This is a genomic window from Hyphomonas johnsonii MHS-2 (assembly GCF_000685275.1).
Lineage (GTDB): Bacteria > Pseudomonadota > Alphaproteobacteria > Caulobacterales > Hyphomonadaceae > Hyphomonas > Hyphomonas johnsonii.
On sequence record NZ_ARYK01000004.1, the window covers coordinates 1 to 57250 of the forward strand.

Annotated in this window: 55 protein-coding genes and 1 tRNA gene (1 of these 56 cut by a window edge); 28 read left to right on the forward strand and 28 right to left on the reverse strand. The window is 63.0% G+C overall.

The window, feature by feature from the left end:
- Positions 1–568, forward strand: a 568-nt coding sequence (locus tag HJO_RS18540; protein WP_035616220.1) for a hypothetical protein, incomplete at its 5' end; no start/stop codon positions are given.
- On the opposite strand, the gene HJO_RS08600 is transcribed toward HJO_RS18540, so the two are convergent.
- Positions 551–985 (reverse strand): DUF4112 domain-containing protein, encoded by a 435-nt coding sequence (locus HJO_RS08600; RefSeq protein WP_051618434.1) that lies wholly within the window; start codon positions 983–985, stop codon positions 551–553. The two genes, HJO_RS18540 and HJO_RS08600, sit on opposite strands and share 18 nt — an antisense overlap.
- Positions 986–1067: 82 nt before the next feature.
- Here HJO_RS08600 and HJO_RS08605 point away from each other — a divergent pair, with 82 nt between their 5' ends.
- Positions 1068–1409: a DUF952 domain-containing protein gene (locus HJO_RS08605; RefSeq protein WP_035616222.1), complete on the forward strand. Its 342-nt coding sequence runs from the start codon at positions 1068–1070 to the stop codon at positions 1407–1409.
- Positions 1410–2462 (forward strand): quinone-dependent dihydroorotate dehydrogenase, encoded by a 1053-nt coding sequence (locus HJO_RS08610; protein WP_035616226.1) that lies wholly within the window; start codon positions 1410–1412, stop codon positions 2460–2462. It abuts the gene before it with no gap.
- Here HJO_RS08610 and HJO_RS08615 read toward each other — a convergent pair.
- Genes HJO_RS08615 through HJO_RS08625 form a run of 3 tightly spaced genes read right to left on the reverse strand, consistent with a single transcriptional unit; the run spans position 2425 to position 5791 of the window.
- Positions 2425–3729, reverse strand: coding sequence for an MATE family efflux transporter (locus HJO_RS08615; protein WP_035616227.1), 1305 nt, complete (start codon positions 3727–3729; stop codon positions 2425–2427). The genes HJO_RS08610 and HJO_RS08615 overlap by 38 nt on opposite strands.
- 9 nt (positions 3730–3738) lie before the next feature.
- The gene (locus HJO_RS17695) at positions 3739–4512 is read right to left on the reverse strand and encodes a phosphatase PAP2 family protein (protein WP_084141832.1); all 774 of its coding nucleotides are present in this window, start codon (positions 4510–4512) and stop codon (positions 3739–3741) included.
- Positions 4478–5791 carry a dicarboxylate/amino acid:cation symporter gene (locus tag HJO_RS08625; protein ID WP_035616228.1) on the reverse strand — a complete coding sequence of 438 codons (1314 nt, stop codon included), beginning with the start codon at positions 5789–5791 and terminating at the stop codon, positions 4478–4480. Before HJO_RS08625 ends, HJO_RS17695 begins: the two co-directional genes overlap by 35 nt.
- Positions 5792–5920: 129 nt before the next feature.
- Between HJO_RS08625 and hrpB the strand changes: the two genes are divergently transcribed.
- Positions 5921–8362: an ATP-dependent helicase HrpB gene (gene hrpB / locus HJO_RS08630; RefSeq protein ID WP_035616707.1), complete on the forward strand. Its 2442-nt coding sequence runs from the start codon at positions 5921–5923 to the stop codon at positions 8360–8362.
- Positions 8363–8413: 51 nt separating this feature from the next.
- Positions 8414–8860, forward strand: coding sequence for an OmpA family protein (locus HJO_RS08635; RefSeq protein ID WP_035616229.1), 447 nt, complete (start codon positions 8414–8416; stop codon positions 8858–8860).
- 1 nt (position 8861) lies between these two features.
- Here HJO_RS08635 and HJO_RS08640 read toward each other — a convergent pair whose 3' ends face one another.
- From HJO_RS08640 to HJO_RS08675, 8 genes are all read right to left on the reverse strand, one after another.
- Positions 8862–9287, reverse strand: coding sequence for a hypothetical protein (locus HJO_RS08640; RefSeq protein WP_035616233.1), 426 nt, complete (start codon positions 9285–9287; stop codon positions 8862–8864).
- Positions 9288–9352: 65 nt separating this feature from the next.
- Positions 9353–10000: a pseudouridine synthase gene (locus HJO_RS08645; protein WP_035616236.1), complete on the reverse strand. Its 648-nt coding sequence runs from the start codon at positions 9998–10000 to the stop codon at positions 9353–9355.
- Entirely contained in the window at positions 9997–11427 is a 1431-nt protein-coding gene (locus HJO_RS08650) for a sensor histidine kinase (protein WP_241764704.1), read from the reverse strand. The genes HJO_RS08645 and HJO_RS08650 overlap by 4 nt, the downstream gene beginning before the upstream one ends.
- A gap of 15 nt (positions 11428–11442) precedes the next feature.
- A complete protein-coding gene (locus HJO_RS08655) occupies positions 11443–12888 on the reverse strand; it encodes a dihydrolipoyl dehydrogenase family protein (protein WP_035616238.1) in 1446 nt (481 codons plus the stop codon).
- A complete protein-coding gene (locus HJO_RS08660; RefSeq protein ID WP_035616241.1) occupies positions 12888–13643 on the reverse strand; it encodes a TVP38/TMEM64 family protein in 756 nt (251 codons plus the stop codon). The genes HJO_RS08655 and HJO_RS08660 overlap by 1 nt, the downstream gene beginning before the upstream one ends.
- Entirely contained in the window at positions 13630–14430 is an 801-nt protein-coding gene (locus HJO_RS08665; RefSeq protein ID WP_084141835.1) for a DUF547 domain-containing protein, read from the reverse strand. The genes HJO_RS08660 and HJO_RS08665 overlap by 14 nt, the downstream gene beginning before the upstream one ends.
- Before the next feature lie 103 nt (positions 14431–14533).
- On the reverse strand, positions 14534–15406 hold the full coding sequence (locus tag HJO_RS08670; protein ID WP_035616243.1) for a fatty acid desaturase: 873 nt from the start codon (positions 15404–15406) through the stop codon (positions 14534–14536).
- Complete coding sequence (locus HJO_RS08675; RefSeq protein WP_035616246.1) at positions 15403–15597, reverse strand: hypothetical protein; 195 nt, start codon at positions 15595–15597, stop codon at positions 15403–15405. Before HJO_RS08675 ends, HJO_RS08670 begins: the two co-directional genes overlap by 4 nt.
- Before the next feature lie 124 nt (positions 15598–15721).
- Between HJO_RS08675 and HJO_RS17700 the strand changes: the two genes are divergently transcribed.
- The gene (locus HJO_RS17700) at positions 15722–16864 is read left to right on the forward strand and encodes an aromatic ring-hydroxylating oxygenase subunit alpha (RefSeq protein WP_162173805.1); all 1143 of its coding nucleotides are present in this window, start codon (positions 15722–15724) and stop codon (positions 16862–16864) included.
- 13 nt (positions 16865–16877) lie between these two features.
- Here the strand turns inward: HJO_RS17700 and HJO_RS08685 are convergent, their stop codons facing one another.
- Positions 16878–18074 carry a serine hydrolase domain-containing protein gene (locus HJO_RS08685; protein WP_162173806.1) on the reverse strand — a complete coding sequence of 399 codons (1197 nt, stop codon included), beginning with the start codon at positions 18072–18074 and terminating at the stop codon, positions 16878–16880.
- Positions 18075–18314: 240 nt separating this feature from the next.
- Here HJO_RS08685 and rpmH point away from each other — a divergent pair, with 240 nt between their 5' ends.
- The 4 genes from rpmH to yihA are packed head-to-tail and all read left to right on the forward strand — an operon-like array spanning position 18315 to position 21391.
- The gene (gene rpmH, locus HJO_RS08690; RefSeq protein WP_034738102.1) at positions 18315–18449 is read left to right on the forward strand and encodes a 50S ribosomal protein L34; all 135 of its coding nucleotides are present in this window, start codon (positions 18315–18317) and stop codon (positions 18447–18449) included.
- A 44-nt stretch (positions 18450–18493) separates the two neighbouring features.
- On the forward strand, positions 18494–18862 hold the full coding sequence (rnpA, locus tag HJO_RS08695) for a ribonuclease P protein component (protein WP_035616247.1): 369 nt from the start codon (positions 18494–18496) through the stop codon (positions 18860–18862).
- Positions 18863–18913: 51 nt separating this feature from the next.
- On the forward strand, positions 18914–20743 hold the full coding sequence (gene yidC, locus HJO_RS08700; RefSeq protein WP_035616248.1) for a membrane protein insertase YidC: 1830 nt from the start codon (positions 18914–18916) through the stop codon (positions 20741–20743).
- Positions 20744–20749: 6 nt separating this feature from the next.
- A complete protein-coding gene (yihA, locus tag HJO_RS08705; protein ID WP_035616249.1) occupies positions 20750–21391 on the forward strand; it encodes a ribosome biogenesis GTP-binding protein YihA/YsxC in 642 nt (213 codons plus the stop codon).
- A gap of 68 nt (positions 21392–21459) precedes the next feature.
- Here yihA and HJO_RS08710 read toward each other — a convergent pair whose 3' ends face one another.
- Positions 21460–21831, reverse strand: coding sequence for a hypothetical protein (locus HJO_RS08710; protein WP_035616250.1), 372 nt, complete (start codon positions 21829–21831; stop codon positions 21460–21462).
- A gap of 160 nt (positions 21832–21991) precedes the next feature.
- Here HJO_RS08710 and HJO_RS08715 point away from each other — a divergent pair, with 160 nt between their 5' ends.
- Complete coding sequence (locus HJO_RS08715) at positions 21992–22693, forward strand: DUF6090 family protein (RefSeq protein WP_156945515.1); 702 nt, start codon at positions 21992–21994, stop codon at positions 22691–22693.
- Positions 22694–22818: 125 nt separating this feature from the next.
- Complete coding sequence (locus HJO_RS08720) at positions 22819–23667, forward strand: CPBP family intramembrane glutamic endopeptidase (RefSeq protein ID WP_156945517.1); 849 nt, start codon at positions 22819–22821, stop codon at positions 23665–23667.
- An 80-nt stretch (positions 23668–23747) separates the two neighbouring features.
- Here HJO_RS08720 and HJO_RS08725 read toward each other — a convergent pair whose 3' ends face one another.
- Together HJO_RS08725 and HJO_RS08730 are read right to left on the reverse strand one after the other, a co-directional pair.
- On the reverse strand, positions 23748–25310 hold the full coding sequence (locus HJO_RS08725; RefSeq protein ID WP_156945519.1) for a hypothetical protein: 1563 nt from the start codon (positions 25308–25310) through the stop codon (positions 23748–23750).
- A 65-nt stretch (positions 25311–25375) separates the two neighbouring features.
- A complete protein-coding gene (locus HJO_RS08730) occupies positions 25376–27532 on the reverse strand; it encodes a penicillin acylase family protein (RefSeq protein ID WP_035616255.1) in 2157 nt (718 codons plus the stop codon).
- Positions 27533–27706: 174 nt separating this feature from the next.
- Here HJO_RS08730 and argB point away from each other — a divergent pair, with 174 nt between their 5' ends.
- The 4 genes from argB to dapD are packed head-to-tail and all read left to right on the forward strand — an operon-like array spanning position 27707 to position 31202.
- Complete coding sequence (argB, locus tag HJO_RS08735) at positions 27707–28603, forward strand: acetylglutamate kinase (RefSeq protein WP_035616256.1); 897 nt, start codon at positions 27707–27709, stop codon at positions 28601–28603.
- Positions 28578–29615: a DUF1036 domain-containing protein gene (locus tag HJO_RS08740; RefSeq protein ID WP_035616258.1), complete on the forward strand. Its 1038-nt coding sequence runs from the start codon at positions 28578–28580 to the stop codon at positions 29613–29615. Before argB ends, HJO_RS08740 begins: the two co-directional genes overlap by 26 nt.
- Complete coding sequence (locus HJO_RS08745) at positions 29605–30348, forward strand: pyrimidine 5'-nucleotidase (protein WP_051618438.1); 744 nt, start codon at positions 29605–29607, stop codon at positions 30346–30348. The genes HJO_RS08740 and HJO_RS08745 overlap by 11 nt, the downstream gene beginning before the upstream one ends.
- Positions 30349–30374: 26 nt before the next feature.
- Positions 30375–31202, forward strand: coding sequence for a 2,3,4,5-tetrahydropyridine-2,6-dicarboxylate N-succinyltransferase (dapD, locus tag HJO_RS08750; RefSeq protein WP_035616261.1), 828 nt, complete (start codon positions 30375–30377; stop codon positions 31200–31202).
- Here the strand turns inward: dapD and HJO_RS08755 are convergent.
- The 5 genes from HJO_RS08755 to gluQRS all read right to left on the reverse strand — a co-directional run bounded on the left by HJO_RS08755 (position 31199) and on the right by gluQRS (position 36719).
- Complete coding sequence (locus tag HJO_RS08755) at positions 31199–31588, reverse strand: response regulator (RefSeq protein ID WP_084141841.1); 390 nt, start codon at positions 31586–31588, stop codon at positions 31199–31201. The genes dapD and HJO_RS08755 overlap by 4 nt on opposite strands.
- A 248-nt stretch (positions 31589–31836) precedes the next feature.
- Positions 31837–32829, reverse strand: a complete 993-nt coding sequence (locus tag HJO_RS08760; RefSeq protein ID WP_156945521.1) for a tetratricopeptide repeat protein — start codon at positions 32827–32829, stop codon at positions 31837–31839.
- Positions 32830–32962: 133 nt separating this feature from the next.
- Complete coding sequence (locus HJO_RS08765) at positions 32963–34063, reverse strand: Zn-dependent alcohol dehydrogenase (RefSeq protein WP_035616264.1); 1101 nt, start codon at positions 34061–34063, stop codon at positions 32963–32965.
- A gap of 109 nt (positions 34064–34172) precedes the next feature.
- Positions 34173–35759, reverse strand: coding sequence for an alkaline phosphatase (locus tag HJO_RS08770; protein ID WP_035616266.1), 1587 nt, complete (start codon positions 35757–35759; stop codon positions 34173–34175).
- 114 nt (positions 35760–35873) lie between these two features.
- Positions 35874–36719, reverse strand: a complete 846-nt coding sequence (gene gluQRS, locus HJO_RS08775; protein WP_035616267.1) for a tRNA glutamyl-Q(34) synthetase GluQRS — start codon at positions 36717–36719, stop codon at positions 35874–35876.
- 103 nt (positions 36720–36822) lie between these two features.
- Between gluQRS and HJO_RS08780 the strand changes: the two genes are divergently transcribed.
- Complete coding sequence (locus HJO_RS08780; protein ID WP_035616268.1) at positions 36823–37914, forward strand: hypothetical protein; 1092 nt, start codon at positions 36823–36825, stop codon at positions 37912–37914.
- Positions 37915–37920: 6 nt separating this feature from the next.
- Here HJO_RS08780 and msrA read toward each other — a convergent pair whose 3' ends face one another.
- On the reverse strand, positions 37921–38580 hold the full coding sequence (msrA, locus tag HJO_RS08785) for a peptide-methionine (S)-S-oxide reductase MsrA (protein ID WP_035616270.1): 660 nt from the start codon (positions 38578–38580) through the stop codon (positions 37921–37923).
- A 112-nt stretch (positions 38581–38692) separates the two neighbouring features.
- Here msrA and HJO_RS08790 point away from each other — a divergent pair.
- A tRNA-Ser gene (locus HJO_RS08790) sits at positions 38693–38782 on the forward strand.
- 128 nt (positions 38783–38910) lie between these two features.
- On the opposite strand, the gene HJO_RS08795 is transcribed toward HJO_RS08790, so the two are convergent.
- From HJO_RS08795 to HJO_RS08815, 5 genes are all read right to left on the reverse strand, one after another.
- The gene (locus HJO_RS08795) at positions 38911–40713 is read right to left on the reverse strand and encodes a flavin-containing monooxygenase (protein WP_051618439.1); all 1803 of its coding nucleotides are present in this window, start codon (positions 40711–40713) and stop codon (positions 38911–38913) included.
- A 135-nt stretch (positions 40714–40848) separates the two neighbouring features.
- Complete coding sequence (locus HJO_RS08800) at positions 40849–43134, reverse strand: TonB-dependent receptor (protein WP_162173807.1); 2286 nt, start codon at positions 43132–43134, stop codon at positions 40849–40851.
- 230 nt (positions 43135–43364) lie between these two features.
- Positions 43365–44693 carry an MFS transporter gene (locus HJO_RS08805; protein WP_035616274.1) on the reverse strand — a complete coding sequence of 443 codons (1329 nt, stop codon included), beginning with the start codon at positions 44691–44693 and terminating at the stop codon, positions 43365–43367.
- Positions 44690–45349, reverse strand: coding sequence for a carboxymuconolactone decarboxylase family protein (locus tag HJO_RS08810; RefSeq protein ID WP_156945523.1), 660 nt, complete (start codon positions 45347–45349; stop codon positions 44690–44692). The genes HJO_RS08805 and HJO_RS08810 overlap by 4 nt, the downstream gene beginning before the upstream one ends.
- A gap of 157 nt (positions 45350–45506) precedes the next feature.
- Positions 45507–47234, reverse strand: coding sequence for a thiamine pyrophosphate-binding protein (locus HJO_RS08815; protein ID WP_035616717.1), 1728 nt, complete (start codon positions 47232–47234; stop codon positions 45507–45509).
- Between the two features lie 497 nt (positions 47235–47731).
- Here HJO_RS08815 and HJO_RS08820 point away from each other — a divergent pair, with 497 nt between their 5' ends.
- The 9 genes from HJO_RS08820 (at position 47732) to HJO_RS08860 (ending at position 55359) form a co-directional block, all read left to right on the forward strand.
- Positions 47732–49246, forward strand: a complete 1515-nt coding sequence (locus HJO_RS08820; protein WP_084141861.1) for a flavin-containing monooxygenase — start codon at positions 47732–47734, stop codon at positions 49244–49246.
- Positions 49243–49641 (forward strand): nuclear transport factor 2 family protein, encoded by a 399-nt coding sequence (locus tag HJO_RS08825; protein WP_035616276.1) that lies wholly within the window; start codon positions 49243–49245, stop codon positions 49639–49641. The genes HJO_RS08820 and HJO_RS08825 overlap by 4 nt, the downstream gene beginning before the upstream one ends.
- A 43-nt stretch (positions 49642–49684) precedes the next feature.
- Positions 49685–49936: a biotin/lipoyl-containing protein gene (locus tag HJO_RS08830; RefSeq protein WP_035616280.1), complete on the forward strand. Its 252-nt coding sequence runs from the start codon at positions 49685–49687 to the stop codon at positions 49934–49936.
- The gene (locus tag HJO_RS08835) at positions 49929–50906 is read left to right on the forward strand and encodes a thiamine pyrophosphate-dependent dehydrogenase E1 component subunit alpha (RefSeq protein WP_035616282.1); all 978 of its coding nucleotides are present in this window, start codon (positions 49929–49931) and stop codon (positions 50904–50906) included. The genes HJO_RS08830 and HJO_RS08835 overlap by 8 nt, the downstream gene beginning before the upstream one ends.
- A 2-nt stretch (positions 50907–50908) precedes the next feature.
- The gene (locus tag HJO_RS08840) at positions 50909–51880 is read left to right on the forward strand and encodes an alpha-ketoacid dehydrogenase subunit beta (protein WP_035616284.1); all 972 of its coding nucleotides are present in this window, start codon (positions 50909–50911) and stop codon (positions 51878–51880) included.
- Between the two features lie 109 nt (positions 51881–51989).
- Positions 51990–52406, forward strand: a complete 417-nt coding sequence (locus HJO_RS08845) for a GlcG/HbpS family heme-binding protein (RefSeq protein ID WP_035616286.1) — start codon at positions 51990–51992, stop codon at positions 52404–52406.
- 103 nt (positions 52407–52509) lie between these two features.
- Positions 52510–53313 (forward strand): acyl-CoA dehydrogenase family protein, encoded by an 804-nt coding sequence (locus HJO_RS17705; protein WP_051618443.1) that lies wholly within the window; start codon positions 52510–52512, stop codon positions 53311–53313.
- Positions 53310–54464, forward strand: coding sequence for an acyl-CoA dehydrogenase family protein (locus HJO_RS08855; RefSeq protein WP_035616288.1), 1155 nt, complete (start codon positions 53310–53312; stop codon positions 54462–54464). The genes HJO_RS17705 and HJO_RS08855 overlap by 4 nt, the downstream gene beginning before the upstream one ends.
- A 16-nt stretch (positions 54465–54480) precedes the next feature.
- Positions 54481–55359, forward strand: coding sequence for a hydroxymethylglutaryl-CoA lyase (locus HJO_RS08860; protein WP_035616290.1), 879 nt, complete (start codon positions 54481–54483; stop codon positions 55357–55359).
- A gap of 58 nt (positions 55360–55417) precedes the next feature.
- Here HJO_RS08860 and HJO_RS08865 read toward each other — a convergent pair whose 3' ends face one another.
- The gene (locus HJO_RS08865) at positions 55418–56539 is read right to left on the reverse strand and encodes a CaiB/BaiF CoA transferase family protein (RefSeq protein WP_206741833.1); all 1122 of its coding nucleotides are present in this window, start codon (positions 56537–56539) and stop codon (positions 55418–55420) included.
- A 571-nt stretch (positions 56540–57110) separates the two neighbouring features.
- Here HJO_RS08865 and HJO_RS08870 point away from each other — a divergent pair.
- Positions 57111–57250, forward strand: partial view of a phosphotransferase family protein gene (locus tag HJO_RS08870; protein WP_084141909.1) — the start only. It continues 934 nt past the right edge of the window; the window shows 140 of its 1074 coding nt (coding positions 1–140); its start codon is at positions 57111–57113; its stop codon lies beyond the right edge, outside the window.

Consider the following 57250-nt stretch of genomic DNA (forward strand, 5'->3'; position numbering starts at 1 on the left):
GCCCACGCCGCATGTCGGCCCCATCCCCACGCCGGCCTCACTCAAGCCGGCACGCCCGGCGGATCTTCTCGTCGCGGCCAGTGCGCCGGATACCTACCGCCAGACCCGCCTGGCTGTCCGCCCCCTTGCGCCGGTCCCGGCCAGTCCGCGCACGGTTGATGCCTTCCTGGCCGAACGCGCAGGCCTGACGGCCGCGCAGCCGTTCGAAGATGCGGCGCTTGACGGTTTCCGGTCGGAATTCCTGCGCCGTGTCGCTGTTGTCGATGATGGCGTCGGCCAGTCCCTGACGCTGCCTGACGGGCGCGAAATGACGATCCTGTTCGAGCGCACGTTCCAGCGCGAGACAGCGGCGGCCAGTGTGCGTCCGATTGTCTATACGGGCGCCCCCTCCGACAGGGTGATCAGCTTCGTGTCGGACGTTGTCCCCGAAACCGTCACCGTGAATTGCCGGGATGTCGCCTACGCTTTCCCCGGGCAGGAGCGCGGCCGCTTTGCCGCCTGCGAATCCCCAACCGGCGGCTGGACCCTCGCACGCGCCTCCGATCCCCGGTCAGCCCCGCAGGTCTGACAGCCGGCCTGCGGCCTTCTGGTGGCGGGCGACCTTGCGGGTGAGATGGCGCTGTATCACCTTGAAATTCTTCGTGTTTGACTTGAAGAAGAAGTCGAATATGTCGCCGGCAACGGGTATCGCGCCCACCGCCGTGTCGAACAGGATGTTCCAGGCAATCTGCCCCGCCGCCAGCGGGTGCAGTTTCAGCCGTATCGCCGTGGACAGCGCATAGAGCCCCGCGACGCCCGTCGTCACGTCGCCCGCGACCGGGACAAGGCCCAGCAGTGAATCCAGGCCGAACCGGACTCCCATGACGGAAAATTGCGAATCCAGCATGCGGGCAAACGCATCCAGGCGCTGCAGCTCTTCTTCCACAGTGCGGCCATTCTCCAGCCTGAAACCGAGTAGATCCGGGTCGTATGGGTCAATTGCCAAGGGGCCCTCCCTGTCCGTGCACGCGCAGGATTGCACAGGCCGGGCCGTTGCGCACCCGCCCAAAGCCTGCTGAAACGCGCGCATGACCGACACACATGTCTACAAGCTTCTGACCGTGGCTGACTGGGCGGCTGCCGAAGCGGCGGGCGTGACCGCGACCGCGCTCGATCTCGCCGATGGGTATGTCCACCTGTCGGCGCGCGACTCGGTCGCTGAAACCGCACGGCTCCACTATGCCGGAGCATCCGGCGTGCGCCTGCTGGAATTCGCGATCGCCGACCTGCCGCCCCTGAAATGGGAACCGAGCCGCGGGGGTACTCTCTTCCCCCACCTTTACCACCCCCTCGCCATCGCCCTCGCCACACGCCTCTGGCAGCTGGACCTGGACTCCGGCGGCACCCCTCAAATGCCGGAGGACCTGTAGATGGGCCTCATCGGCATGGGCGTTGCCGCCGTCAGGATGCTGCCGCCCGAAGCGGCCCATTCCGCTACGATTTCTGCGCTCAAGCGCGGCCTTGGCGTGCCCTTGCGCACGCCCGCCATTGATCCCTCCCTCTCGGTCACCCTGCCCCGGTCCGGCCTGACCCTTGCCGGCCCCGTCGGCCTCGCCGCCGGTTTCGACAAGAATTGCGAAGTGCCTGCCGCAATGGCCCGTTTCGGGTTCGGCTTCGTCGAATGTGGCACCGTCACGCCCCTGCCGCAGCCGGGAAACCCGAAGCCACGCCTGTTCCGTCTCAGCGAAGACGGCGCAGTCATCAACCGGATGGGTTTCAACAATTACGGGCTCGCCTATTTCGTGCGCCGCCTGAAAGCCTATCGCGGAACGGCGCCGATCGGCGCAAATGTCGGCGCCAACAAGGAAAGCCAGGACCGGATCGCCGACTATGTGCGCGGCATCGAAGCCGTCTCGCCCCATGCCGACTATGTCACGGTCAACATTTCCTCGCCGAATACACCGGGCCTGCGCGGCCTGCAGGACAAGGGCGCGCTGCAGAGCCTGTTGGCCGCCTGCGGCGCCGCTGACCGGGCAGGCAAGCCGGTTTTCCTGAAAGTCGCGCCCGATCTCGACCGGTCGGCCATTGCCGACATTGTCGGTGTCGTGCGCAAGGAAGGCGCCTGGCTGGCCGGCCTGATCGTCTCCAACACGACACTTGCCCGGCCGGACACGCTGACAAGCCGCGACAAGGGTGAAGCGGGTGGCCTCTCCGGCGCACCCCTGATGGCGCCGTCTACCCGTGTCCTTGCCGCCTTTGCCGCCGAACTGCGCGGTGAATTCGACCTGATCGGGGCGGGCGGCATCGCCTCGGCAGCGGACGCTTACGCCAAGATCAAGGCGGGTGCTCATGCAGTCCAGCTCTATTCCGCGCTTGTCTATTCCGGCCCCGGCCTCGTTGCGCAGATACATGAGGACCTGCCGGCGCTGCTGGCGGCCGATGGCTTCACACGGCTGGCTGAGGCGGTCGGGACAGGCCTCTGAACAGGCCTGGCACGAAGGCGCCGAGGGCGACGGCGCGGTACACGTACATGCTGAGGAACGCCGTCCAGACGCCGGCATTCCCGAAGGCCGGGCGAAGCAGCATGTCGGTGCCGACATAGAGGATGGCAGCCAGGACGCCTGCGGTTCTCAGTGCCCGGCCCTGTGTGGTGCCAATGAACAGTCCATCAAGCTGCCAGGCCGCGACGCCGAGCACCGGAACGATGGCGCACCAGGGCAGGAATTGCAGCGCCGCACTGCGCGCCTCGGGGTCCGCGATGAAGGTCGAAATGACCCAGCCGCCGCCAAGGAAGTAGACCAGCGCGATCAATACCCCTGACCCGAGTGCAAACTCCGTCGTCAGCCGCATCGCGCGGGCGAGCCGTTTCCGGTCCCCGCCGCCATAGGCCTCGCCCGTTTCCTTTTCCGCCACGAAGGCAAAGCCGTCGAGCACGAAGGCGGCCACCGTGATGAATTGCAGGAGCACCTCGTTGCCGGCGGTTGCCGCGGTGCTGATCAGCGTGCCGGACCTGACAAACCAGGCGAAGCAGAACACCAGGGCCAGCGTGCGGACCATGATGTCGCGATTGGCCGAGAACAGGGCCGCAAGCCGGGCGCGGTCGAGCAGGTGTGCGTGGCCCCGGAACCCTGACCGCACCAGGACGAGCCCGAAGGCGACAGCCGTCCATTCCGCAATCGCGGTGCCGGCCCCGATGCCGGCCGGTCCGAGGTCCAGCCCGGCGACGAACCATGCGTCGAGCACGACATTGACACCGTTCATGACAATCTGCACCGCCAGCATCTGCCCGGTCTTGCCCGTGCCGAGCAGCCAGCCGGTAATGCCGAGTGACATGAGATAGGCCGGGGCCCCGAAAATGCGCGCGTTGAAATAGCCCGCGGCGAGAGATTCGACATGCTCGGTGCCCGCGAAGGCGGCGAACGTGGCCCAGCGCAGCAGCGGCGACAACAGGAAGATGGCAAGGCCGATCGCCCCACCCAGCATCACGGCCCGCAGCAGCACGGCGCGCACCTCGGCCACGTCGCCGCGCCCGTTGGATTGGGCCGACAGGCCGGTCGTCGACATCCGCAGGAAGCCGAAACCCCAATAGATGAAACTGTATGCCACTGCCGCGATGGCGACGGCCGCAAGGTCTGCCTTGTCCCCGAAACGGCCCATCACGGCGGTATCGACGAGGCCGGTCGTGGCGGTGGCCGCCTGTGCGAGCACGATCGGGATGGCGAGCGAGAGGACGCTCCGGCGGGTCAGCATCTGAGGCACCTATCCGAGGGCATGGTACAGCACACGTGCGGCCGGCAGGGTGAGAAGGGCGTAGACAGGGCCGGTGAGGCAGAGGACGCAGAGGGATGTGACGGGGGCGGCGCGGGGGACGGCGGGTGTGGCAGGGTGGTGGAGGCAGGCTGCGAGGGCCGTCAGCATCACCCCCCCGACGGCGAGACCGGCCAGCGTGTCGCTCGGCCAGTGCGCCCCGAGATAGACCCGCGAAACGGCGATGGAGACCACGAGCAGGGCAAGCAGGCCGGCAATGACAACCCGCCGCCGGCCGCCAAGCGTCATCCATGTCAGCACGGCAAGACCGCCATAGATCATCATCGCATTGGCGGCATGGCCACTCGGGAAACTGAAAGCCTCGACACCCCCATAGAGGTCAACCGTGGGCCGGGGCCGGACAACCCATCCCTTGATCAGGCGCACCATGATGGGCAGCAGGCTGTAAGCCAGCGCAACGCCTGCCGCCGGCCGCCAGGCCCGCCGCGCGAGCAGTGTCAGCACGACGACCACGCCGAACACCGACAGGTACCTGGCATCCCCCAGCGCCGACACGACCAGCATGGCCGTCGTCAGCCAGTCGGTGCGCAGGCCCGGCACCTGGTCTGTGAGCGTGCGGTCGAACCCGTCAATGTCCCAGGCGCCGGTAATCCCTGCAGCCATGACGCCAAGAACCAGGGCGCACAGTGCCGCCAGCCCGGCGTATTTCCGCCAGCCCGCCATGCCCGCGTCAGACGGTGTCGCGGGCCCGGAAGACCTCTTCATCGAGTTGGCCTTCCCATTTCGCGACGGCGGTGGCCACTGCGAGATCGCCCGTGATGTTGGTCACCGTTCGCATCATGTCGAGGATCCGGTCGAACGGGAAGAGCAGCGCGATGATGAGAACGGTCTGCTCCGGTGACACGCCGACGACGCTGAGCGTGGTGGCGGCAAGGAACAGGCTGACTGACGGGATGCCGGCCGTGCCGATCGACACCAGCGTCGCCATCAGGGCGATGGTGACATACATGCTCACCGTCATCGGCAGGCCAAGGGCCTGGGCGGCGAACAGGGCGATCAGGCCCTGGTAGAGGGCCGTTCCGTCCATGTTGATGGTTGCGCCCAGCGGCAGCACTGATGACGCGATGGACTTGCTGACGCCCAGGTTCTGGGTCGCGCACGACAAGGTCATCGGCAGGGTTGCGTTCGAGGAAGAGGTCGAAAAGGCGACAGCCTGCGCGTCGATCGCACCCCGGAAGAAGTCGAACAATGGCAGGCGCAGCATCACCTTGATGATGAATCCGAAGGTGAACAGCATGTGCAGGGCGCAGGCGATATAGAGCGCAGCGGTCATCTTGCCGAGCACCGCAAGGATCGTCAGCCCGCGATCCCCCAGCACCCAGGCCATCAGCGCGAACACGCCAAGGGGCGCGGTCTCCATGACGATCAGTGTCAGTTTCATCATGGCTTCGGCGGCGCTGTTCATGACATTGGCCAGCGGCTTGCCGGCTTCACCCGAGACCAGGATGCCGATGCCGAACAGGATCGCGAAAAAGATGATCGGCAGCACGTCGCCATTGGCCATCGCGGCGACCGGGTTGGTCGGGATGATCGACAGGATGGTGTGCAGCAGTTGCTCGGCAACGCTGCCGGGCTGGGGATTGGCTTCCAGTTGGGCCCGCGCGCTTTCGAGGTCTGCGGTGCTGACAGTTGACGTATCAAATCCCGCGCCCGGCTGGATCAGGCTGCCCAGCAGCAGGCCAAAGGATACCGCGATCAGCGTGGTACACATGTACATGGCAAGCGCTCGCCCGCCGAGACTGCCAAGTTTCTTGGGATCGCCCATGGCGAGCACGCCGGATACCAGCGTCGTGAAAATCAGCGGCACCACCAGCATCTTGATGAGATTGATGAAGGCGTCGCCAATGGGCTTGGCCCAGACCGTGACATTGGCCCCGGCAGCCTCGGCGCCCAATACCTGCCGCAGGATCAGGCCGATGGCGGCGCCCAGCACCAGGCCGGCCATCACACGCTTCCAAAGGTCTATCCGAAACCACCAGCCCATACACAACTCCCTCAAATCCTGAACGGTGACGGTACGGGCGCTTTGCGGCGAAGGCAAACATTGATGCGCCGATTTCCGAACCGGATGGCCATTGCCCTTTCAGGCCTGGCCGCCCTATGTCTGCCAGCCATGCACGCACCGATTGCTCCCCTGCCGATTGACGAGGTCCTCGACGAGGTCTGCACGGCGCTGCGTGACGGCACGCGGCTGGTTCTGGCCGCGCCGCCGGGCGCGGGGAAAACGACGCGCGTGCCGCTGGCGCTGGCGGGCCTGACCGGCGGCCCTGCGGTCATCGAGGGGCGCATCATCCTGCTCGAACCGCGCCGCGTGGCCGCGCGCATGGCCGCAATGCGCATGGCGCAGACGCTTGGCGAACCGCTCGGCCAGACCGTCGGCCTGACGACGCGGGTTGACCGGAAGGTCTCTGCCGCAACACGGATCGAGGTGATCACGGACGGCCTGTTTACCCGCCGCATCCTGTCGGACCCGGAATTGACAGGCGTCGGGGCAGTGATCTTCGATGAATTCCATGAGCGGCGCCTCAATGCCGACCTCGGCCTTGCGCTCGCGCTGGAAGCGCAGGGCGCGCTCCGGGAAGACCTGCGCCTGCTGGTCATGTCGGCGACACTGGACACGGCGCGCGTGGCCGGGGCGATCGGGGCACCGGTGATCGAAAGCGCCGGACGGCAATATCCGGTCGAAACGCGCTATCTCGGCCGTTCCACCGACCGTATCGAGGACAGGATGGCGGCCGCGATCCGGCGGGCCTTGCGGGAAGAAAAGGGCTCGATCCTCGCCTTCCTGCCGGGTGCACGCGAAATCACCCGCGTGGCCGAGCGGCTGGAGGACATCGAGGCCGGCTGCGTGGTGGCGCCGCTGTTCGGGGCCCTCTCGCCCGGCGAGCAGGATGCGGCAGTGGCGCCTGCCCCGCCCGGCACGCGCAAGATCGTGCTCGCCACCGATATTGCCGAAAGTGCGCTGACCATTGAAGGCGTCACCGTGGTGATCGACAGTGGTCTCGCCCGGGTGGCGGAAGAGGACATGGGCGGTCTCGGCCAGCGGTTGACGACAGTCAGGGCCTCGCGGGCGTCTGTCGACCAGCGGCGGGGCCGGGCCGGGCGCACCGCGCCGGGTGTCTGTTACCGGCTATGGGACGAGGCGGCGACGCGCGGCCTGACCGCGGCGCCGCAGCCGGAAATCCTGGTCAGCGACCTGTCGGGCCTGGTGCTGGCGCTGGCCGAGTGGGGCGAGCGGGATGCCGGGAACCTGACCTGGCTGGACGCGCCACCGCCAGGCAAGCTGAGGGCCGCAACGGACATGCTGGAGCGTCTTGGGGCGCTGGATGCAGGCGGTGGCCTGACAGCGCTGGGGACCGAGATGGCGCGCCTTCCCCTGTCGCCTCGCCTTGCGGCGCTTGTCGCCGGGGCCGGTTCATCCGGTGAGCGGGCCCTGGCGGCCGAGATCGCGGCGCTGGCGGGTGAGCGGGGGATCGGCGGCCCGTCGGCAGACATCCGCGAACGCCTCAGCCGGTTCCGGGCAGACCGGTCGCCGCGTGCGCGCACGCTGCAGCAGCAGGCCCGGGCCTGGGGCAAGGGCGCCGCACCGACCGGCGATGTTGCGAAACTGCTCGCCAAGGCCTGGCCAGACCAGATCGCGCGTGCCCGTCCGGGTAGTGCCGGTGTCTATCTCATGGCCTCCGGGCGGGCCGCCAGCCTGCCGGAGACGGACAGTCTGGCAAAATGCGACTGGCTCGTGGTCGCTGATCTTGGCGGCGCGAGCGGGCAGGCACGCATCACGCTGGCTGTGCCGCTGGCCGAGGCAGATGCGCTGGCGCTCGGCGGCGTGACCACGGAGGAACGGGCGGACTTCGAGCCGAAGACCGGACGGTTCACGGCGCGGCGGGTTCGCTCGCTCGGCGCCATCATCCTGTCCGAAGCCCCCCTGCCGAAGCCGGCGCCGGCCGTGGCCGCACAGGCCATGCTGGCAGCGATTGCGACGGAAGGCTTTGCGGCAATCGGCGCGGACCGTGTGGTCGACGAGACGCTCGGGCGGATCAGGCTGCTGGAGCGGGCCGGGCTGGTGGAAGCACCGGGCCTGACACTGGCGGTGCTGCGCGAGACGGCCGCAGACTGGCTGACGCCGCTGCTGACGCGCCAGGGCGCACGGGTGCCGAGCGACGGTCATGTGCGGGAGGCGCTGGTCGGCTCGCTCGACTGGCAATTGCAGGACGCATTGCGGCTGTATGCGCCGCTGTCGCTGGCGCTGCCTTCCGGGCAGACGGCCTCGGTCGACTATATCGATCCGCGTGCGCCGCTTGTCTCGGCGCGGGCGCAGGCCTTTTACGGCCTTGCCAGCCATCCGGCGATCGCATCGGGCCGGATGCCGGTGACGGTGGAACTCCTCTCGCCCGGCATGAAGCCGGCGGCCACGACGCAGGACCTGCCGCGTTTCTGGGAGAACGGCTACCGGGACATGGCGAAGGACATGCGCGGACGCTATCCCAAGCATGACTGGCCGGATGACCCCGCCACGGCGCGCGCGCACGAGGGCCGGACAAAGAAACGGCTCTGAGACGGAACCTGTCGGGCCTTCAGGGATAGGTAGGGCTTGCTGGAGAGTCTGATGAAAACTGCTATTTACCTGATTGCGCCGCTGATGCTGGCGGCCTGTGTTTCGCGCCCGGCCCCGCTGCCGGCCGCTGTCGCCGAAGATTTCGCCGCCACGCCGGATTGCGGGGCCGAGACATTCTCGATCTATTTCGAGGAAGGCTCCAGCAGCCTGTCTGACCAGTCCGATGCCGTGATTGATACCGTGTCGGATTCCTATTCGCGCTGCGACTTGCGCAAGATGGAGATCGAGGGCTTTGCCGATGCCAACGGGGATTCGGCGACGAACGAGGCGATTTCGGCCGCCCGCGCCGCAGCGGTCAAGGCGGCGCTGGAAACACGCGGCGTGGATGCCGAACGGGTGCGCCTGATCGCCTATGGTGAAATGGGGTCGGTGACCGAGGACGGCGAGGATGAACCGCTCAACCGCAAGGCCGAGGTGCGTCTGGTCCCTGAAAGATAGGCTAGTGGGGCCGGTGCGTGTCGGCGCCCCACTCGATGCCCATCGTCTTCTTCATCCATTCGGCAAAGGTGGCCGGCTTTTCGAGCGATTTCGGGTCCAGCGTGCCGAACGAGACCAGCGGACCGTCCTTGCCCTCAAGGCGGACTCCGCGAACATGCAGGTTGTTGTTCTGCCAGTCATTGTGCGTCCGCGTATCCAGGATCAGCATGACCTGCGTGCCGCCCTTGCCCTCAAGATCGCGTCCGAAAACCAGCCCATAGACGCTCTCGCGGCCCCACAGGCCGTGGCTGGACGCCTGCCGCTTGCCGTCGAGCAGGACTTCGTCCCAGAGCAGGGTACGGCGCCATTGCAGCACGTGCATGCGGTCTTCGTTGACGATCTTGAAATCAACATGGTGCAGCGACAAGCGAACGATTTCGGCGTGCATCGATGAGTCTCCCTATTATCGAATAACGATAATACACGCTTCCGTGCGAGTCAATTCCGCCTGCATCAGAACGGGCACGGCGCCTCGAATTCCACAGCCTGGCCGGTCGCCGGGTGGCGCAGGCGCAGCGTGGTGGCATGCAGGTGCAGGCGTGGCGCAGCCGCCAGCGCCTCGGCATGTGCGTAGATGTCGTCGCCCAGAATGGGGTGGCCGATGGCGGCGAGATGGAGGCGCAGCTGATGGGTGCGACCGGTGAGGGGCGTGAGGCGGAGGCGGGCGCCGCGGCTGTGCAGGCGCATGGTGGCATATTCCGTCCGGCTCGGCTTGCCGGTCTCGTGATTGACCTTCTGGCGCGGTCGGTTCGGCCAGTCATGGCTGAGCGGCAGGTCGATCAGGCCCCCGGCAGGATCCGGCGTGCCCCACACGTCGGCCACATAGGCCTTGGCGACCTCGCCGCGTTCGAACTGGGTGGAGAGGTTGCGCTGCACCGGCTTGGACCGCGCGAACAGGAGCAGGCCGCTCGTGGACATGTCGAGGCGGTGAACCGTCAGGGCGTCGGCATGGTCAGCGGCGACACGCGACAAGGCGCAGTCGGCCTTTGCCGGCCCGCGGCCGGGGACGGAAAGCAGTTCGGCCGGCTTGTCGATGACAATCAGGTCGGCGTCGACATGCAGGTAACGCACGGCGCCGGCCGGCGGGCAGTACTGCGTCACGCGCCATAGCCGGGCAGTTGCAGGCAGAACGTGGTTCCTGACGGGGAGGTGCTGGCGAGCAGGAGATCGCCGCCCATGCCCTGGGCCAGTTCGCGGGCGATCACGAGGCCAAGACCGGTGCCATTGCGCCGCGAGCTGCCGGCAAACGGCTTGAACAGGGTCTCGCAGGCGCTGTCCGGCAGGCCGGGGCCGGTGTCGATGATGTCGAGGCCGGCGGGGGTCAGGGTCGCCGTGATGCGGCGTTCGCCGGACTCAATACTGTCCATTGCCTCGGCCGCATTGCGCAAAAGGTTGGCGACGATGCGGTGCAGGTGATCGGGGTCGGCCATGATGTCGACATCGGGCGGGACAAGGTTTTTCCATTGCACCCGCGGGTGGGCCGCGAGCGCCTCGGCGGCAGCCTCCTCGACAGCGGCGTGCAGGCGAAACTGCTCGGGCCGGGCGGGCTGGGGCGTTGCCTTGCCATAGTCGAGTGTCTCGGTCGCCAGGCTGATCGCGCGTTCCAGCGCGCGCTCGAGGCGGGGCGCGGCGTTCTGCACCCGCGGATCTTCCGACCGGGCGAGCACGTCGGAGACAAGCTGCGCCGAGGCCAGCGAGTTGCGCAGGTCATGGTTGATCTTGGCCACCGCCGTGCCGAGTTCGGCGAGGTGTGCGCGGTTGCGGAAACTGGTCGCCACGGTGTCTTCCATGTCAGCGAGCGCATTCTGCGCCCGGCCGATCTCGTCGCGCCGCGGCGTCGGCTGCAGGCGGCGCGTCCAGGCGCCCGGATCATTGCGGAACTGTTCCGCACTCAGCGTCACCCGCCGCATCGGGCGCACGACCAGGAAGTGCAGCATGACGTAAATGATCCCGGCAGCAACGAACGCGATCAGCAGGGACAGGGCGGCAATCCGGCGGGCATAGGCCCACAGCGCCGCCTTCATCGGTGCCTGGGGCACGACGATTTCCAGAACGCGGCCAAGCGCCGAGCCGTCTGCGAAGATGACCAGCACCCGGTCGTCCGGCGCGAAAAAGGCGCCGAGTGTCGCCGCCGAGCGGCTCACGGAGTTCGAATTGCGAAGGTCCACGTTGTGCATCTGGCCCGCGATCGGTGTCTGGGCCGCCAGCAACTGGATGCGCATGTCGTCTTCCAGTTCGGTCACGGCAAGGACTTCCGCGTTCGTCAGCAACTGGTCGGAAAGCTCCTCGGATACATTGCGCGCCGGCGACGCTTCGAGGGCGAGCGCCGCGATACGGGCCGCCTGCACGCGTTCCTGCAGCCAGGCGTTCCGGAAACCCGACGCGCTGGGCACGAAGATCAGTGCCTCGACGATCAGGATGGACACCAGCGTCAGCGCGAACAGGCGAATCGACAGGCTTTCGAACCAGCGCGACGGCGCCGGCGCTGACAGGTCTGGCAGGGCCCCGGAATGGTTCTTGTCGCTCACACAGGCTGAATTAGCTTACGGGATGCGTTGGAGCAAGCCGACGAGGCGTTTGGCAGACTTGCTGAACAGCGCCTCGGTGAAATGGGCCGAGGCCGCGCGCTTCACCACTTCAGCCCGCGTCGGATAGGGCGAGATGAAATTGGTCAGGTCCTGGACCTTCAGGCCGTTGGACATTGCCAGCGATATGATCTGCAGGATGTCGCCTGCCCCTTCGCCGACAATCGAGGCGCCGAGCAGCTTTCCCTTGCGGATCACCAGCTTGGCCTCGCCCAGCGTCTTGCCTTCGGCAATCGCCCGGTCGTTCTCGTGGAACGGGAAGGACGAGGTTTCGACGCTGTCGCCGAATTTCTCGCGGGCCTCTGCCTCGGTCAGGGCAACCTGGGCGACTTCCGGGCTCGTGTAGGTGACAGCCGGGATTGGCAGGCTGTCGGCTTTCGTCCGCTGCTTGAAGAAGGCGCGGCGGGCAAACACGGATGCATGCCAGCCGGCAACATGGGTGAACTGTTCGCGGCCGGCGGAATCGCCCAGCGCCCAGACACGACGATTGCTGCGCGAGCGGAGGGTGTCACCGACCACGATGCCCTTGCGGTCGAACTCGACCTTGCCGGCCTCAAGGTCGAGGCCGTCCAGCATGGTGCGCCGCCCAACCGCGACGAGCAGGTGGCTGCCGTCGACCGGAACCTCGGCACCGTCATGTTCGGTGTGGACCCTGATGCCGCCATTTTCGGAAGAGACGCGCACTGCCTTGTGCCCTTCGAGAACGGTGACGCCCTCGTCGCGCAGGGCGCCAATCGCAATCGCCGCATGCGCGGGATCGGACTTGCCCAGCGCGAGCCCCATTTCGATCACGGTGGTCCTTGCGCCGAGGCGGGTGAATGCCTGGGCCATTTCAAGGCCGATCGGGCCGCCGCCCAGGATGACCAGGTGTTCCGGAAAGTCCGGCATCGAAAACAGGGTTTCGTTGGTGACGTAAGGCACCGTCTTCAGGCCTTCGATCGGTGGGATGAAGGCCGTCGACCCGGTGGCCACGACGATGCGGCGGGCGCGGGTGCGGGTGTTGGCGGAAACGACCGTATCGGGATCGGCAAAGCGGGCATGTTCGCGGATGACGGTGACGCCAAGCCCTTCGAACCGTTCCTGGCTGTCGACCGGCGCGATCGTGTCGATCGCGTGGCGCACATGCGCCTTGACGGCCGCCCAGTCTGTTACCGGAGCAGACACGCCGATACCGTACTTCGCGGCCTCGCGTGCAGATTGCGCGGCCTTGGCGGCACTGAGCAGGGCCTTGGACGGCACGCAGCCATAATTGAGGCAGTCGCCACCCATCTCGGCCTGCTCGTACAACACGACGTTCAGCCCGAACATGGCTGCGCCGGCGGCGGCTGACAGGCCGCCCGATCCGCCGCCAATGACGACGAGATCGGCCTTGTAGTCTTTTACCTGAACCTTGGTATCGTGCATCAGCTGGTGCCTTCCAGTTTGGCAGCCTTCTTTGCGAAGAGCTTCTTGTACGCCACCGGGATCAGCGACACCACACCGAGTGCAATGAAGGCAGGCACGAGATTTCGGCCGATGCTGGCAATATTGGGGTCTTCGCCGGCGGCGAAGGTCGCACCGAGGCCAGCACCAATCCAGGTATAGGCGATGACGCCCGGAATGATGCCGAGGGCGGTGGTGATGGCATAGTCACGGTATTTCGCACCGAGCAGCGCGGGCGCGATGTTGGCGACCGGGAACGGAACGACTGGCAGGAAGCGCAGGGCGAACATGTACGAGAAGGCGTCCTCCTGGAACCCGCGCTCCATCTTCTTGACAAACGGACCAGCCCGTTCGCGCAGGGCCGCCCCGACGGAGGTCCTGGCAGCGAAGAAGAGCAGGCTGGCACCGAGCGTGGCGCCGACAACGGTTGCCGGTGTGCCGCCCATCAGCCCGAACAGGAAGCCGCCGGCGATCGTGATCCACAGCGCGCCGGGCACCATGAACAGCGTTGCTGCGGCATAGACCAGGACGTAGGCCCCAACGGCCAGGAAGAGGTGTTCACTGACGAAACCGCGAAGGGTTTCCTGCTGGGCGCGGAGCGTATCCAGCGACAGGTAGTCGAACAGGCCGAAAGCCCACGCGGCCAGGATGCCGGCCGCGATCAGGTAGACCGGCCATAACCGGATGTGCAGGGGTGTCGGACGCCGGGTGCCGGCGGAGGGCTCATTCTGTGTCATTGAGGGACCAGTCATAGGCAAAGGAATTGATTTTCGGATTGGCGCGGATGCGCGCGGCGAGATCGGTGTCGGCATATGCAAGCAAATGGGCGATGACGGCGTCTTTCGAGCCGCCGAAATCGTCCTGGAACCAGTCATAGATGGACGACAGGACGAGGCCCTTGTCGGTAACTGTCACACCGCGCGGATTGTTGACATAGGCGCGGGCCGCCCCGTCGAGGTCTGCGTCGAGCGTTGCCGGCTCCCAGGCCTTTGCCATCAGGTTGGGACAGCTGATCGAGGCGCAATTGATGGAGTAATGGACACGCGGGTCGTGGAAGGTTGGCCGCAGGATCTTGTGCTCGATGTCATCGAGCGAGACTTCGCGTCCGCCGGCGACGACTTTGACCTTCTTCCAGGGCCCGCCGAAGAAATAGCCGTCCTTGATCGAACCAAGAGGATACTTGGACACGATGTAGCGCACGGTGACGGCATTGTAGAGATTGGCCCAGGCTGCGAAGGCGGCATTGTTGGTACCCGAAAGGTCCATGTCGGCAAAGCGGGCGATATAGGTGTCGAGGGCCTCGCGGTCGGCGGCACTGGCCTTGAGGCCGGCATAGTCGAACAGGTTGACGCCGTCCGGGGAGGCATGGACGTATCTACCGAGAAGGCGCGTCCAATCGGCGTGCTGGGCTTTGGCCATCTGCGTCCCTTCGACTGTTTGCGCGCCAGCATCCTCTGCGCCGGCAACAGGGGCAAGCGTGATTGCGGCAAGCGCAAGTGCGAGGGCGAAGGCGGTGCGTTTCATGGAATGTCTCTCTCGATTTCCACCGAGACATAGACTGTTCCCGCATCAGATGCGCCTCACGCTTGTAAGAGGTGCGATCAAAGGCCCGTGATCACTCGGAGAGCTAGAGGTTCTCGATCCGGCAACCCCGGGCATCGAGAACGGCGCGCATCTCGTGGAAAGCCTTCGGTGTCCGGATCAGTGGGATACGCGGATGCAGGTGGTGCACGATATGGTACTGCATGCCCATCGAGCCGATATTGCCGAGGACCGCCCGGAAGCCCCGCGTGTTGCGGTAGCGGCCGGTCAGGTTGCCCGGATGGTGCGGCGCCCAGCTGAGATAGTAGACGATATAGGTCTGGCCGATATGGCGCGGCAGCCACCAGAGCAACGCGGCTTCGATCGCGAAGCCGCTCCAGGCCAGCGCGAACAGGATCACGTAAAAGGCCAGCGTGGCGAACACGGCGTCCAGCATGACGTCCGGGCGGCCGATGCGTTGCAGGGCGGCGGCATAGGCATTCGGCCCGGATTCCGTGCCGGGCTGGCGTGACTGGATGCTGTTCCAGATCGCCGCCAGCGGGCCGGAGGCATGGGTGCCATAGTCGGGATCGAGGTCCGGGTCATTGGTGTGCTTGTGGTGTTCCAGATGGGTCAGGCGAGCGACGCGGTAGGGCAGCACGAGGGGGATGGTGGAAACATGCCCGACAAGCTCGTTGAGCCAGCGCAGCCTGTCGCCCGGCCGGGCGATGATATCGTGCTGGGCCTCGTGCGAGGGCAAGTAGCAGAGCATCACGTTGAGACAGGCGATCGGGAAGGCGATCCAGACCGACAGGGTGCCGGTCAATACCAGCGGCCAGAGGGACAGCCAGACAGCGAGGTTAGCGAACGCCCAGGTGACCGACACGATCGGGAACTTGCCGATATGCCGGCGCGCGATCTCGCGCTCCTGACGCATCAGCTCGGCGTCCGACAGCTGTTTCACGTCCGCGGTACTCATATCCAGCGCCCCCTGTACTGGGCGATGCCGCCCCAGACAGCGCCGAGCAGCAGGCCCGCAACCAGCGGGGTCAGCCCGAATGGCAGCGCCAGTCCGGCGCGCTCGATGATCTGGGCCGTCAGGGGCGCGATAAAGCCGAACGCGAACACGAGCGGCCCGAAGTGAAAGAGGGTCTTGATGACTGTTTCCATGCTGCGTCTCCCTGAAATCAAAAGTGACACATGCGTCAACTTTTGTCGAGAGGCGCCGAGAGCCCGTTGCCTTCGGTCGACAAAAGGTGACGCATGTGTCATTTTTTGGGTCAGGAGGATCAACATGACACGAGAATTGCCGGGCATCAGCACCGCCGAGATCGACCGGGCTGCGCGGCCCCTGGCGCAGGCCATGACCCTGCCGCCGGCAGCATACATTCGGGAAGATGTCTTCGGCCTCGAAGTCGAACGGATCTTCCGCAGGCGCTGGCTTCCGCTGGCGCGCGTCGATCAGGTGGCAAAGCCGGGTGACTTCCTGTCGATGGACGTGTTCGGCCAGCCGGTCATGATCGTGCACGGGCAGGACGGTGAAATCCGGGTCATGTCGCGCACCTGCCTGCACCGCGCGGCGCAGGTGGTGGAGGGCAATGGCAACCGGAAGCTGTTCACCTGCCCGTATCACGCCTGGAGCTATGACACGGCCGGCCAGCTTGTCCGGGCGCCCCTGATGGAGGGCGCCGAGGGCTTTTCGGAATCAGGTTGCCGCCTGCCACAGGTCCGCACCGAGATATGGCAGGGATTCATCTTGGCCAATTTCGATCCAGACGCTGCGCCTTTCGCGCCGCAGGCCAGGACCTTCGAGACCTATTTCGAGAAGTTCCGGCTGGAGGACATGGTCGTCGTGCGGACGCTTGAATATGACAGCGACTGGAACTGGAAGGTTCTCGTGGAGAATTTCATGGAGGCCTACCACCATATCGGGGTTCACCCGGAAACGTTTGAGCCTGCCTATCATGCGCGCGATTCCCGCGTGCCGGACAATGATGGCCCCTGGTCCATCCTTCATATGCCCGCTGCGCATGAAGAGGTGCCGCTGGGCCTGCCGCCCGTCGAAGGCCTTGAGGACTGGCAGGTGCGGGACCTGTTTGCCAGTGTCCTGTACCCGCATTTCCTGCTCGGCGTTCAGGGCAGCGTGGTGACCTGGTACCAGGTGTTCCCGGAAGCGGCCGGAAAGATGAAGCTGAAGATCCATATCTGCGTGCCGGGCGCCTATACCGGTTTTGAAGGCTTCGATCAGATCGCAGACGAAATCAGCCGGATGGTGGCGGCGATCCATGACGAGGACATCGGTGCGAACCATACTGTCTGGAAGGGGCTGAATGCGCCGCTGACGCGGCAGGGCCGGCTTTCCCCACTGGAAAAGGCGATCTGGCAGTTCAACACGTGGTGGCTGGAGACGATGGTGCCCGAGGGCGATACAGGCTGACGGCGCTGCGGCGCTATTTTCCGCCGCCGGCCCTGTCGGTGTCGAGTTCCATCCAGTCCTGCGGCGGCAGGTTGTAGGCCATGTCCATGACTTCAAATTCCACGCCGACCGGCAGGCGCGAACTGGAATTCCAGAGCGCCACGACGCCGGTATCCTTTTCCGGGTCGAACAGGATCAGCGACCGGTAGCCTTCGACGGCGCCGCGATGGCCGACCACGCGGGTGCCGGTCTCGCCATATTTGTACACGCGCCAGCCAAGGGCATAGCGGGCGTCTTTCATGTGCCCCTTGTAGCGCCGGGTGATGCCGGATTGCTCGCGGCGTGTGTAGACGCGCGGCGTCTGCATCTGGGCGAGGGCGAATTCGCTCAAGACATCCGGCTCGAGCCCCATCTGGGCCCGGGCATAGAGGGCAAGGTCGCGGATCGAGCCATTGACGCCACCGGCGGCCGGAACACGGTAATAGTCGTCATTGACGACCTTCCTTTCCGGCAGGCCGGCCGTCCGGCCCCGTTTGACGTGGGGCTCGGCCCAGGATTCCGACGCCTGGAGGCCAACCCGCCCGATACTGGCGGAGACCATGCCGAGTGGCTCGAACAGCGCCTTGCGCACGGCGTCCGCATAGGACGTGTGGGTGACCGATTCGATCACTTCGGACAGCGTATCGAAAGCGACGTTCTGATAGGTATGGCATTCACCGACCGGGCAGATCGCCTTGAGATTGCCCAGGCTGCGCCGGATCTCGGCCGGGTCCCTGCCGTCTTCAAGGCGTGTGTCGAAGGCATTCGAGACAATGCTCAGCTGGTGGGACAGCACGTCTTCCAGGGTTGCCATGCGCTCGGCCCCGCCGGGCAGGCGCAGGGATGTGCCGAACTTGGCGACCGGATCGGCCAGTGACAGCTTTCCCTGCTCGGCGAGTTTCGTCACCTCGCTGGCCGCGACCCCCTTGGACAGGGACGCCCAGCGGAACACGGTCGTGTCGCTGACCGGGGTGCCGCCATGGGTTGTGACGCCGTAACCCCGGGCAAAGCGGATTTCGCCATTCTCGATCACCGCGACAGCCAGGCCGACAATCTCGTCTTCCGCCGCGAGCCGTGTCAGGCGCTGGTCCAGCCGGTCATAGTCGATCACCTGCGCGCTGGCCGGGTTCAGGGCAGCGGGGCTGAATGCGACGAGGCAAAACGACAAGACAGCAGAGCGTAGAGAAAGCATGAGCATCCTTCAGATTTTGCCGCCACCAGAGCCCCCAGACTGGGCCAGACTCGGATACCCTGTAAAGTGGCGTGATGCCGGGCGGCGTGCGTTCCGGCAGGAACAGGCAGGCCAGACACGCGGATCGCCGCAAAAATATGCCCCGAAGGCGGGTCAGACTGTGTCTCTCCGCCTTGACCTTCGCGCCTGTCGCCTGTATTGGCCGCTCTTTCCGAGACATACCAGCCCCAGAGCAAGCCCATGAAACGTACATTCCAGCCGAGCAACCTGCGCCGCAAGCGCACCCATGGCTTCCGCCTGCGCATGGCAACCAAGAATGGCCGCAAGGTTCTGGCACGCCGCCGGGCAAAAGGCCGCAAGGAACTGTCCGCCTAGGCGAGACACCAGGTTCCCCCTGCCGGAAAGGCCGGGAGCAGCAGATGCCGCAGCAAAATACAGACAGTCCGATTGAGGTCGTTCGCCTGGCGAAGCGGCCTCAATTCCTTTTTGTCCGCAACGGCCCCGCCGAACGCCGGAAATCCGTTGTCGTGCAGGCGCGCCGACGCACCGGCGATGCGCCGGGCAGCCATGTCGGCGCGGGTTTCACGGCGACCAAGCGGGTCGGCAATTCCGTTGTCCGCAACCGCGCCAAGCGCCGCCTGAGGGAAGCCTCTCGCCTGCTCCTTCCCCGGCTCGGCCAGCCGGGAACGGATTATGTTTTCATCGCCCGGGACGCAACCGCTGACATTGCGTGGTCGCGTTTGCTTGACGATATGGAAAGCGCGCTGATAAGCCTCGCCGCTCATTGACCTTGCCCCTCGCTCCGAGGGCTGGCCAGAAACCTCCGGGACCCGTTTTCGATGGAAAAACAAGACCAGCGAAATTTCCTCATCGCGATGGCGTTGATGATCGCTTTCGTATTCGGCTACCAGAAATTCTTCATGGAGCCCGCCCAGAAGCGCTTTGAGGCCCAGCAGGCCGTGATCAAGGCCGATGCCCAGCCCGGCATGACGGCGACCGAACTGGCCGCCGTGCCGGCGGTTGCGGCCACGAAAACGGTCGAGGAGGCCGTTGCCAGCTCCGCCCGCGTCAAGTTTGACGGTGGCTCGGTCGACGGGTCGATCCGACTGGCCGGTGCGCGCATTGACGATCTCAGCCTGCGCAAGCACTTCCTGACCGTCGAGAAGAAGCAGGAAGTCCGCCTGTTCCGTCCCGAAGCGTCCGAATTCGGCTATTTTGCCACCTATTACTGGGCCGACGGCCAGTCGCTGGTCGCCGGGCGCAATTCGCCCTGGGTCCAGGTCGGCGGCGGTGAACTGACGCCCTCCTCGCCGATCACGTTGCGACTGGAGACACCGGGCCTGACCATCGATCGCACCGTGACGGTCGACGAGGACTACATGTTCACGTTCGAGGACAGGCTGACCAATACGGGCGACACGGCCCGCAATGTCAGGGCGATCGGCTCGGTCGAACGCCACGGCGCCTACAAGGATTTCCTCGAAGCGACCGATCCGGGCTCGGCGACCGCCAGCGGGCTTGCCCATATGGGCCTGATGGGCGTTGTCGAGAACAAGCTGCGCCTGAAGAAATACAAGCCGCTGCTCGAACTGAAGAAGATCGACGGCGAGACCGACGAGGGCACGTTCCCGTCCGATCAGGGCGGCTGGTGGGGCCTGACCGACAAATACTGGATGGGCGCGCTGGTGCCCCAGCAGGACCGCCCTTTCATTGCGGTGGTGAACAAGAAGAGCATCGCCACCGGCGGGCCGCTGGAAGTGCGCACGGAAGGCGAGAGCTACATGCTGGAGCGGGGCCAGTCGCTGACGGTCGAGAACCGCATCTTTGCCGGGGCCAAGCGCTTTGACGTGCTGCAGACCTACCAGAACGATCTCGGCATCCCGCGCATGGTCGACGCCATCGACTGGGGCTGGGCCTTCTTCCTGACCAAGCCGTTCTTCTACGTCCTGGAATGGCTGGCCGGCGTGCTCAGCTCGTTCGGCTGGGCGATCCTGGCCTTCACGGTCCTGGTCAAGCTGCCGCTCGTGCCGCTGTTCAACACGAGCTACAAGTCGATGGCCAAGATGAAGAAGCTGCAGGAGCCGATGAAGGAGATCAACGAGCGGTTCGCCGCCGATCCCCAGCGCAAGCAGCAGGAAATCATGAAGCTGTACAAGCAGGAAGGCGCCAACCCGCTGGGCGGCTGCCTGCCGCTGGTGGTGACCATCCCGATCTTCTACGCGCTCTACAAGACACTCTATGTGACGCTGGAAATGCGCCACACGCCCTTCCTGTTCCTGAAGGACCTTTCGGCGCCCGACCCGACGGCGATCGGCAACCTGTTCGGCCTGCTGCCCTGGGCGGCGTCGGATGTGAAATCCGTGCCGGTCATCGGCGTCGTGATCGGTATCGGCATCCTGCCCCTGCTGTACGGCATCACCATGGCCGCGCTGCAGACGCTGAACCCGCCGCCGCCGGACCCGATGCAGCGCCGGGTGATCCAGTTGCTGCCGCTGGTGTTCATGTTCGTGTTCGGCGGGTTTGCTGCCGGCCTCGTCCTGTACTGGGTGTGGAGCAACACGCTGTCCTTCGCGCAGCAATATTTCATCATGCGCCGCAATGGTGTGGACACCGAGATCGGCAAGACGATTTCGCGCCTGCTGGGGCGCGCCAAGAAACCGGCGGACTGACCTGTCATGGATGTGCGCCCGGTACCGAGTGAAGACCAGATCGAAACCGGCCGGGTGCTGTTTGCCGGGCCCGTCGACTTCGTCATGGGCGTTGTTGACCTGAAAGGCCTGCCGCCTGCCGATCGCACGGAAGTCTGCTTTGCCGGCCGGTCGAATGTCGGCAAGTCCAGCCTGATCAATGCGCTGACCGGGCGCAACAAGCTGGCGCGGAGCTCTTCCGAGCCCGGCCGGACGCGCGAGCTGAACTATTTCGATGTCGGCCCCGGCCAGCTGTATCTCGTCGACCTGCCGGGCTTTGGCTATGCCAAGGTCAGCCGCACGCAGGCCGACGCCTGGATGAAGCTGACACGGGCCTACCTGCGCGGGCGGCCGAGCCTGCGCCGCGTGTTCCTGCTGGTCGATGCCCGCCGCGGCCTGATGGACACGGACGAAGAGGTCATGGACATGCTGGACAGCTCGGCAGTGACCTACCAGATCCTGCTGACCAAGGTCGACAAGCTGGCCAAGGGCGAAGTCGATGCCCTGCGTGACGGGATCGAGACCAAGCTGAAGAAGCGCGGTGCGGCCCACCCGATGGTGCAGGTGACCTCATCGGAAAAGGGCTGGGGCATTCCCGAACTGCGCGCGGAGATCGTCGCGCTGCTTTAGGCCTGCACGAGCGGCGCCTGCGAGGGCGCTTGGGGGTAGGGCTGCATTTTCTGGTTCGAACGGCTCGGTCAGGTGTCGGGGATGGCGAATCCGTCACCCCTGCGCAGGCCGGCATTGCGTGCGGCACGCCCGGACACATCCGAGAGACGCCCCGGCGTGAACCGGGGGCGCGGAGAGGCGGCACCCGCAAGCGCAAGCCTCAGCCGATCCGACACGGGTGCACGGAAACAGCCCGAACGTTGCACGGACATGTCGTCAGACAGCCGGATGAGCACGACGCGCCCGTTCCACATCACGCCCCAGAGCATTTGCGCCCCGGGATGGCCCGCTGTGCGAAACCATCTCTTCAGGCGCTGGATGCGCCAGAAGATCAGCGGCCAGAGCGGCAGCAGGTACCAGGGCAGGCCGGGCATCGGCGTGAGGAGAGAGAAGGCTGGCATCGCGGGGCAGTATATACCGGGGGCGAATGGGGGTGGATAAGGTGGAGCGTGTGCCCCTCACGCCGGACGCAGCCGGTGGGTCGGGAAGCAGGACGTTTTGCCTTGTTAGACTGCCATTCTCCATTCAGTGTATGTCGGCATTTTGATGGGGGACAAGGATATGCTGTTAAGCCGCGTGACGAAGCATGTGAAAGACCAGAACTGGTTCGCCGCGGCGCTGGATTTTTGTATCGTGGTCGCTGGTATTCTGATTGCGGTTCAGATCGATGCCTGGGCGAACCGACAGGCTGTCCAGAAATCCACCGAGGCGTCACTCAGGATGTTGTTGTCTGATCTTACGCTGGATATCGAACGTCTGGATTTGGTGACTGAGGCGCAAACCATGCGGATTGACGCTTTGCAACGTGTCAGCGACACGCTCAAGGAGCCTGATCCCAACTACGAGGAAGTCGCCGAAAACCTCAACCTCGCCGTCGATAATTCCAGAACGCTTCTCGTGCGGGATACCGTCTACGACACCATGGAGAAAGAGGGACAACTGGTCGTCCTTCCCCCAGAGCTTCGGCGCAAAATCAGCATGACCTATGGCTACGATTTTCCTGCCTTGGCGACAGCGGGCCTGCAGATGGATGAAAACGCGGATGAAGTCGAATCGCGGTGTGTCGATGCATATTGGGATAGGGAGTTGCGCGTGCCGATCAGCGAAACAAGAGAAGACCTGGCGCGATTGCGTAATTGCATAATCAATCTGAGGGGCTATTCAGCGTGGTATCTAAGTTCAAGCGAAGGTCAGTATCGTCAGAACGCCGAGGCTTTGAAGACTGCGCTTGAAATTGAACTGGGGATAGAACGCGAACTTTAGCGGACGTCGAATTGTGCTCCTGTGCTCCCTGGAAAGCCAACTGAAGCCCTAGAACTGGAGCAGCAGTTGCGCAGGTCCGCTCAGCGGCCGGAAGCGTCTCTGCGCAGGGGCACGGGAGGGACAGCGTGCAGGTTTTCTCAAATCGCGAGGGCCAGTTGCATCTTTTCTGGCGCCTTCTTCTGTTTCCTGTTTGCCTGGCGGCATTGATCTTTCCGTTACTATTCTTGCGCAGCAGTCTGCTTCAATTTTTCTTTGGTTCCTTTCTTCTTGTTGGCCTTTTGGCGGGCTGGGCGACATGGATCGATCGGTCGTCAATCAAGCGCTACGGACTTTCATTTGATTGGGTTATCGCCCGCGATCTGTTTGCGGGCGGGCTTGTGGGGGTGATGGCCGTTGGGCTTATCTGGGTGGTGTCAGACCGGCTCGGTTTTTTCGGTACGATATCGGTGAACAGGGCGGCCTTTGATACACTGTTCTGGCTGTTTCTCTTAAAGACCCTACTGGTTGCTTTCTGGGAGGAGACCGTATTTCGAGGGTTTCTGCTCGTGAACTTGCTGGAGAGTCTCTCAGACGTGTTGGGTCGCCAAGGGGCTATGGCGGGCGCCGCACTGCTGTCATCGTTGGCCTTTGGGGCCGTACACGCGGGAACGAGTCACTTTTCCATCTTCGCCTTCATGCTTTTGACGCTCAACGGAATTGTCTGGTGTATCCCCATACTAATGACGAGGAGGCTTGGCCTGTCGATTGGGATGCATGCGCTTTGGAACTTCGCGCAAACCAAGATGTTTGGTTTCCCCATGAGCGGCAACCCGCCTGAAGGTTCCTTGATCGTCGCCGATCTGAAGGGGCCTGAAGCATGGTCAGGTGGAGCATACGGACCCGAAGCCGGGCTCGCAGGCATTGTCGGCTTGATCACGATGCTTGTGCTGGCGATGGCATTTTGCCGGGCGACCAGCGGGCGGCAAAGGTCGTGAACTTTTCGCGGCGTCTGCGCACCACCCACTCAAAGAACGCAAACTTGACCCCTGAACCGCAAAAGGACTTCGGGATGAAGTTAGCGGGTCTTGAGCAGGGCGGGGTTAAGAAGCGCCTGCAAGGCAGCTAGAAAGTCGTATTTCGTTCGTTTTCCCGAGAAGACCAGAACCCAGCCATTATCCAGGAATCGGGCAGCTATCAATTTTTCAGGGTCTGCAATACGCGTCGCGTCAATATCGGCGTGCGATATGAAACTTTCCACAATCTTCAGACGGACATCTTCTTTCTGCAATCCAAATACGAAGATCGTTTTTGAAAGCACAGGTTGCGACAGGCACTTTTGAAACTCCCATGCCACTCCGTCGGACAGATTGAGTTGCAGAACGACCAAATTGGCCTTGTCCAGAAGTTGTTCGATCCTGTCCTGCCACCCGTTCTGAGACATCTTCTCCATCACTGGGCCTCTTGTGTTGAGGGAGGGGTCTGCAGGGTTCTGGACTGCCATGACGGGTCCGACATACCAGGCATACTCGCACAACAACTCGTCCAAACGACGAACTCGGTATGACTGTGTGATAAATTTCGAAAGCGAAAAGAAGCGCTCGTTCATACGAAGTTTGTCATCACCAAACATCCGCAAATACACTGTGGGTGCGCGGTTATCCGACTTCAGAATATTGTCGATGTCCAAGCGAAATATGGCGTACGCCACGTATCTGAGTGGAAATGTCGCTAGCACCATTAGGGGGAGGAGCAGAATTGCGACAACCGAATAAGTGACGCCAGAATAGATACCACCCGAGTTGAGGGCGTCGTCGTTTGGGCCGAAGGAGGCATAATAAAGATCTTCATAGGAAAGCGGCGTGATATACAGTACAAAGATTCCGAATCCGATCGCAAACACCGCTACAGCCCCACAGAGACCCCCGATGATACGGTAGACCAGATGCGACTTGCGGGCATATCGGGGCACGAAATTGGCAACAGGTGGAGCTGCCTCCGGATTGCTTTCGTAAGTGTCACTCAGACGGGCAAATGCGTCCGACCAGACCGCCCGTGATGCTGCCAGAATTCGCCATGTATAGTAAATGACAATGGGTGCGGAGACGAGAGTCAGCACGATCATGCTTGGCGGCGTGCCTTCTACAGGCATCCCCCAGAGGGCAGCTTCAGCCACGGTAAGAATGATATATGAGATCGAAATGAGCACCAATATGATTGAAGACGTTCGAACGACGATCCGTTTTGCTGACAACCATGAATGCCCCAGCAGGATAAGTGCGCCGGCACAAAAGAATAAGATGCTGCTGGGATAAAACGAATAGATAGCGTCCTGAAAATACACCTCAATTGCCCAGATCAAAGCCAACATCAGTGCGAAGATTGCGCCCGCAGCAATGCGCCAGACAATGGTGTTCCGCTTCCATGCGATAAAGGTAAAAGTGTACCCGATTGCAGCCACCGAGCAGATCAGCAGATTGAGCTGCACACCTTCTGTGCTGGCCCGCATGTCCCACGCGTTGACCATCATTACAAAGAGCAGCGCGAAGCCCAGATTTGCGCAGAGATAACCAACAAAGCTGAGGCTTTTTAGAGTCTTCGCGATCGTCTCGACGTTGTGAATTCTCAATTCTTGACGCAAGGGTCGTTTCTCCTCAAGCTGTGTGGTGGCTGTATTTCTTCACTCCCAGCGCGATGGAATTGATATCAATCCTTGCCCGGATGATATGTTCGCGTTGCATTGGCCAGCACGTCTTCGGGCGTCAGGTGGGCCGTGCGCCATTCCTCGGCGACGAAGAGCGGGGCCTGGTCGGCATAGTGGGGTGAGGTCTTGTCCAGCGTGGCGCTGCCATAGGGGCTGATGACACGGGCGGTCTGGTTGCCCTGCCTGTCCCATTCGACCAGGGCGATCCAGGTGTCGCCGGCGGTCATGTGCAATTCGCCCTCGTCGCCGATGCCTTCCGGATAGACAGCGCGCAGCGTGTCGGCGCCGCCGGCAATCGGCAGGTTCACGTCGCCGCGCACGAGGCGGTTCACCTCGCCCCATTCCGGGTCGATGCGGCGATGGTGGACCATCAGCCACTCGACCGCCTCGCGGAAGGCGGTTTCCGGGCTCGGTGCGGGCTGGTGGGTGTACTTCTCGGTGATCTCGCGCAGCACGGTGAGGCCGCCGAGCGCCGCATGGCGGCTGTGCACGTCCATGTTCATGTCCCAGGCGGCGAGATGCTTCGCGGCCTCTTCCATTTCCGGCTCGCGGCTCCAGTCAATGGCGAGAACCCTGGCGACCAGGGCCGCCGCCTCGGAATCCGCGGCGTAGGACGTGTCGAACTTCAGGGCGAGAAGGTCCGGCTCGTTGATCGGTGTCTTGCCGTCGGTCAGTTCGATCATGCGCAGCGACCGGTTGGATTGGTTCGTCTGCAGGCCCATCGATTGCGGGAAGGCGCCGGGTTTCAGGTTGTCCGGCCCGTCAGTGGCGCTGAAGGGGGAATTGTTGGAGTTGAAGACGAGGCCGGAGACGGGATTGACCAGTTTCGGCACGGCGCTCCACGGCCGGTAGCCCTGCCAGATCAGGTCCGACCGGTCGCCCGGCATGTCGCCCGACCAGTCCCACGCATTGTCGCGGGCGGGGTATTGGGCATTGTGGATGAAGGCGACATTGGCGGCCTTGTCGGCATAGATGTAGTTGATGCTGGGCAGGGCGTTGAGAGACATTGCCGCCATGAAGCTGTCGAGGTCGGTGGATTTGTTGAGGCGGTAATACTGTTCCAGCTGGCGGATCTCGCCCATGCCGGCATAGCGGATGGCATAGGTGCCGTGCCTGGCCTCGATCACCGGGCCGTGGGCGGAGCGCAGCACCTTGCGCTTCACTTTCAGTGCGAAGGGCCCGAGCAGCCTGACATGCAGCAGCGCGGTGGATTCCTCGAAATCGACCCATTCGCCGTCCAGCTTGTACTGGTGCGGATTGTCCGGGTTGACCGTCAGGACATAGGTGTCGACCAGGTCCTGCGCGCTGACCGTATTGGCCCAGCCGAGGTCATGGTTGAAGCCGTGCAGGATGACCGGCGTGCCCGGGAAGATGCCGCCGGTGATGTCGAGGCCCTCGTCGGAGGCGATCTGCGCTTCGTACCAGGCGACCGGGCCGGTCAGCGGCTGGTGCGAGTTGATGACCAGGCGGGTGACATTGTCGCCGGACCGGCGGGCTGACACGGCGATGGCGTTCGAGCCGCGTTCGGCCATTGTCGGCGGGCCGATCAGGAAGGCCTTGCGGCCCTCGGTCGGGTCGAGCGTGACGGATTGCTGGTAATCGTCGCTGAACAGTTTCATCAGCGTGCCGTCGAGGCCGTAGAAGAAGGGTGTCTTGAACACGAAGCCGGCCACCACGTCTTCGGCCGTGAACGGGGCCAGGCCGCGCCAGGTCGCCTTGGGGTGTTCGGCGGCATAGAGGTTGAGGCCGGCGGCATAGGCCTCGGCAATCGCCTTCACGTCGTCCGGCACGTCGCTGTCATAGCGGGTTGCCATCGTGTCCCAGATGCCCAGCAGCGCGACCATGTAGTCGACAGGGGCCGCCGCCTTGCCGCGATAATGCGCGATGACGCCCCGGCCGGCCGCGACGGTTTCCTGGATTGTCTCGAAATCATCCTCGGCATGGGCATAGGCGAGGCCGAAGCTGGCATCGGCATCGCGGGCGCCGTGGATGTGGGGCACGCCGAACTCGTCGCGGATGATTTCAGCATCATAGCTTGCGGCGGCCGCTGCGAGCGCGGCGGCGGGCGGATTGGCGGGCAGGGGGTCCCAGAGGAATATTCCTGCGCCGACAAGGACAAGTGCCAGGAGCGCTGCCGCTCCAGCCAGTATGCGTTTCATGAAACCTCCCCGGTCTGCCGCCTGTCGCGATATTCTAGTGCGCCGGGGGCCGCCTGTCGCCCCATTCATTCGGACGCGGGAACGGGCCTTGCGGGCGGCAACCCTTTCCCCCCGCCACAAAGCGCCTTAAGAGGCTCGCCCATCACACCTTGTTGCGATGGATGAACCGCCCCGATGACCGACCCTGTTACCCAAGCCCGGTTTACCGCGCGGACCCTGTCCGAGGCGCTGCCCTATATCCAGCGTTATGCCGGCCAGACCATCGTGGTGAAATATGGCGGCCATGCCATGGTCGACCCGGCGCTCGCGGCAGGGTTCGCACGCGATGTCGTGTTGCTGAAGGCGCTCGGCATCCATCCGGTGATCGTGCATGGCGGTGGGCCGCAGATTGGCAGCCTGCTCGACCGGCTGGGGATTCACTCGGAATTCAAGGACGGGCTGCGCGTGACCGATGAGGCGACGATGGAAGTCGTCGAGATGGTGCTGTCGGGCCCGATCAACAAAACCATCGTGCGGGCGATCAACCAGGCCGGCGGCAAGGCGGTTGGCCTGTCAGGCTCGGACGGCAACCTGATCCGCGCCGAAAAGGCGACCCGGACCGCAAAAGACCCTGACAGCCATATCGAGCAGGTGCTCGATCTCGGCTTTGTCGGCGAGCCGAGCGCGATCGACACGACCGTGCTCGACGCCATGCTGCGCGCCGATGCGCAGCTGATTCCGGTTGTCGCGCCGGTCGGTGTCGGCCGCGACGGCGCGCGCTACAATATCAATGCGGACACGGCAGCCGGGGCGCTGGCGGCGGCGCTCGGCGCCAGCCGGCTGCTGCTGCTGACCGACGTCGCAGGCGTGCTCGACAAGGCCAGGAACCTGATCCGCGAGATCCCCGTTGCCGCCATACCCGGCATGATCGCCGACGGCACAGCTGCAGGTGGTATGATTCCCAAGCTTGAAACTGCGGCGCATTCCGTAAATCATGGCGTTGGGGCGGCTGTGATACTGGATGGGCGTGCGCCGCATGCCCTCCTCATGGAGTTATTCACAGAACATGGCGCAGGTACGCTCGTTTCTTAAGTTTCTCGGCGTGATCGGCGCCTTCATGGCGTTTGGCAGCGCTGCCCACGCGCAGGACAATGCGGACGGCTGGTCGCTGTGCAACCGCACCAGTTATGTCATCGAGGCCGCCATCGGGCGGCCGCAGGGCGCAGGGATCACCGTCGAAGGCTGGACCAAGCTGCAGCCGGGAACCTGCAAGCTGGCCCTGCCGGGGCCGCTCGAGCCGAAATTCCATTTCGTCTATGCCCGCACATCGACGGCCCACAGGGGCGGCGTGCGCGAATGGGGCGGCGAAACCGAGCTGTGTGTTGACCCGACCGGCAGCTTCTCGCTCGAAAACCCGCCCGAATGTGCCGCCATGGGGCTTGAGGCGCGCGGCTTCCGCGCCGTCGAGATCACGCGGCGCACCCGCTGGACGACACCGTTCACCGAAATCGAGAACTTTGATGCCGGCAAGGCCCGCGCGGCCGGCATCCAGCGCCTGCTGGAAGAGGCGGGCGTCGTATCCGGCGTGATCGATGGCAATATCGGCCACAAGACGCGCGCGGCGATCGCGGAATTTCTCAAGCAGAACGGCCTGCCGTCGACGACCTCGGAATCCGACCTGATCGATTTTCTCGAGCAGGTCGCCAAGGAACGTGGCCGGTCGATGGGCTTTACCGTGTGCAATCGTACCAAGAACCGGGTCTGGAGCGCGATTGCGCGGCGCGGGACGGAGGGCTGGGAAAGCCGCGGCTGGTGGATGCTGGAGGCCGGCGGATGCTCGCGCGTGATCGACCGGGCGCTGAGCGGGACCGACTATTTCGTCTATGGCGAGATGGAGGATGGCGACAAGGTGCGCACCCTGGCCAAGGCGTCGGACGGGTTCTGTGTCGGTCACTCGAAATTCGCGATTGTCGGACGCGATGATTGCGAGGCCTCGGCCTATCGCACGGCCCTGTTCGCCGCGACGCCGCCACCGGTCGACCGCAAGCTGGTCTTCGAATTCTTCGAGCGTGATTTTGCCAAGGCCGGCGCAAATGAACGATAGGCATGCGGGCGTCCACCTGGCGCCGTTCGGTAGCTTCGGCCACGTCCGCGACTGGGTGTTCGACCTGGATAACACCCTCTATCCGGCCGAGTGCGACCTGTTTGCCGAGATCGACACGCGGATGACCGATTTCGTCTCGCGCCTGCTCGACCTGCCGCCGGACGAGGCACGCAAGGTCCAGAAACAATACTATGCGGCCTATGGAACAACGCTGTCGGGCCTGATGGAGGTCCATAAACTGGACCCTCAAAAGTTCCTGAGCTACGTCCACGATATAGACCTGTCTCCCCTGCCCGACCTCCCTGCCCTGCGGTCCGCGCTGGAAAAGCTGCCGGGCCGGAAATTCGTCTATACCAACGGTTCCCGCGGGCATGCCGAGCGTGTCACCGAGAAAATGGGCCTCGCGCATGTCTTCAATGGCAGTTTCGGCATCGAGGACGCGGCCTATACGCCAAAGCCCAGGCCGGCCTCCTATGCCGCGTTCAATACGATGCACGGGGTCGACCCGCATGGTGCGATCTTTTTCGAGGATCTCGCCCGCAATCTTGCCCCGGCCAAGGATATCGGCTTCACGACCGTTCTGGTGCATTCGGAAAAGGACTGGAGCCATGAGCCGGTCGAGGCGCGCCCGGCAAACCTGCAGGACCTGCTGGGGGATGACGGGCCCGATCACATCGACTATGTGACGGGCGACCTCGCTGCCTTTCTCGAAGCGGCGCTCAAGACCCTCTAGCCTTATTCCGACCGGAGACTTCCCGAATGACCCATGCCCTCGCCGACGTGATCGACCACGCCTGGGAGCGCCGCGACACGCTCTCGACCGACTCGGTCGGTGAAGTGCGCGAAGTTGTCGATGCCGCACTCGACCTGCTTGACCGGGGCGAAGCGCGCGTCGCCAGCAAGGAAGCCGATGGCAGCTGGACCGTGCACCAGTGGCTGAAGAAGGCCGTGCTCCTGTCGTTCCGCCTGAACGCCAATGGCATGATTGCCGGCGTGCCGGGGGGCGGTGCCTGGTGGGACAAGGTGCCCTCGAAATTCGAAGGCTGGGGCGAGGCAGAATTCCGCGAAGCCGGTTTCCGCGCCGTGCCGCCCTGCGCGGTGCGCCGGGGCGCCTTCATCGCGAAGAATGCCGTGCTGATGCCGTCCTATGTGAATATCGGTGCCTATGTCGGCGAAGGCACGATGATCGACACGTGGGCCTCTGTCGGCTCGTGCGCGCAGGTTGGCGCGAATTGCCACATCTCGGCCGGTACCGGCATTGGCGGCGTTCTGGAGCCGTTGCAGGCCAACCCGACGATCATCGAGGACAATTGCTTTATCGGTGCGCGCTCGGAAGTGGTCGAGGGCGTGATCGTCGGCGAGGGCTCGGTGATTGCCATGGGCGTGTTCATTACCGCGTCCTCCAAGATCGTGAACCGCCAGACCGGCGAGATCACGTATGGCAGGGTGCCGCCCTATTCCGTTGTCGTGCCGGGCACGCTGCCGGACAAGAATGGCGGGCCGAGCCTGGCCTGCGCCGTGATCGTGAAGACGGTGGACGCCCAGACGCGCGCGAAGACCGCGGTCAACGACCTGTTGCGCGATTAGGCTGGCGCGACGCCGGACTGCGGGCTTCGGGCCGCGAGCAATTGCTTCAGGGCCAGTTTCAGCTGGTGGGGCAGGGTCGGCTTGCGGCAGATCGGGGCGGATTCATACCTGGCGCGCAGCAGGTCCTCGGCGGCATGGCCGGTGTTGAACAGGAACGGTATGCCCCGCGCCGCCAGCATGTCGGCCACCGGGAAAACGAGCTGGCCGCCAACATCCACGTCCAGGATCGCCGCATCGGCGTCGATCGATTCGGCAAGTTTCAGCGCCGCCTGAACGGTGTGTGCGGACGCGATGGCCTCGCCGCCCATTTCGGCAACCATGTCCTCAAGATCCATCGCGATCAGGATTTCGTCTTCGACGATCAGGATTTGAGGTACATCGCTCATGGTTTGCTAATGGTCCGCTGGCCGGTTCGTTCCCGGATTCTGGCAGCTCACCGTTAACATGCCGTCACGCTGCGCCACCGTTCCGGCGACGCGCTCGAAAACCGGCGTGAATGAATTGCTGCGGGATTAGGCGTCAAGCCCGTAGGGCGGGTTGAGGCGGCGCTGGAATCGTCGGAAAGTTCTGACCGATCTCCCACAAAAACTCTGGTTGTCTTACCTGAGCGCCTGAAGTCTCCGGATGCGGGTTCTCAGCGCCCGCAATATTTAGTGACGCCAAGGGAGCACGCCTTTGCGTAATAGGTTTCTCCCAAGGGTGTGTTCTGAGGAACGCCCCTGCCTTTTTCATACATAACACCGGCATTGTAACAGCCCGGTGCGTAGCCTGCGCGACAGCCCTTATCGTACAGCGAAATTGCGCGGTCTCTGTCAACGGCAACGCCAAGGCCGTAATTGTAATTGTTGGCTAGGCTTGTGCAGGCTTCACCATTGTTCGCGTTGCATGCCTTCAAGATATACGGTTGTGCTTTAGCTTTGTCGTCATAATGCTGGCCATAGATTTTCCCGAGCTTCGCGCAGCTATCCATTTGTCCGTTGGAACATCGTTTCTCATGTTCCTTCGTGACGAGACCGCCTTCAAGGTCAGCACAAGCCTCCTTGTCACCGCCAGCGCAGCCAATTTCGCTCAGCGCATATGCTTTTTTGAAACTCTTTGTAACATGTTCTCCCACCTTGTACTCGGCAGCGACATAGCTGCATGTCGTGTGATCGCCTAGATTGCATGCCTTTTCGTACAACATGATACTGCGATAAATGCTTTTCCCCACTCCGTTGCCTTTACTTGTAGCGTAACCCATCTCAGTGCAGGAGCGTGCATCATCAAGGTCGCACCCTTTTTGGTAGTAGCTCACCGTTTCAGCAATACTTTGGGACGGAATATCTCCCAGCTCCATCCCTGTCCCTGCGAGGAAGCAGGATTCACCGTCTTGCAATTCGCACCCCTTTTTTAAGGCGACCAGCGCACTGATCGGGCTCTTGTTGATTACGTAACTCTGTTCGCCGATCGTTATCTTGCCCAATAGGGATGCACGGCCGAGTTCGCGGCACCCCCAGACGTCTCCGTCAAGGCACTTGCTTTTCAATATGCTGCTGATGGCTTTTCCATCGAGGGGCTCTTGTGCGTGTGCAGGGGTCGCAGCGATAACAAAAAGAGCCAATGCCCAACCGAAAAATCTGGTTAGCAAAATACGTCCTCCGATTGGATGCACTCAAGCGATAACATCAGGGGGCACCACAGGACAACCATTACCAAAAGAAGGCCAGTCAGTATCACCCAGTCAGGTTTGGCAGGATGCTTGTTGAGTCGGGTAGGTAGCCCTAATCGAACACCACCACCTGCCGGGCCACGGTGCCCTTGTTGTCCTTCAGGTTTTGCAGCGCGCCGGTGATGCCGTCGAGGCCGATCCTGTCGGAAATCAGGTCGTCGAGGTGCAGCTTGCCCTGCCTGTAGAGCGTGATGAGGCGCGGGAAATCGACGCGGAACCGGTTCGATCCCATCACCGCGCCCTGCAGGCGCTTTTCGGTGACCAGCAATTCGATGCCCGGAATCTCGATGTTCACGCCCGGCGAGATCATGCCGACCACGGTGGCCACGCCGCGCGGGCGCAGCATGTGATAGGCCTGCTCGGCTGTCTGCTTGAGGCCGACGCATTCGAAGGAATAGTGCACGCCGCCCTGGGTCATTTCCTTGACGGCCTCGACCGCGTTGACCTTGCCGGGATTGACCACGTCAGTCGCGCCGAAACGGACGGCAAGCTGCAGCTTCTCGTCGGACAGGTCGACCGCGATGATACGGCTCGCCCCGGCGATCGCCGCGCCATTGATCGCTGCCAGGCCGACGCCGCCGCAGCCGACCACGGCGACGGTCGAACCGGGCTCGACCTGGGCCGCATGGAACACCGAACCGACGCCGGTGATGACACCGCAACCGATCAGGCAGGCGCGGTCCATCGGCATGTCCTTGTCGATCACGCAGAGGGCGTTCTCGTGCACGAGGATCTGTTCGGCGAAGGAGGAGAGGTTGAGGAACTGGCCGACCTTCTCCTTGCCGATCGACAGGCGCGGCGCCTCGTCGGGCTTGCGCTTGAACTGCTCGCCATTGACCGTGTGGCAAACCGACATGTGCCCGGTCACGCAATACTCGCAGGTGCCGCAGAATGGCGACAGGATGGAGATGACATGGTCGCCGGGTTTCACCGCCGACACCATGGAGCCGACCTGTTCGACGATGCCGGCGCTCTCGTGGCCGAGAATGACCGGCAGCTCGGACGGGAAGTTGCCGTCCCAGAAGTGCACGTCGGAATGACAGACGCCGACGGCCTTGAGGCGGACCAGCACTTCGCGCGGGCCGGGCTTGGATATCGTAACGTCTTCGATGGAAAGCGGCGCATTGGGCGCACGCATGACTGCGGCTTTCATGGGTGTTTCCTCCAGCTGGCCGGACGCTCGTTCATCGGCGGACCGGTCTCAGCCCCCACCATTGCGCAGAGGCCGGCCCTTGAACAGCCCGGCCGCAACGTAAGCTCCCTCACTCCGCAGCGACGAGGCCACTGGCGCGGCCCATGACATGGAAGATCTCGTTCTGCTCCATGACGCCGGAGACAAGGTCCGATCCGGGGCCGGTGGCAAAGATGGCAACATCATCTCCGCCATGGGTTTCCGAATGCGTCGGCACGAGCGAGGGCTGGAGGAAATCCTTGTCGGTGGTGTCGACATCCGACAGGTCCTTGCGTGTGCAGTTCGGTTCGCCGTCTTCGAGATGGCATCCGGTCTGACCATTGGCATAGGACAGTGTCGTGTAAGGCTTGCCGTCGGTGCCCTTCATTTCGCCGTCTTCGATGCCGGTATTCACCTTGCCGAGGATCGGGTTGCCGCGCATCGGATAACCGGAAATCGTCATCGTGTGGGCATGATCGGCTGTAACGATGATCAGCGTGTCGTCATTGCTGGTCATGTCCAGCGCCGCCTTGATGGCCTGGTCGAATGTGTCAGTCTCGTCGAGGGCGCGGGCGGCGTTGACGTCGTGGTGGGCATGGTCGATCCGGCCGCCTTCGACCATCAGGACGAAGCCGTCAGGGTCCTGCGACAGTCGCGTGATGGCGGCCCGGGTCAGGGCGACGAGCGATGGTTCGCCTGCGACGTCTCTGGCGCGATCCAATTCAAACTGCATGTGCGAGGGCTCGAACAGGCCAAGCACTTTCACATCCGATGCGAAATCGGTGGCGTCAAAGCCAGCCTGATCCGTAATGTAGGTGTGGTCCGGGCCCTTGGCGACCCATTCAGCGGTCAGGTCGCGGCCATCCGTGCGGTTGCCGGTGCGGCTTTCATCTTCCGGGTCGGCCTCGTCGGCCGTCAGGAATTTCTCGCGCCCCCCGGCCATCGCCACTTCAAATCCATCACCTTCAGACCATTCGACCAGCTGGCGGGCGATATCCTGGCAGTCACCGGTATCACCGCCCTTGAGATCGGAATCCGCTTCCCAGTAACGGCTTGGCGAATGCGAATAGGTTGCCGCAGGCGTCGCGTGGGTCAGCCGGGCCGTCGAGACGAGGCCCGTGGCGAGGCCTTCCCGCTCGGCCAGCACGAAAATCGACTCCGCCTCATTGCCCTGGACGCTGGCGCAGTTGCCGAAATGCGCCCCCTTGAGCACGCCCAGCGTCCGTGAGTTGACCTTGGCACCTGTCACCATGGCAACGGCCGTCGATGCAGAATCGGAGACCTGGAAATCATTGCTGTAGGTTTTCGACAGTGCCACGTGCGGCAGTGTATCCATGGTCAGGCTGTAGGATTCGCCGTCGAGGCCGCGCTTCTGGCCGGCATAGATGCGCGCCGCCGTGACGGTTGGTATGCTCATGCCGTCACCGACAAACAGGATCACGTTCTTCGCAGGTTTTACGCCGCGCTCGTCGATACGCGCCTGTACGGCGGCGGCAGCCGAGTCATAGGAGGCATCGCCCGCCTGGCTGGGCACCTGTCCGAGGCGAAGCGGTGCCGGCACGGCTGCGCTGGTACCTGCAACCTCCGGTGTGGCGGGCGCCGCAGGGGCGGGTGCTATCGTGCAGGCGGTGGTGGCAAGGGCGAGGCCCGTCATGAGGGCGGCGATGGCAGTACGCATGGAGGAGGTTCCCGGTCGATTCGATGAAAGGCCTTGATAGCCCCGTTTTGTGGCAGTTTCGATTCAGGCGGTCACATTTCGCGCGATCCGCGCCAGAAGGAGCGAGCGCGGGCCTTATTCAAACCCCGTCATGGCGCGAATGTCGGCTGGAGTCTTGCCGTCCGCACGCCAGGCGAGAAGCCCCTTGTCGCCGGCCCGTTTGGACAGTTTCTTGCCGTCCGGCCCGACCAGCAGCGGGTGGAAGCGGTAGACCGGCACGGGCCAGTCCATCAGGGCCTGCAGCAGGACATGCACGCTGGTCATGGTGCGAATGTCTTCGCCGCGGGTGACATGGGTCACACCCTGCAGCGCATCGTCGTGGCAGCAGGCCAGGTGGTAGCTCGCCGGCGTGTCCTTGCGGGCCAGCACGACATCGCCGAACGGTTTCGGGTCGGCCCGGACCTGTCGCGGCCCGGCAGGCGTCAGCTCGGTATAAGCGAGGGTTCCGTACCGGGCGCCGAGTTCGGCGCGGGCGGCGCTGAGCGACAGGCGCCAGGCAAAGGCATGGCCCCGCGCCAGCCGGGACGCCTCCACGGCCGGTGCCAGCGGCTTGCCGGTCAATCCCGCCTCGTCCGGATCGGCGCCAGCCGGCAGTGCGGCGGCGATCTCGCGCCGTGTCTTGAAGCAGCGATAGATCAGGCCCCGTTGCCTCAGGGCCTCCAGATCGGCGGCATATTCATCGAAATGCTGCGACTGGCGCCGGACCGGCCCGGACCAGTCGAGGCCGAGCCATTTGAGGTCTGCGAGGATCGACGCCTCGTATTGCGGCCGGCAGCGGGTCTGGTCGATATCCTCGAGGCGCAGCAGGACCGCGCCACCGGCGCGCGCAGCATCGCGCCAGACATGGAAGGCCGACAGTGCGTGCCCAAGGTGCAGATGACCGGTCGGAGACGGCGCAAACCGGGTGATAAATTGCTCCATACCTGCCTGTCCTCCCCCTGTTGCCGGCATGCCATCCTCGGGCGGGATGCCCCGTGCAAACAGTTATTGCCTGTTGCAAGCGCGCTGCAAGGCTCGTATCGGCATGACGGGAACAAGGTCGAATACCATGCTGGAAACAGGCTGGTTCAGGTCAGCTGAGAATTGGGTCGAAGCCAACGTGCTTGGCGCCGATGAATTTGCAAACTTCGGGTTTGCGATGGCGCTGGTCCTGTGCGCCATACTGGCCTTCCTCCTGGTGACGGCTGCGGGGAAACTGCTGACAAGCCTCAACAATGCGGCCGGCGTGCGCGCTTTCCGCAAGAGCCGGGACCCGGGATACCGGGTGCTCGTGGCGCAGCCGACCGGGCGTGGCGCCGCACGCCTGGGCAGGTGGCTGAATGATGCGCTGAAGTCACACCTCACGGAATTCAATTTCGGCGCCCCCCTTCGCCTCGGCAAGACGGGCGCAATTGATGGCGGGCTCGATCCGAAGGCGCTGGCGCGCGCCCGCAAGCGGCTGGCCGCGGCCGACGCCGACATGCTGGTCTGGGCGACACGTACCGGTCCGGGCAGCGACGGTTTCGTCATTCACGGCCTGTCGCGCGGCGGCGGCCTGCGCCCCGACGAGGCGCGGGCTTTCACGATTGCCCTTCCGGGCCGCAGGAATGCGCTCCAGGGGCAGATGCCGCGAGTGGCCGCCTACCTGCTGGCCAAGCAATTGCAGCCTGCTCTGGCCAATCCGCAGGCCTTCCGTCCGGAAAAGATGAAACTGCTCGCCAGCGCCCTCGACAAGATGCTGCTGGAAAGCGACACCGCCTCGCAGGCGATCCAGAACGAACTCGAAGCGGATTTCTGCGCGTCGGCCGTTCATGTGGCCGAAACGAACGGTGATCTCGACCTGCTCGACCGCGTGATCGCGCTGCGCCGCGTCCATCTTTTCGAGGTCAACAACACGACAGACCCGGCCCTCGTGTCACAGGCCCGCATGGACCTTGGCCGGGCGCTGCTGGCGCGGGCGACGAAGCAATACGATCAGCAGGCGGTCCAGGAAGCGATTTCCCACCTTTCGCAGGTCGTTGACGCATTGCGCGGCGACCCCGCGATCCAGAAGGCGCAGACCGCGTCCGACGCCATGTACAAGGCGCAATCCCTGATCGAGACCCGCAAGCGATTCTCGCTGAACTTCGGGTCCTGACCGCCCTCAGCCCTGGCTGACAGACAGGCCGATCGGGCAGGACACGCCGGTGCCGCCAATACCGCAATAGCCGGCCGGGTTCTTGGCCAGGTACTGCTGGTGGTAGTCCTCGGCGTAATAGAATGTCTTGAGCGGCGCGATCTCGGTCGAAATGGCGGCGCGGTGGCCCGCCTTGGCGAGTTCGGCCTGGTAGGCATCAACCATCTGGCGGGCAGTGTCTGCCTGGGCGTCGCTGGTCGTGTAGATCGCCGAGCGGTATTGCGTGCCGATATCATTGCCCTGACGCATGCCCTGTGTCGGGTCATGGCTCTCCAGGGCGAGTTTCACGAGTTCGGCATAGGTTACGCGGGCCGGGTCGAACACGACGCGTACGGCTTCGCTGTGGCCTGTCCGGCCGCTGCAGACTTCTTCATAGGTCGGGTTGGGGGTGATGCCGCCGGCATAGCCGGACGCCGTCATCCAGACGCCGTCCTGTTCCCAGAACTTGCGCTCGGCGCCCCAGAAGCAGCCGATTGCGAACACGGCGGTCTCGTAGCCCGCCGGCGCAGCGGCCTTCAGGGCGCGGTGGAAGATGAAGTGTTCGCCCGCCGTCGGAATCTCGGTCGCGCGGCCCGGCAGGGCGGTGGCGGCATCGGGAAGCGTGGCGGGTTTTTTCGAGAACAACATGTGGCGGTCTCCTTTGCGTCCGGGGAATATGGGGAGGCCGACGGGAAACGGCAATCGATACCTTGCGGTCAGTCGGACGTTCCGCTATCTGGCTGGGCTTCGCGTGAGCGTTGGTGAGGTGGCCGAGTGGTCGAAGGCGCACGCCTGGAAAGTGTGTAGGCTAGCAATAGTCTCCAGGGTTCGAATCCCTGTCTCACCGCCATCGCCCGGATCCGCCGGTCGAACCTGAAGCCCGCGCCCCAACGGGCCTTGCCTGACGCTGCAATTGGACATTCGCGCGGGCCGGCGAAAATGCCCCCCGCGTGTCATTGTGTTTCCGAGGACCGAGTCTCAGCTTTCCACCAATGCCTTGAATTCCAGGCGGCTGGCAAATCCCTCGCGCGACATCTCTTCGAGATATTCGAAATAGGGCAGGGGGCCGCCGCCAAAGGGCGAATTCAGCGCGAACTCCTCGCTCTGCTGGCCTTCATAGTTCAGGTAGCTCGGTGTGCAGTTTGCAAGAAACTTGAGTCTCGCCTCCGACCGCTCCAGGCACAGGTTCACCCACTCGTCTTCAGCCTCGGCCGTCGGTTCAACGCTGCCGAAATTGTTCTCGAGACAGTGGGATATGAGGTCTGCCAGGTAGATGGACTGGGCATCGGCGGTGTGCAGGTAGTTGAACGAGACGCCGGCTTGTACAAGCGTCAGGACAAAGAAGTTCGGAAAGCCCCGGGTCTGCATGCCGAACAGGGTTCTGGCACCGTGTTTCCAGTGGGCCTCAAGCGACGTGTCTTCCCGCCCGATCACCGTGAGGCCCGACTCGCGGGCGTAGCTCGTCATGAAATCGAACCCGGTCGCGTAGATGATGCAATCGAGTTCATGCTCCTGGCCATCGACGACCAGCCCGCGCGGCGTCACCCGTTCGACACCTTTGCCGGCTGTGTCGACAAGCGTGACATTGGGGCGGTTGAAAACCTGCAGGTAGTTGTCGCTGAACCCCGGCCGTTTGCAGAAATAGTGGAAATAGGGTTTCAGCGCTTCGGCCGTTTTCCGGTCCTTGACGATTGAATCGACTCTCTGCCGAACCGTTTCCATCCGGAGGATTTCCGCCTTGTTGCGCTCCTCGGAATTGATGTCCTGGAACCGGCCGCCCGGGGTGGCGTCGGGCTGCCGGAACAGGTTGGTCATGCTGTCGTTCACCATGTCCTCGTCCTGCGCCACGCCGGAGGTCAGGGCGGTGAAATTCATCATCCGTTCCCGCTGCCAGCCAGGCGGAAGAGACTTGAACCACTCGACATCCGACGGCCTGTTGCCGCGAACGTCGATCGAGGCGGGCGTGCGTTGAAACAGGTACAGCTGTTCGGCGTATTCGGCGACGGGAGGGACGCATTGTATCCCGGTGGAGCCGGTGCCGATGATCCCGACTTTCTTGCCGGCAAGGCCTGTCAGGTTGCCTTCGGCATTGCCGCCCGTGAAGTCATAGTTCCAGCGGCTGGTGTGAAAGCTCGGCCCTTCAAACTGTTCGATGCCGGGAATGCCGGGCAGCTTCGGACTGCTGTAGAGCCCGGTGGCGGACACGACGAACCGCGCCTCGATCGTGTCGCCGCGATTGGTGGCGACGTCCCAGCACTGCCTGTCCTCGTGCCAGGCCAGTGTTTCGGCCAGGGTCTGGAACAGCGTGTCGCGGTACAGATCGAACTTTTCAGCGATCAGCCGGCATTGTTCGTAGATTTCCGCTCCCCGAGCGTATTTCTCGCTGGGGATGTAACCGGTCTCTTCGAGCAACGGCATGTAGATATAGGATTCGACGTCGCAGCGGATGCCGGGATAGCGGTTCCAGTACCAGGTGCCGCCGAAATCAGCCCCTTTCTCGAGGATGACGATATTGTTCACGCCGCGCTTGCGCAGCTGGACCGCCGTCAACAGGCCGCCATATCCGCCGCCAATGACCACGACGTCGGCCTGGCGCCTGACCGGATCGCGATCGAAATCCGGTGGGGCATTGGGATCGGTATCGAAGGACGCGAACTTGCCGCTGAGGGACTGGTATTGCCCGACACCATCGGCCCGCAGGCGCTTTTCCCGTTCCTCGACGTACTTTCTGGCGAGGGCGTCCAGGTCGATGTCGGGGCCATCATGGTCGTGCGAAGTCAATTTTCCATCCTTCGAGGTCTAGCGGTCATTCTGGGATGCGCACATGCCGGCATTGAATACGAAAAAAGGGGATGGGCGCCAACGCGAGCGCCCATCCAGTGCACAAGGAGGAAATCTATCCTTGAAGGCATTCCATCAGAAGCGGCGGGTCCCGACGAGTGAGACTGACCGATATTCGTCCATCCAGTTCAGGGTGCGGGTTGTGTCCGTGATCGAGCCAGGGAACCGGAGTGAAGCCCCCCGCGTGTGCTCGTCGGTGAGGTTGCGTCCCACAAGGGCGACGCTCCAGCGGTCATCCTGCGTGGCCAGTTCGACACGGGCGTCAATCTTCGTCCATCCGTCCTGTACGCCCCAGACCGGGCTGTAGCCATCGGCAACGAAGTACTTGGACCGGAACTGGGCGTTGGCGCTGGTGGTCAGCCTGAACTGCTGGACGTCCATCTGGTGGTGGAAACCGATATTGCCGCTCCATTTGGGAGCAAACAGGAGCGGCGTGCCGGCGATATTGTGCGCGGCCAGGCTGTTTGCGTCAGAGGAGTCACATTCAGCCAGTGTCTCGGCCGTCAGGCAGGGTGCACCCGGATAGTCCCTGAATTTCGCATCGAGATAGGCCACATTGGCATTCAGCGTGAGATTGTCTGTCGGCAGCAGCTCGACTTCGAGTTCCACGCCCTCGGAGCGTGCCTCTGCCGCGTTGCGCGTGAAGAATGTGCGGCGGTCAGGATCGTACGCAGATTGCTGCAGGTCTTCGAAATCCATCCGGAATATCGCGAGATTGACGCTCGCCAGCCCGTCACCGAAGGTCGATTTGAGACCAAGCTCGTAGTTGGTCGAGCGTTCAGGTGCGAACTTGAAGCCGTCTGGCGCAACATTATAGGTGTTGGATACGAAACCACCGGACTTTGAGCCGCGCGCGGCGGTAGCATAGACCATGGTATCGGGTGTGATGTCGTATTGCACAGTCGCCGATGGATCCAGGTAATTCTCCGACAGGCTGCCGGACGTGCCGGGCCCGATCGGATTGAGCGGCGATCCTGAGACCGTGTATTGCGAGAACTCTGCATCCTTGTCGGTCTGGGAGTAGCGAAGCCCCGTGATCAGTTTCAGCTCGGGCGAAAAATTGAACGTTCCCTGTCCATAGGCAGACCATGAACTGCTATCCTGGAAGAAGTCAGTCGACTGATGGCCGGTCAGGGTGAATACATCGCGATAGTACGAATCCTGATGCAGGTGGTAATCGGATGTATCGTAGTAGACGCCGACGATATACTCGAGGAACTGCCCGAGCGGTGAAGCGACGCGCGCTTCAACGGACCACTGGTCGAAATCCTCGGGGAAACCGTTGCCGAACCGGGCATTGCCACCGTTTGCCGGAACGGTGCCGTCAGGTGCAACTTCATCATAGGCGGTAAACCGCGTCGTTTCGAAATGCGAGTAGCCGGAGATCAGCGTCAGCGTATGCTCTCCGATGCCGATGTCGGCATTGATTGCGCTGTTCCAGGTCTCGATGCCGCTTTCCTCGTCCAGGCCGGCACCGGCGTAGTTGTCCGAGATATAGCGCTCGTCACCGAAGTCTCCGTCATAGACGTCTTCGTCCAGCGACCCGGAGACTGTCACGCCCCCCTCGATGAGGTGGTCTCCATACTCGTTCTTGAACACGACATCGACGTCGCTCGACGGCTGCCAACGCAGGGTCAGTCGCGCCATCGTGTCGCGCAGTTGCGGATCATCTTCGCCATTGTAGAGGTTCTTGATGTAGCCGTCCTGGCGTGTGATCTTGCCGGCGAGGCGCATGCTCAACGTGTCTGTCACGGGGCCGCTGACAACGCCGGTGGCATTGTAGCCATTCCGCTCAAAGTCGTATCCCGCGCTGACATGGCCCTCGAACGTGTCGGTCGGGCGTTTCGAGATCAGGCTGATGGCGCCGGCCGCGGTGTTGCGACCAAACAGGGCGCCTTGCGGGCCGCGAAGAACTTCCATCCGCTCCAGGTCGAAGAAGGGCGCGCTGAACTGCGCGCCGCGTCCGCCGTAAATGCCGTCGAGGTAGACCGAAACTTCCTGGTCAAACGCGACATTGTTCGGGCCTGACCCGAAGCCCCGGATGAAGACCACCGGGTTAACGCCCGAATTCAGGACGGCCATGTTGGGCACGTAACTCTGGATGCTGCGCAAATCGGAAATTTGCAGGGCCTCTAGCGTCGCCCCCCGGACGGCGGTGATCGAGACGGGAACATCCTGCAGTTTCTGCTCGCGCTTTTGCGCCGTCACCACGATGACGCCCATCGACCTTTGCCGGTCGGTGGACGGATCCGCGCCGTTACCGTCGGCGCTGTCCTGCGCCATTGCTGTTGGACTGACCATGATCGCAGACGCGAGCGCCAAGCTGGATACCATGGTGCTGAAATTTGCTGGAATGCGCACTTTTTTCTCCCCGGATGCGGTCGCCCTCGACGTGGCGATCCTTACGATTGCATACACATACCAGAATAATTTGTTCTTGGAACCCGTATTCGCTCGCAATATTCAAATTATTGATGAGAATATAATGAATATTGCATGCAAATTAAGCAGATTGGATTACCGGGGGCAGGGCGGCTTGGGAGTTCCTGTCCAAAGCCGAAATCAATGTGCCATCGGATTGCCCGTTCACGTCAGGCCTGAGGCGAGGGGGCTGTGTTGCCCTCCAGGGAAAGCGCCAGGCGGCGTCCGGGGGCGAGTCCGATCAGGAACAGGATGACCGCGCCAAGGCCTGCGACAACTGTCATGGTCGCGAGCGCTTTTCCGATGCCCATCTCTCCCCCGTACAGGTTCTCAGCCAGCATCGCCGTAATCGTCGGCGCAATCCCAAACCCGGCGAGATTCACACAGGCTCCGAAGACCGCTGCCATGATCCCGCGCAGGCGGTTGGGTGCGAGCGACTGGACCATTGAGATCTGGAGTCCTCCCGTCATGCTGGCCACCGCCATGCCGAGGCAGAACAGCACGGAAGCCACAGTCAGGTTCGTGCTCAGATAGGCGCCAATGAACAGGGGCGTATCCACAATCACGGCGGCAAGCGAAACGAGGACGGGCGCTTCGATGCGACCGCGCCTGACAAGGGCATCCGCGATGGCGCCACCAGCCAGCAGGCCGATCGTCCCGCCCACGCCAAACCCGATTCCGAGCAGCAGGCCGACATCACCCGCGTCGAGCTGGTGCATGCGCATGAAGTGCACCGGTCCCCACACCATGAAGGAGTAGCCGATAATGGCATTGCAGGAGAAGGCCGCAAACAGCGGTCCGAGGCTCCGGGCATTTTTCGCCAGATAGATCCGGGCGTCGCGGAGTCCCGGGATATCGGTCGTTTCGCCGACGACCAGCTGGCGGGCGGGCTCGCGCACAGTGAGCGCGATCAGCAGGGCAACGAGCAGGCCGGGCAGGCCGATGATGATGAACACGAATTGCCAGGCCGAGAGGTCAGGCAGGAAGGGGAGTGACGGATCGGCCGTATTGGCCCAAGAGATCAACTGGCCGCCCATCATGATTGCCAATCCCCCGCCGACGGTCGCGCCGCACGCGAAGATGGCTGTTGCGACACTCCTGCGCGTGGTCTTGAAGTAGTCTGCAATCATTGAGTACGCAGAAGGGTTCAGGCTTGCCTCCCCGACTCCGATCAGGGAGCGGGCCACGAACAGGTGCAGGAAACTGCTGGCCAGGCCGCACGCGGCGGTTGCCAGGCTCCAGACCGAGATCCCGAACACGATCGCATTGCGCCGTCCGTGCGTATCCACCCAGCGGCCAAAGACCAGGGCAAAGCCAACGTAGAAGACTGCAAAGGCCGCACCGGCCAGGATGCTCACCTGCGTATCGGAGAGCGAGAGCTCGGCCTTTATCGGCTCGATCATCATGCTGAGCGCAAGCCGGTCAAGAAAGGAGAACGCGCTGGCCACCATCAGGCAGAAGACAACGTAATAGGGATAGGCGGCGCGAATGTTCGTCATGGCGCTTTGGGTCTCCGTGGCAGGGGTTCCGGCTCCGCATCGACGAATCGGTATTCCGGCGGGGATGGCATTTCGCGTACCCGCTCGTCGTAATCGTCATGCTCCAGACGAAGCGCCCGGATCATGCCGGCATTCATCATGAACATTGACGTGATGTAGGTGAGTTCGACGATCTGTTCCTCGTCGAAGTGCGCCTGGAGCTGGTCGAACAGCGGATCCGGCGTGCGGCCGTGGTCGAACGCGATGCAGTCTGCATAGGCGAGCACGACGCGTTCAGCGGCGTCGAATGCGTCGCTGGTCTGCCAGCAGCTGATGGCCGCGAGTGCGTCTTCCGAATAGCCCAGCCCGCGCAGGATCTTGCTGTGCTCGGAATACATCCACCGGCACGAACAGTCCCATCCGACGCGGCTGATTGCGAGTTCCAGGTATTTCAGCGGCACTTTGCGCTTCTTGGTCTGCTTGAGGTAAAACCCTTGCAGCGCATGCTCCAGGACATCCGGGGAATGCGCGAAGACCGCCTCGTAATTGCCGGGCGCGCCTGACGCCGTTTGCCCGGGCTCCGTTGCAGGATCCCGGCCCCGGAATTTCTTGTCGTAAATGAACTGGGCAACGGGGTCGTCGATGTCGGCGCGACTGACCAAACTGAGCCTTGGCATTGTTTACGATCCCCAGCAGTTGATATTCACTTGGCCAATCCCCTGTCCCTCATGCCTGCCACCAGGGTGAGGGGCAGGGTGGGCGTTGCCGCCCTGGACAGGCCCCGGCGAGAGTCCGGCCCGCTCCGCTCCGGGAGGGCCGGACTCCATTGTTCCGTCAGGCCTTGATGTTCGCGTAATAAGGTATCGGAACGTCACCTTCGCTGGCGCCATCGCCGACCATCATCTTGGTCCGCGGGTGCATCACTGCGGGATCGATGATCACGTTGAGGCAATAGGGCTTGCCTGATGCGAACGCCTCTTCGACGGCGGCGGCAAGATCCTCGTACCGGTCAATCCTCTTGGCCTCCAGGCCGAAGCCCTGCGCCACGACTTCAAACCGGGTGTCTTCAAGAGCGACGATGACCTCGCGCTGCTTGCCATAGAGGAGATTTTGCGCGTTGCGCGACATGCCCCATTCGGCATTGTTCAGGACGACCGTCACGATCGGCAATCCGTGACGCACCATCGTGTCAAATTCCTGGATATGAAACCCTGCCCCGCCGTCACCGGCAAAGCAGACGACCGGCCGCTCGGGTCTTGCTCGCGCCGCGCCGATCGCAAAGCCGGGGGAAATCCCGAGCGATCCAAGGTATCCGCACCGGAGATGTTGCCCCGCGCCGGGCGACCGGACGAGATCGCCAACCCAGTTGCCGGCTTCCCCGCCATCCGCGACGACGGCGGTGCCTGGTGGCAAGGCGTCCATGATGGCCGCGACCGCGTGCCCGGGGTGAATCCGGCCGGGGCCGGAGTTCTTGGGGGCATCGGCAAAGGCGTCTCTTGCGGACGAGCGATAGCTGCGCAGTTTCTCGGCCCAGCCATCATAATTCGGCAGGTCCGTTTTCTTCGCGGCGATCAGCAGCGCGTCGAGCGTTTCGCCGACATCGGCGACGATCGGCAGGTCGGCCATGCGAACCCTGCCAATCTCCTCGGGGTTGATCTCGATCTGGGCGACATAGGCCTCCGGCGGGATGACTGCCCCCATGGCGCCCCCCAGGAACATGCCCATGCGCGCACCGACCAGCAATACGGCATCGGCGGGCGAGCCGGACCCGGCCGCTTTGGCGAGTGCTGCTGCTGCCCCGGCGTAATAGGGGTGATCGTCAGGAAGGACACCCAGCGCCTTCTGGCTCGCAATGACCGGAACGCCGGTCTTCTCGGCAAGCTGGCGCAGGCGATCGCCGGCATCTGTGAGCATCGCGCCGCCGCCTGCAATGATCACGGGGCGTTTCGCGTTGCGGAACATCTCCATGATTTTCGCAATTGCGTCGGGGGTTGGCGCAGGCCGAATCGGGCGCGCCCACTTGGTCGTGTCTGGCGGGGTTTCGTCCGTGGGCCAGAACATCACGTCGATCGGAATTTCCAGGAAAACGGGCCCGGGTGCGCCCATCAGTGCGATCTCGCCAGCGCGCCGGATGAATTCGACAATGCGGCCGGGATCAGTGACCCTTTGCGCCCACTTGGTGACGGGCTTGGCCATTGCGACTGCGTCGAACCCGCCTTGCAGCGTGTTGATTTCAGCTTCGCGGGCCGGTGCGGCGCCAGCGATGAACAGTGTCGGGATTCGGTCCAGATAGGCATTGGCCATTGCCGTCAGGGCGTTCGTGAAGCCGGGCCCCGCAGTCACGGCGCATACGCCCAGCTTGCCGTTGGAGGCGCGAGCATACCCGTCTGCTGCGTGGCCGGCTGCCGCTTCGTGGCGTGTATCGGTCAGGCGAATTCCGAATTCATCGCAAGCCATGAACAAGGGATCGAGATGACTACCGTGCAAGGCAAAGACTTCGGTCACGCCGAGTCCGGCCAATGCGGCGGCGGCGAGTTCACCTGCTGCGCGTTTCTTTGTCACTGATTCCTCCAAAGCTCTGATATCTATACCTGTTGCCTATGCGACCATTAACACCAGCGCAAGCAATTTGTATGCAATCCAGAAAAATCTTCAAGGCCGATTCGGGCAACTTCCGGCGTAATCTCCGGCCAGTGCGTGGCCCGCTTGAAAGCGTGTGGGTATCTCCTCTGCGCGGCTGGCGCAGGCAGGGGCTGCAATGCGGGTGACTGCCCGTGTATCTAAGAGAGGTGGAGCCAATTGGTCGCCCTGTCGCGCGCCGGCCCTAGCCTGACCCAGGGGCAGTTTCCGGCGGCATCGGTCGTGGATTTCCGCAGCCTTGCGCCTGGCCGTCCGGAGATTCCTGCCAACTTGAACAAATGGGTTGAACCAACCAATATTGGATGCAATATGGTTGCGAGCGCAACCGCATACTAGGTATCGCATCGTCAACGACAAGAGTCTTGGGGGAGATGATGACCCAAGTTGCGGAAATCGGACCAGGATTGGAAGGTCAAGACATGGGCAGGTCGATACGCGTTGCGGTGATCGGTGCGGGAATGGCCGGGATACTGGCCGCCATCAAGTTGCGCGAGCGCGATATCGAATGCGTGGTGTTCGAAAAAGGCGACAGTGTCGGCGGTACGTGGCGCGAGAACCAGTATCCGGGCCTGGCATGCGATGTCGCTGCGCACTGGTATACCTACTCTTTCGCGCGCAATCCCGAATGGGATTCCCTGATGGCCGAGGGCAAGGATATCCGCGCCTATTTCGAGCGCGTCGCGCGTGACTTCGGCATCATGCCCCTGATCCGATTCAATGACGAGGTCGTGCAGCTTCGCTTTGATGAAGCCGGATGGGACCTTCTTACTGCCAGCGGCCACACAGACCGTTTCGATGTCGTGATCGCGGCGACTGGCGTCCTGCACCATCCCAACATCCCGCATTTCGACGGAATCGAAACCTTCAGCGGCGCCGCCTTTCACTCCGTGCATTGGGACCATGACGTAGAACTCGACGGCAAGCGAATCGGTGTCATCGGGACCGGCTCGACCGCCGCGCAGCTGACATCGGCACTCGTTCCCCGGGCGGATCAGTTCCAGCTGTTTCAGCGGACCGCACAGTGGGTGATGCCGCGGGAAAACATTTCCTACACCGAAGAAGACAAGGCGCGATTCCGGGAGAACCCGGCGGTCCTGGAAGAATTGGTGCGCGAGCTGCGAAGCAAGACACTGGAAGGTTTTGCGAATGCCGTCATCGACTATGATTCGCCCGAACTCGCCGCGATAGAACAGCTGTGCCAGGAAAATCTCGAAACCATCCGTGACCCGGACTTGCGACAGCGCCTGACGCCCAGCTATCGCGCAGCCTGCAAGCGCCTGGTCATTTCCAATACATTCTACGATGCGATCCAGCAGCCAAACGCCGAACTGGTAACGTCGCCGATCGAACGGGTGGAGCCGGAAGGCCTGAGAACCGCTGATGGACAGCTGCACGAACTGGATGTCCTGGTTCTCGCGACCGGCTTCAAGGTCGACCGGTTCATTCGCCCGACCCGGGTGATCGGCCGGAACGGTGTCGATCTGGACGCTGTGTGGGCAGACGGCCCCAAGGCTTATCTCTCGATGAGCGTCCCGGATTTTCCCAACTTCTTCCTTCTCAACGGGCCAAACAGCCCGGTTGGAAACTTTTCGCTGGTCGAAGTGGCCCAACACCAGATCGAGTATATCCTGCAATTGGTCGACGGCATTCGCCGCGGCGAATACACGGAAGTCAGCGCCACCGAAGAAGCCATGCAGCAGTTTGAGACGGAGCGCTGCGAAGCGGCACAGAAAACCGTGTGGGTCACCGGGTGCGACAGCTGGTATCTGGACAAGCAGGGCGTTCCCGCATCGTGGACCTTCTCGTATGATCGGTTCGAGCAGGAAACCAAGGCGCCGCGCATGCAGGACTATCAGGTGCACGCGGCCCATTCATCGACAGCAAGCCAAGGTGGAGTCCGCGAACAGGACCAGGCCGGGAGGAGAGTGAAATGATTGACCGAGACCAGATCGAAGCCGCACTGCGTCGTTTGAACGAGGCTGAGAATGCGCGTCCAAGCACCGGTGTCGAAGCAGTCAGCGCCAAGATCGATATGATCATGGCGCCCGATGTCGAGGGATGGCGAAATGGTGTGCACGTTCCGGACCGCGCAACGGAACGAGAAGTCGAGCGCAAGGCTTTTGGGGCTTTGACCGACTACAATCGCACGATCGAGCGGACGATCATCGATCCACCGCTCGCGTCCACCGGCTGGACGATCCACGGCACATTCGAAGGGCGCGAAGTCCGCGCAGCGGGAAGTTCGATCTTCGAATTCAACGATGCCGGCCGGGTCCAGAAATACTGGATGTATTTCAATCCCGAAGACTTCTTTTATCGGTCCCGATAGCAGCGCTCCGCGCTGAAAGCTCAATACACGGAGAAAATGATCAATGGCTATCAGGGTGAAACTTCCAGACATCAGCATGGGTGTGACGGAAGCCACGATCGTCGGCTGGCTGAAAAATGTCGGAGACAGGGTTGAGGCAGGCGAGCCGCTTGTCGAGGTCGAGACGGCCAAGTCCACATTGGAGGTGGAGTCGCCCGCAACGGGCGTGCTCACCCACATTACCGCCGAAGTGGGCGCCGAAATCGAAATCGGGGCCGAGATCGCCGTCATCGAGATGGAGCGCCAGGTTGCTTGATCGTGCCCAACAACTCCAGCTCTTCACCAGGATGCTGTTGATCCGCAGGTTCGAAGAAGCGCTGATCGCGCATAATCCGGTGGGGCACCTGAGCATCGGCCAGGAGGGGGCGATCGTCGGCGCCTGCATGGCGCTCCGGGACGATGACTATGTGACGGGAACACACCGTTCGCATGGCCACCCCATCGGCAAGGGCGCCGACATCAACCCGCTCATGGCGGAAGTGTTCGGGAAGAAGACCGGCATCTGCAAGGGGCTCGGCGGATCGATGCACCTGACGGATACAAGCCGCGGCCTGATCGGGGAGTCGGCGATTGTCGGAGGCGGGTTCCCGATTGCCACGGGCGCCGGCCTCAGCATTCAGGTGCGTGAAACAGACCAGGTCAGCCTCTGCTTCTTCGGCGACGGCGCGGCCAATCAGGGCACGTTCAGTGAAAGCATCAACATGGCGGCGATCTGGAAGCTGCCGGTCATCTATTTTTGCGAAAACAATGGCTATGCTGTCACCACGTCGGTTGAGAAATCTCATGGCCAACCGGATATCGCCCGCCGCGCTGACGGCTATGGCATTCCGGGCATCATCGTGGATGGGCAGGATGCCGAAGCCGTCCATGCTGTCACCCAGGAAGCCGTGGACCGCGCAAGGGCGGGAGAAGGGCCAACGCTGATCGAGGCGAAAACCTACCGCTTCGACGAACATTCAAACCGGCTGGCCATTCCGATCGAATACCGAAGCAAGGAAGAAATTGAGTATCATCGCAACGAGCGCGATCCGATTTCCCTTTATCGCGCCACGCTGCTTTCGCGCGACCTTCTCGCTGATGTCGAGCGGATCGAGCAGGAAGTGGCCAAGACGATCGACGCGGCCGTCGAATTTGCGCGTGAGAGCCCGGAACCGGACATGGAAGATGTCTGGGATTGCATGTTCAGCAATCCGATAAACTTCCCGGCCTACGAAGGTGAGCTCTAAGCATGCGAAATTCAGTCCAGAAACTATCCTACCTTCAGGCGATCATTGAAGCAGAGCGCGAAGAGATGCAGCGCGATGAGAACGTCATTCTCATGGGCGAGGACATCGCCGTGTATGGTGCCCAGTCATTGGTCGAGGAATTCGGCGAAAAACGGATGCGCAACACGCCGATTTCCGAAAACAGCTTTGTTGGCGTCGGTGTCGGCGCCGCACTCACCGGCCTGCGGCCGATTGTCGACCTGACCATTGCCAGCTTCTGTTATCTGGCATCCGATCAGATCATCAACCAGGCCGCCAAGTTGCGCTTCATGACCGGCGCACAGCTGAAGGTGCCGCTCGTGGTCCGCACAAGCACTTTCTACAATAATCGCACGGCGGCCCAGCATGCTGACCGGCCCTACCCTCTTTTCATGAACACGCCGGGCCTGAAGGTGCTTGCGCCGGCAACGGCCAGTGACGCCAAAGGCCTGCTGAAGGCCGCAATTCGTGATGACGACCCGGTTATCTTCTTCGAGGACATCAATCTCTGGGGCAAGAAGGAAGACGTCTCCACCGATGTCGACCTGCTCGTTCCCATCGGCAAGGCCGCCGTGAAGCGGTCGGGGTCCGATCTGACGATCGTATCCGTCGCGGGGTGCCTGCCTCATGCGCTCGCTGCTGCCGAAGTGTTGGCGGGCGAAGGCATCAACGCCGAGGTGATCGATCTGCGGACGATTGTTCCCATGGACAAGGAAACGATCCTGACGTCAGTCGCAAAGACCGGCCGCCTGGTCATCGTAGACAATTCGCACAAGGTTGGCAGCGTCGCATCGGAGATCGCCGCTGTCGTCTCCGAAGAGGCCTTCGAGAGCCTGCGCAAGCCGATCCAGAGAGTCGCCACGCCGCAGGTCCACATTCCCTACAATGGCGCACTGGAGAAGCGGCTCTTCGCGAGCAAGGATCGAATCCTGGAAGCTGTGCGCGTCATCATCTGAAGATCTGGGCAAGCCGCGGGGCGCACAAGGCGCCCGCAATTGATGACTGCCCCAATGTTAGCAACGTCGACAAGACCACCTGTGCAAGACCTCAAAGGAGAACGCCGAAATGTCAAATACCGTAACCCGTCTTTCCATTACTCAATCTGCCTGTGACCGCCTGATCGAGGCCGCAACGGCGAAGGCGCTCGAGATCGGTGTGCCGATGGTCATTTCGATCGTCGACGAATCGGGCACCCTCAAAGCATTCCGCCGGATGGACGGGGCGGCACTCCTGTCGGTCGATATCGCAACCAACAAGGCATACACGGCCGTCAGCTTCGGCATTCCGACTCATGGATGGTTCGATTTCATCAAGAACGACCCACCGCTGCTCCAGGGCATCGTTCACACTCCGCGCTTGGTGGTTTACGGCGGTGGGTATCCGATCAGTGAGCAGGACCAGGTCATCGGTGGGATCGGCCTCAGCGGCGGCCACTATGAGCAGGACATGGTGGTCGCGGAAGCGGCACTCGCGGCCCTTTAGGGCCCGCCCTTTCCATCGCGCAGGTTCAGCGGATGCGGCACGGACGTGTCGCATCCGCCCTCGCGGCCAGTAAACAGATTGCGGGACAAGGGCGGGACGCTCAGTGCAGGACGTATCCACACTACTTCTAGATTCAACGCAGCGCCTGCTCAGCGATCTCTCGGAGCGCAACGCGTCCCGAACAGCCGATGCCGCTGACCTCTCGGCAGATTGGCACCAGATCGAAGAAATGGGCTTGCCGCTGGCGTTCGTGGACGAGGCGCACGGTGGCCTTGGGCTTGACCAGAAGACGGCGTTCGAACTTGTCAGGATGTGCGGTCGGCATGTTCTCGCTCACCCGATTGTCGAGACAATGCTGGCAAACCATTTTTCCGTGACGGCGGGAGGCGCGCTGTGCGACGGGCCGGTACATTCATTGGGCAAGCTGACGCGAATGCAGCAGGAACTGGCGGCGTTGGCCAGGGCGATGCAGATGGCAGGTGCGCTCGAAACGATCCTTGCCATGACGATCTCCCATGTCGAGGAACGCAGCCAGTTCGGGCGACCGATTGCAAAGTTCCAGGCCGTCCAGCATTCGCTCGCCTTGCTGGCCAGTGAAGTCGCTGCGGCAACGGCCGCAGCCGATCATGCCGTTGGCCGCTTCGAAGAAGACGCGGATACCGCAACGCTGGCAATCGGTATCGCCCGGGCGCGTATCGGTGAGGCGTGTTCAAAGGTTTCAGCGCTGGCTCACCAGCTGCACGGCGCCATTGGGTACACCCGTGAGCACCGTCTGCACCACTTCACCACGGCTGTCTGGAAATGGCGGGATGAATTTGGAACGCAATCCTGGTGGACCCGGCGCGTCGGTCAGATGGTGCTGGCGAATGGGCGCGGAGAGTTCTGGCCAATGGTGACAAGCGCATGACGAAAATCATTTTTCCAGCGCCCGTGGAGAGCGAAGCTGCAGAACAATTGCGCGCTGACGTGCGTGCATTCCTCAACGACGCCCTGGCGGACCGGACCCCGCTCCAGCGCGCCGAAAGCTGGAGCGGGTTCGACCGCGATTTCAGCCGGGCCATCGGGCAGCGCGGCTGGTTGGGCATGACCTGGCCCAAGGAATATGGTGGCGGAGAGCGCAGCACGTTCGAGCGCTATGTCGTCGTTGAGGAAACATTGGCCGCAGGCGCGCCTGTTGCCGCGCACTGGTTCGCCGACCGGCAAAGCGGCCCGACGCTCCTGCGCTACGGCACCGAAGCGCAGAAGCACGCGATCCTGCCGCGTATCGTCGCTGGTGAATGTGTTTTCTGTGTCGGCATGAGCGAGCCCGATGTCGGGTCTGACCTCGCGGCGACGCGCACCCGTGCAGAGCGCCAGGGTGATGGATCGTGGAAGGTGAACGGCACCAAGCTGTGGACGACCTATGCGCACGAATCCGACTACATGATCCTGTTCTGTCGCACGTCGGGTGGGCCGGCGGACAGGCACAAGGGCACCAGCCAGCTGCTGGTCGACATGAAGCAAACTGAAGGCGTCAGTGTACGGCCGATTATCGACCTCATGGGGCGGCATCATTTCAACGAAGTGCATTTCGAAGATGCCGTGCTTCCGGCCGATGCCTTGCTCGGCGAGGAAGGGCAAGGCTGGGCGCAGGTCATGGGCGAGCTGGCCTTCGAGCGTTCGGGGCCGGAGAGGTTCCTGTCCTCGATCCAGTTGCTGACCGAGCTGATCGGCGCATTGCAGGACAGCAAGGGCGCCGCGGCGGAAGCCGCGATCGGCAGGCTGTTCGCGCACCTGGTGACCCTTCGCCATATGTCGCGCGGGGTGGCAGCCCTTCTGGAGGCCGGCGAGAATCCGGGAATCCATTCTGCCATCGTCAAGGACCTGGGCGCTGCTTTCGAGCAAGACCTGCCCGACATTGCCCGCAGCCTTGTCGATGAAGAACCGGACTTGCAGAGCACCAGCAATTTCGCCGCCGTTCTCGCGTACACCATGATGGCAGCGCCGGTCTTTTCCCTGCGGGGCGGAACACGGGAAATCCTGCGTGGCATCATCGCGCGACAGCTTGGTCTGCGCTGACCAGAGGAGATTCATGATGGTTGAATATGTCGAAGTGGCGCCGCGTGACGGTCTGCAGAATGAACCGGTCAGCTTGTCCGTGGACCAGAAGGTCGCACTGATCGAAAAGGCAATCGCGGCAGGCGCGCGGCGGCTGGAAGTGGCCAGCTTTGTGCGCCCCGATGCGGTTCCGCAAATGGCCGGCGCCGAAGACGTTGTTGCCAGACTGGTACCCGGCGCGGCGCGCTATATCGGTCTCGTGCTCAACAAGCGCGGTGCCTTCCGGGCGCTTGCAACCAATGTTCACGAGGTCGGTTTCGTCTGTGTGGCAAGCGATACATTTGGCATGCGGAATCAGCGACAGACCAGTGAGCAGTCGCTGTCGGAGGCGGGCGATGTCATGGCAATCGCGCAAGGTGTGGGCCGCGCCGCCCACGCCATGATCGCCGTTGCATGGGGATGCCCCTTCGAAGGCGCAACGTCCCCTGACCGGGTGCTGGCCATGGCTGAAATGCTCGCGGAGCAGGGCAGCATGGAGGTAGGCCTCGCCGATACGATCGGCATCGCAAGGCCGGACGAAGTTGAATCGCTGACCCGGCGCGTGAAGGCAGTGGTCGCGCCGATTCCGGTTCGGGTGCACCTTCACGACACGCGCGGCATGGGGGTGGCCAATGCAATGGCCGCAATCGCCGGCGGCGCGAGCATCATCGACGCCGCCATCGGCGGGACGGGCGGGTGCCCGTTTGCGCCGGGCGCAGCGGGCAATCTGGCGACCGAAGACCTCGCCTACGCGCTGGGCAAAGGGCTCGACGTCGATCTCGATGCGGTGGTCCAAACTGCCGTGTGGCTGAACGAACAATTATCGCGCACGTGTTCCAGCGCCCTTGTCCGCGCGAGTCTGGCGAGCGCGGGCTGAGGCCTCTGGGGGCAGGGTGCCGACAGTCTGATCGCCGCGCCGCCGACGCGGCGGTCGATCACTCGCTGAGCCAGCGCTTCCTTATTTCATCAGTATCCTGCCCGATATGGCGCGGCGCGCTGCGGCGGACGGTAGACGGCGTGCGCGACAGTTTCGGGAAAGGGGCCTGCATCGGAACCGGACCCAGTTCCGGATCGTCGACTGTGATGATGGCCTCGCGCGCGGCGAAATGGGGATCGGACAGCATGTCCTCCGCATCGAGGATGCGCCCGGCAGGGACACTGTGCTCGATCATCAGCGCTTCGAGTTCGTCGACCGTCAGAGTCGCGGTCCAGACGTTGATCATGCCGTCGAGTTCTTCCTGGTTGCTGCCGCGGGACGTGTGAGTGGAGAAACGTGCATCCTGGGCGAGTTCAGGGCGGCCCATCGCCTGGCACAGGCGGGCAAACACGCTGTCCTGGTTTGCCCCGATCAGGAATTCCCCGTCACGGCACTGATAGACATTTGATGGCGCAATGCCCGGCAATTTGGAACCCGTGCGTCCTCGCTTGTGGCCCGCGACCGCCCACTCCGGAATGAGGCCTTCCATGACTTGCAACACCGATTCATAGAGTGCGACATCGACAATCTGGCCCTTGCCACTTGTCTTCCGCTCGTGAAGCGCGGCGAGCGCGCCCATGCAGCCATAGCTGGCGGCCAGCGTGTCGCCGATCGAGATACCCATCCGGGCCGGCACCCGATCGGGTTCTCCCACGATCTTCCGCCATCCGCCCATCGCTTCGGCAATGCCGCCGAAACCAGCGCGGGATGCGTAGGGCCCGGTCTGTCCATAGCCGGACACCCGAACGACAATCAGGCGTTCGTTCATCTTGACCAGGTCCTGGGGATCAAGCGCCCACCGTTCCAGCGTGCCCGGACGGAAATTCTCGATCAATATGTCGGCTTTTGCGATCAACTGGCGGGCCAGATCTTGCCCGTCCGGGGTCTTGAGGTCTGCGACAACGGAAAACTTGTTGCGTGCAATCACCTGCCACCAGACAGGCTTGTCGCCCTGGCCCCAGGCGCGCATCGGATCACCGCCTTTCGGTGGTTCGATCTTGACGACCTCGGCCCCCATGTCGCCGAGCAGCTGCCCGCAAAACGGGCCGGCGATGAGCTGGCCCAGTTCGACAACGCGCAAGCCGGCTAGCGGCCCTTCTCTTTCACTCGATCCTGTCAATTTAAATATACCGTCTGTTTCGAAAATTGGGTGTCAATATCCTCTGGGACGAAGCCAGGGTGCTTGGTCTTTCTGAGCGGTGCGTCTGGCCACGGTGTCCGGAAATTGCATCCTCAGGCGGCGTGGGCATGTCCGCAAAGTGCGCCGCAAGAACCGGGGGGCGCTTCTGCCTGTTACCGAACACCAGCAATCGCCTGCACAATCCCGTGAATTCCCGGCTGAAATCAAAATCGGATGCAGTTGGAGGCGTGCGGCGCTCCATTGGTTTTCCCGGACCGACGTGAATCATTGCATGGGCCGTGCGGGGACCGACGAGCCGAAATAGGCTGTAAATGCAGGTAGATGAACCAATTTTTGCGTCAATTGCCACAATATCCCCTCTTGGTGCAGGCCGGGTTCCAAAAGATTTCATGCTTTTGCCCTGCTTTGTTTTCTGATTTGAATTTGACCGGATTGCATGCAAAATGCAAGGGTAATGTACCAACACCAATCGGCGCGACCCGACTGGACGCTTATGACCGGAGGGGAAAACATGTCTTCACAATCGACTGCCGACGCGGGCGTGCTGCCGCGCGCCGGCGATATTGACGCCAAGGCTGCGCAGCGGCTGGAACAGTGGTTGAAACGCGAGGTTCCGGCGCATGATGGTCCGGTCTCAATCGCCCGGTTCGC

Coding starts and splice junctions, on each gene's coding strand:
- HJO_RS08605 (WP_035616222.1), top strand. CDS start 1,068: ATGACCGACACACATGTCTACAAGCTTCTGACCGTGGCTGACTGGGCG.
- HJO_RS08610 (WP_035616226.1), top strand. CDS start 1,410: ATGGGCCTCATCGGCATGGGCGTTGCCGCCGTCAGGATGCTGCCGCCC.
- HJO_RS08615 (WP_035616227.1), bottom strand. CDS start 3,729: ATGCTGACCCGCCGGAGCGTCCTCTCGCTCGCCATCCCGATCGTGCTC.
- HJO_RS17695 (WP_084141832.1), bottom strand. CDS start 4,512: ATGAAGAGGTCTTCCGGGCCCGCGACACCGTCTGACGCGGGCATGGCG.
- HJO_RS08625 (WP_035616228.1), bottom strand. CDS start 5,791: ATGGGCTGGTGGTTTCGGATAGACCTTTGGAAGCGTGTGATGGCCGGC.
- hrpB (WP_035616707.1), top strand. CDS start 5,921: ATGCACGCACCGATTGCTCCCCTGCCGATTGACGAGGTCCTCGACGAG.
- HJO_RS08635 (WP_035616229.1), top strand. CDS start 8,414: ATGAAAACTGCTATTTACCTGATTGCGCCGCTGATGCTGGCGGCCTGT.
- HJO_RS08640 (WP_035616233.1), bottom strand. CDS start 9,287: ATGCACGCCGAAATCGTTCGCTTGTCGCTGCACCATGTTGATTTCAAG.
- HJO_RS08655 (WP_035616238.1), bottom strand. CDS start 12,888: ATGCACGATACCAAGGTTCAGGTAAAAGACTACAAGGCCGATCTCGTC.
- HJO_RS08660 (WP_035616241.1), bottom strand. CDS start 13,643: ATGACACAGAATGAGCCCTCCGCCGGCACCCGGCGTCCGACACCCCTG.
- HJO_RS08665 (WP_084141835.1), bottom strand. CDS start 14,430: ATGAAACGCACCGCCTTCGCCCTCGCACTTGCGCTTGCCGCAATCACG.
- HJO_RS08670 (WP_035616243.1), bottom strand. CDS start 15,406: ATGAGTACCGCGGACGTGAAACAGCTGTCGGACGCCGAGCTGATGCGT.
- HJO_RS08675 (WP_035616246.1), bottom strand. CDS start 15,597: ATGGAAACAGTCATCAAGACCCTCTTTCACTTCGGGCCGCTCGTGTTC.
- HJO_RS17700 (WP_162173805.1), top strand. CDS start 15,722: ATGACACGAGAATTGCCGGGCATCAGCACCGCCGAGATCGACCGGGCT.
- HJO_RS08685 (WP_162173806.1), bottom strand. CDS start 18,074: ATGCTTTCTCTACGCTCTGCTGTCTTGTCGTTTTGCCTCGTCGCATTC.
- rpmH (WP_034738102.1), top strand. CDS start 18,315: ATGAAACGTACATTCCAGCCGAGCAACCTGCGCCGCAAGCGCACCCAT.
- rnpA (WP_035616247.1), top strand. CDS start 18,494: ATGCCGCAGCAAAATACAGACAGTCCGATTGAGGTCGTTCGCCTGGCG.
- yidC (WP_035616248.1), top strand. CDS start 18,914: ATGGAAAAACAAGACCAGCGAAATTTCCTCATCGCGATGGCGTTGATG.
- yihA (WP_035616249.1), top strand. CDS start 20,750: ATGGATGTGCGCCCGGTACCGAGTGAAGACCAGATCGAAACCGGCCGG.
- HJO_RS08710 (WP_035616250.1), bottom strand. CDS start 21,831: ATGCCAGCCTTCTCTCTCCTCACGCCGATGCCCGGCCTGCCCTGGTAC.
- HJO_RS08715 (WP_156945515.1), top strand. CDS start 21,992: ATGCTGTTAAGCCGCGTGACGAAGCATGTGAAAGACCAGAACTGGTTC.
- HJO_RS08730 (WP_035616255.1), bottom strand. CDS start 27,532: ATGAAACGCATACTGGCTGGAGCGGCAGCGCTCCTGGCACTTGTCCTT.
- argB (WP_035616256.1), top strand. CDS start 27,707: ATGACCGACCCTGTTACCCAAGCCCGGTTTACCGCGCGGACCCTGTCC.
- HJO_RS08740 (WP_035616258.1), top strand. CDS start 28,578: ATGGCGCAGGTACGCTCGTTTCTTAAGTTTCTCGGCGTGATCGGCGCC.
- HJO_RS08745 (WP_051618438.1), top strand. CDS start 29,605: ATGAACGATAGGCATGCGGGCGTCCACCTGGCGCCGTTCGGTAGCTTC.
- dapD (WP_035616261.1), top strand. CDS start 30,375: ATGACCCATGCCCTCGCCGACGTGATCGACCACGCCTGGGAGCGCCGC.
- HJO_RS08755 (WP_084141841.1), bottom strand. CDS start 31,588: ATGAGCGATGTACCTCAAATCCTGATCGTCGAAGACGAAATCCTGATC.
- HJO_RS08765 (WP_035616264.1), bottom strand. CDS start 34,063: ATGAAAGCCGCAGTCATGCGTGCGCCCAATGCGCCGCTTTCCATCGAA.
- HJO_RS08770 (WP_035616266.1), bottom strand. CDS start 35,759: ATGCGTACTGCCATCGCCGCCCTCATGACGGGCCTCGCCCTTGCCACC.
- gluQRS (WP_035616267.1), bottom strand. CDS start 36,719: ATGGAGCAATTTATCACCCGGTTTGCGCCGTCTCCGACCGGTCATCTG.
- HJO_RS08780 (WP_035616268.1), top strand. CDS start 36,823: ATGACGGGAACAAGGTCGAATACCATGCTGGAAACAGGCTGGTTCAGG.
- msrA (WP_035616270.1), bottom strand. CDS start 38,580: ATGTTGTTCTCGAAAAAACCCGCCACGCTTCCCGATGCCGCCACCGCC.
- HJO_RS08805 (WP_035616274.1), bottom strand. CDS start 44,693: ATGACGAACATTCGCGCCGCCTATCCCTATTACGTTGTCTTCTGCCTG.
- HJO_RS08810 (WP_156945523.1), bottom strand. CDS start 45,349: ATGCCAAGGCTCAGTTTGGTCAGTCGCGCCGACATCGACGACCCCGTT.
- HJO_RS08820 (WP_084141861.1), top strand. CDS start 47,732: ATGGGCAGGTCGATACGCGTTGCGGTGATCGGTGCGGGAATGGCCGGG.
- HJO_RS08825 (WP_035616276.1), top strand. CDS start 49,243: ATGATTGACCGAGACCAGATCGAAGCCGCACTGCGTCGTTTGAACGAG.
- HJO_RS08830 (WP_035616280.1), top strand. CDS start 49,685: ATGGCTATCAGGGTGAAACTTCCAGACATCAGCATGGGTGTGACGGAA.
- HJO_RS08840 (WP_035616284.1), top strand. CDS start 50,909: ATGCGAAATTCAGTCCAGAAACTATCCTACCTTCAGGCGATCATTGAA.
- HJO_RS08845 (WP_035616286.1), top strand. CDS start 51,990: ATGTCAAATACCGTAACCCGTCTTTCCATTACTCAATCTGCCTGTGAC.
- HJO_RS08855 (WP_035616288.1), top strand. CDS start 53,310: ATGACGAAAATCATTTTTCCAGCGCCCGTGGAGAGCGAAGCTGCAGAA.
- HJO_RS08860 (WP_035616290.1), top strand. CDS start 54,481: ATGGTTGAATATGTCGAAGTGGCGCCGCGTGACGGTCTGCAGAATGAA.